Annotated in this window: 49 protein-coding genes and 1 other RNA gene (1 of these 50 running past the window's edge); 17 read left to right on the top strand and 33 right to left on the bottom strand. The window is 70.2% G+C overall.

Annotation, left to right across the window (positions count from 1 at the left end; all coding sequences use genetic code 11):
• The 3 genes from VJN29_RS00865 to VJN29_RS00855 all read right to left on the bottom strand — a co-directional run.
• A protein-coding gene (locus VJN29_RS00865; RefSeq protein WP_324141468.1) for a YqgE/AlgH family protein crosses the window boundary here: on the bottom strand, positions 1-181 show its beginning. It extends 380 nt beyond the left edge of the window; the window shows 181 of its 561 coding nt (coding positions 1-181); its start codon is at positions 179-181; its stop codon lies off the left edge, out of view.
• A gap of 32 nt (positions 182-213) precedes the next feature.
• A complete protein-coding gene (locus tag VJN29_RS00860) occupies positions 214-2,211 on the bottom strand; it encodes a DEAD/DEAH box helicase (RefSeq protein WP_324141467.1) in 1,998 nt (665 codons plus the stop codon).
• A 246-nt stretch (positions 2,212-2,457) separates the two neighbouring features.
• Complete coding sequence (locus tag VJN29_RS00855) at positions 2,458-2,805, bottom strand: VanZ family protein (protein WP_324141466.1); 348 nt, start codon at positions 2,803-2,805, stop codon at positions 2,458-2,460.
• 81 nt (positions 2,806-2,886) lie between these two features.
• Between VJN29_RS00855 and VJN29_RS00850 the strand changes: the two genes are divergently transcribed.
• Together VJN29_RS00850 and trxA are read left to right on the top strand one after the other, a co-directional pair.
• Complete coding sequence (locus VJN29_RS00850; protein ID WP_324141465.1) at positions 2,887-3,510, top strand: SIMPL domain-containing protein; 624 nt, start codon at positions 2,887-2,889, stop codon at positions 3,508-3,510.
• Between the two features lie 51 nt (positions 3,511-3,561).
• Positions 3,562-3,948 carry a thioredoxin gene (trxA, locus tag VJN29_RS00845; RefSeq protein WP_324141464.1) on the top strand — a complete coding sequence of 129 codons (387 nt, stop codon included), beginning with the start codon at positions 3,562-3,564 and terminating at the stop codon, positions 3,946-3,948.
• Between the two features lie 54 nt (positions 3,949-4,002).
• Here trxA and VJN29_RS00840 read toward each other — a convergent pair whose 3' ends face one another.
• Both VJN29_RS00840 and ssrA read right to left on the bottom strand, forming a co-directional pair.
• The gene (locus VJN29_RS00840) at positions 4,003-4,803 is read right to left on the bottom strand and encodes a hypothetical protein (RefSeq protein ID WP_324141463.1); all 801 of its coding nucleotides are present in this window, start codon (positions 4,801-4,803) and stop codon (positions 4,003-4,005) included.
• Between the two features lie 84 nt (positions 4,804-4,887).
• Positions 4,888-5,254, bottom strand: a transfer-messenger RNA (tmRNA) gene (gene ssrA / locus VJN29_RS00835).
• 197 nt (positions 5,255-5,451) lie between these two features.
• Here ssrA and VJN29_RS00830 point away from each other — a divergent pair.
• Positions 5,452-8,826: a pyruvate carboxylase gene (locus VJN29_RS00830; RefSeq protein WP_324141462.1), complete on the top strand. Its 3,375-nt coding sequence runs from the start codon at positions 5,452-5,454 to the stop codon at positions 8,824-8,826.
• 149 nt (positions 8,827-8,975) lie between these two features.
• Here the strand turns inward: VJN29_RS00830 and ligD are convergent, their stop codons facing one another.
• Both ligD and VJN29_RS00820 read right to left on the bottom strand, forming a co-directional pair.
• Positions 8,976-10,595, bottom strand: a complete 1,620-nt coding sequence (gene ligD / locus VJN29_RS00825; RefSeq protein WP_324141461.1) for a non-homologous end-joining DNA ligase — start codon at positions 10,593-10,595, stop codon at positions 8,976-8,978.
• Positions 10,596-10,624: 29 nt separating this feature from the next.
• Positions 10,625-11,293: a potassium channel family protein gene (locus tag VJN29_RS00820; RefSeq protein ID WP_324141460.1), complete on the bottom strand. Its 669-nt coding sequence runs from the start codon at positions 11,291-11,293 to the stop codon at positions 10,625-10,627.
• Positions 11,294-11,415: 122 nt separating this feature from the next.
• Here VJN29_RS00820 and VJN29_RS00815 point away from each other — a divergent pair, with 122 nt between their 5' ends.
• Positions 11,416-13,260, top strand: coding sequence for a glycoside hydrolase family 15 protein (locus tag VJN29_RS00815; RefSeq protein WP_324141459.1), 1,845 nt, complete (start codon positions 11,416-11,418; stop codon positions 13,258-13,260).
• A 40-nt stretch (positions 13,261-13,300) separates the two neighbouring features.
• On the opposite strand, the gene VJN29_RS00810 is transcribed toward VJN29_RS00815, so the two are convergent.
• The 8 genes from VJN29_RS00810 to VJN29_RS00775 all read right to left on the bottom strand — a co-directional run bounded on the left by VJN29_RS00810 (position 13,301) and on the right by VJN29_RS00775 (position 22,475).
• Positions 13,301-15,211, bottom strand: a complete 1,911-nt coding sequence (locus VJN29_RS00810) for a DUF2207 domain-containing protein (protein WP_324141458.1) — start codon at positions 15,209-15,211, stop codon at positions 13,301-13,303.
• A 37-nt stretch (positions 15,212-15,248) separates the two neighbouring features.
• Positions 15,249-15,722 carry an SsrA-binding protein SmpB gene (gene smpB / locus VJN29_RS00805; RefSeq protein ID WP_324141457.1) on the bottom strand — a complete coding sequence of 158 codons (474 nt, stop codon included), beginning with the start codon at positions 15,720-15,722 and terminating at the stop codon, positions 15,249-15,251.
• Positions 15,723-15,906: 184 nt separating this feature from the next.
• Complete coding sequence (locus tag VJN29_RS00800) at positions 15,907-17,421, bottom strand: peptidoglycan DD-metalloendopeptidase family protein (RefSeq protein WP_414654307.1); 1,515 nt, start codon at positions 17,419-17,421, stop codon at positions 15,907-15,909.
• 105 nt (positions 17,422-17,526) lie between these two features.
• Positions 17,527-18,432 (bottom strand): permease-like cell division protein FtsX, encoded by a 906-nt coding sequence (gene ftsX, locus VJN29_RS00795; RefSeq protein ID WP_324141455.1) that lies wholly within the window; start codon positions 18,430-18,432, stop codon positions 17,527-17,529.
• A gap of 12 nt (positions 18,433-18,444) precedes the next feature.
• Positions 18,445-19,320 carry a cell division ATP-binding protein FtsE gene (ftsE, locus tag VJN29_RS00790; protein ID WP_324141454.1) on the bottom strand — a complete coding sequence of 292 codons (876 nt, stop codon included), beginning with the start codon at positions 19,318-19,320 and terminating at the stop codon, positions 18,445-18,447.
• Between the two features lie 163 nt (positions 19,321-19,483).
• A complete protein-coding gene (locus VJN29_RS00785; RefSeq protein WP_324141453.1) occupies positions 19,484-19,996 on the bottom strand; it encodes a hypothetical protein in 513 nt (170 codons plus the stop codon).
• A gap of 129 nt (positions 19,997-20,125) precedes the next feature.
• Positions 20,126-21,241, bottom strand: a complete 1,116-nt coding sequence (gene prfB / locus VJN29_RS00780) for a peptide chain release factor 2 (protein WP_324141452.1) — start codon at positions 21,239-21,241, stop codon at positions 20,126-20,128.
• 61 nt (positions 21,242-21,302) lie between these two features.
• Complete coding sequence (locus VJN29_RS00775; protein ID WP_324141451.1) at positions 21,303-22,475, bottom strand: glycosyltransferase; 1,173 nt, start codon at positions 22,473-22,475, stop codon at positions 21,303-21,305.
• Between the two features lie 230 nt (positions 22,476-22,705).
• Here VJN29_RS00775 and VJN29_RS00770 point away from each other — a divergent pair, with 230 nt between their 5' ends.
• Positions 22,706-22,927 carry a hypothetical protein gene (locus tag VJN29_RS00770; RefSeq protein ID WP_324141450.1) on the top strand — a complete coding sequence of 74 codons (222 nt, stop codon included), beginning with the start codon at positions 22,706-22,708 and terminating at the stop codon, positions 22,925-22,927.
• Between the two features lie 15 nt (positions 22,928-22,942).
• Here the strand turns inward: VJN29_RS00770 and VJN29_RS00765 are convergent, their stop codons facing one another.
• The 8 genes from VJN29_RS00765 to VJN29_RS00730 form a co-directional block, all read right to left on the bottom strand.
• On the bottom strand, positions 22,943-24,334 hold the full coding sequence (locus VJN29_RS00765; protein ID WP_324141449.1) for an MFS transporter: 1,392 nt from the start codon (positions 24,332-24,334) through the stop codon (positions 22,943-22,945).
• Between the two features lie 444 nt (positions 24,335-24,778).
• Entirely contained in the window at positions 24,779-25,243 is a 465-nt protein-coding gene (locus VJN29_RS00760) for a pilus assembly protein TadG-related protein (RefSeq protein ID WP_324141448.1), read from the bottom strand.
• A complete protein-coding gene (locus tag VJN29_RS00755; protein ID WP_324141447.1) occupies positions 25,240-25,626 on the bottom strand; it encodes a pilus assembly protein in 387 nt (128 codons plus the stop codon). The genes VJN29_RS00760 and VJN29_RS00755 overlap by 4 nt, the downstream gene beginning before the upstream one ends.
• 56 nt (positions 25,627-25,682) lie before the next feature.
• Complete coding sequence (locus VJN29_RS00750) at positions 25,683-26,126, bottom strand: TadE/TadG family type IV pilus assembly protein (RefSeq protein ID WP_324141446.1); 444 nt, start codon at positions 26,124-26,126, stop codon at positions 25,683-25,685.
• A gap of 3 nt (positions 26,127-26,129) precedes the next feature.
• Positions 26,130-26,354 (bottom strand): hypothetical protein, encoded by a 225-nt coding sequence (locus tag VJN29_RS00745; protein WP_324141621.1) that lies wholly within the window; start codon positions 26,352-26,354, stop codon positions 26,130-26,132.
• A gap of 55 nt (positions 26,355-26,409) precedes the next feature.
• Complete coding sequence (locus VJN29_RS00740; protein ID WP_324141445.1) at positions 26,410-27,387, bottom strand: type II secretion system F family protein; 978 nt, start codon at positions 27,385-27,387, stop codon at positions 26,410-26,412.
• Positions 27,384-28,259 (bottom strand): type II secretion system F family protein, encoded by an 876-nt coding sequence (locus VJN29_RS00735; RefSeq protein ID WP_324141615.1) that lies wholly within the window; start codon positions 28,257-28,259, stop codon positions 27,384-27,386. The genes VJN29_RS00740 and VJN29_RS00735 overlap by 4 nt, the downstream gene beginning before the upstream one ends.
• On the bottom strand, positions 28,259-29,497 hold the full coding sequence (locus VJN29_RS00730) for a CpaF family protein (RefSeq protein WP_324141444.1): 1,239 nt from the start codon (positions 29,495-29,497) through the stop codon (positions 28,259-28,261). Before VJN29_RS00730 ends, VJN29_RS00735 begins: the two co-directional genes overlap by 1 nt.
• 157 nt (positions 29,498-29,654) lie before the next feature.
• Here VJN29_RS00730 and VJN29_RS00725 point away from each other — a divergent pair, with 157 nt between their 5' ends.
• Positions 29,655-34,139, top strand: a complete 4,485-nt coding sequence (locus tag VJN29_RS00725) for an FtsK/SpoIIIE domain-containing protein (RefSeq protein WP_324141443.1) — start codon at positions 29,655-29,657, stop codon at positions 34,137-34,139.
• Between the two features lie 122 nt (positions 34,140-34,261).
• On the opposite strand, the gene VJN29_RS00720 is transcribed toward VJN29_RS00725, so the two are convergent.
• A complete protein-coding gene (locus VJN29_RS00720) occupies positions 34,262-35,197 on the bottom strand; it encodes a DNA-3-methyladenine glycosylase 2 family protein (RefSeq protein WP_324141442.1) in 936 nt (311 codons plus the stop codon).
• Between the two features lie 107 nt (positions 35,198-35,304).
• On the opposite strand from VJN29_RS00720, the gene VJN29_RS00715 reads away from it, so the two are divergent.
• Together VJN29_RS00715 and VJN29_RS00710 are read left to right on the top strand one after the other, a co-directional pair.
• Entirely contained in the window at positions 35,305-36,048 is a 744-nt protein-coding gene (locus VJN29_RS00715; protein ID WP_324141441.1) for a DUF3105 domain-containing protein, read from the top strand.
• Positions 36,045-36,479: a nitroreductase family deazaflavin-dependent oxidoreductase gene (locus VJN29_RS00710; RefSeq protein WP_324141613.1), complete on the top strand. Its 435-nt coding sequence runs from the start codon at positions 36,045-36,047 to the stop codon at positions 36,477-36,479. Before VJN29_RS00715 ends, VJN29_RS00710 begins: the two co-directional genes overlap by 4 nt.
• A 41-nt stretch (positions 36,480-36,520) precedes the next feature.
• On the opposite strand, the gene VJN29_RS00705 is transcribed toward VJN29_RS00710, so the two are convergent.
• Together VJN29_RS00705 and VJN29_RS00700 are read right to left on the bottom strand one after the other, a co-directional pair.
• Positions 36,521-37,486, bottom strand: coding sequence for a lysylphosphatidylglycerol synthase domain-containing protein (locus tag VJN29_RS00705; protein WP_324141440.1), 966 nt, complete (start codon positions 37,484-37,486; stop codon positions 36,521-36,523).
• Positions 37,487-39,433, bottom strand: a complete 1,947-nt coding sequence (locus VJN29_RS00700; RefSeq protein WP_324141439.1) for a glycosyltransferase family 4 protein — start codon at positions 39,431-39,433, stop codon at positions 37,487-37,489.
• A 137-nt stretch (positions 39,434-39,570) separates the two neighbouring features.
• On the opposite strand from VJN29_RS00700, the gene VJN29_RS00695 reads away from it, so the two are divergent.
• Genes VJN29_RS00695 through VJN29_RS00680 form a run of 4 tightly spaced genes read left to right on the top strand, consistent with a single transcriptional unit; the run spans position 39,571 to position 42,652 of the window.
• The gene (locus VJN29_RS00695; protein ID WP_324141438.1) at positions 39,571-40,257 is read left to right on the top strand and encodes a glycosyltransferase family 2 protein; all 687 of its coding nucleotides are present in this window, start codon (positions 39,571-39,573) and stop codon (positions 40,255-40,257) included.
• Entirely contained in the window at positions 40,254-40,658 is a 405-nt protein-coding gene (locus VJN29_RS00690; protein ID WP_324141437.1) for a DUF2304 domain-containing protein, read from the top strand. The genes VJN29_RS00695 and VJN29_RS00690 overlap by 4 nt, the downstream gene beginning before the upstream one ends.
• Positions 40,648-41,904, top strand: coding sequence for an LCP family protein (locus VJN29_RS00685; protein ID WP_324141436.1), 1,257 nt, complete (start codon positions 40,648-40,650; stop codon positions 41,902-41,904). The genes VJN29_RS00690 and VJN29_RS00685 overlap by 11 nt, the downstream gene beginning before the upstream one ends.
• 7 nt (positions 41,905-41,911) lie before the next feature.
• Complete coding sequence (locus tag VJN29_RS00680) at positions 41,912-42,652, top strand: TIGR03089 family protein (protein ID WP_324141435.1); 741 nt, start codon at positions 41,912-41,914, stop codon at positions 42,650-42,652.
• 112 nt (positions 42,653-42,764) lie between these two features.
• Here the strand turns inward: VJN29_RS00680 and VJN29_RS00675 are convergent, their stop codons facing one another.
• Positions 42,765-44,570, bottom strand: coding sequence for a peptidoglycan-binding protein (locus tag VJN29_RS00675; protein WP_324141434.1), 1,806 nt, complete (start codon positions 44,568-44,570; stop codon positions 42,765-42,767).
• A gap of 319 nt (positions 44,571-44,889) precedes the next feature.
• Between VJN29_RS00675 and VJN29_RS00670 the strand changes: the two genes are divergently transcribed.
• From VJN29_RS00670 to VJN29_RS00655, 4 genes are all read left to right on the top strand, one after another.
• A complete protein-coding gene (locus VJN29_RS00670; RefSeq protein WP_324141433.1) occupies positions 44,890-45,705 on the top strand; it encodes a CoA transferase subunit A in 816 nt (271 codons plus the stop codon).
• Position 45,706: 1 nt separating this feature from the next.
• The gene (locus VJN29_RS00665) at positions 45,707-46,345 is read left to right on the top strand and encodes a CoA transferase subunit B (protein WP_324141432.1); all 639 of its coding nucleotides are present in this window, start codon (positions 45,707-45,709) and stop codon (positions 46,343-46,345) included.
• Positions 46,346-46,502: 157 nt separating this feature from the next.
• Positions 46,503-48,242 carry a glycosyltransferase gene (locus VJN29_RS00660; RefSeq protein WP_324141431.1) on the top strand — a complete coding sequence of 580 codons (1,740 nt, stop codon included), beginning with the start codon at positions 46,503-46,505 and terminating at the stop codon, positions 48,240-48,242.
• A complete protein-coding gene (locus VJN29_RS00655; RefSeq protein WP_324141430.1) occupies positions 48,239-50,134 on the top strand; it encodes a hypothetical protein in 1,896 nt (631 codons plus the stop codon). Before VJN29_RS00660 ends, VJN29_RS00655 begins: the two co-directional genes overlap by 4 nt.
• A gap of 41 nt (positions 50,135-50,175) precedes the next feature.
• On the opposite strand, the gene VJN29_RS00650 is transcribed toward VJN29_RS00655, so the two are convergent.
• On the bottom strand, positions 50,176-51,189 hold the full coding sequence (locus tag VJN29_RS00650) for a glycosyltransferase family 2 protein (RefSeq protein WP_324141429.1): 1,014 nt from the start codon (positions 51,187-51,189) through the stop codon (positions 50,176-50,178).
• A gap of 79 nt (positions 51,190-51,268) precedes the next feature.
• On the opposite strand from VJN29_RS00650, the gene wecB reads away from it, so the two are divergent.
• Positions 51,269-52,330, top strand: coding sequence for a non-hydrolyzing UDP-N-acetylglucosamine 2-epimerase (gene wecB, locus VJN29_RS00645; protein WP_324141428.1), 1,062 nt, complete (start codon positions 51,269-51,271; stop codon positions 52,328-52,330).
• A 37-nt stretch (positions 52,331-52,367) separates the two neighbouring features.
• Here the strand turns inward: wecB and VJN29_RS00640 are convergent, their stop codons facing one another.
• The 5 genes from VJN29_RS00640 to VJN29_RS00620 form a co-directional block, all read right to left on the bottom strand.
• Complete coding sequence (locus VJN29_RS00640) at positions 52,368-53,363, bottom strand: Gfo/Idh/MocA family oxidoreductase (RefSeq protein WP_324141427.1); 996 nt, start codon at positions 53,361-53,363, stop codon at positions 52,368-52,370.
• Position 53,364: 1 nt separating this feature from the next.
• The gene (locus VJN29_RS00635; RefSeq protein WP_324141426.1) at positions 53,365-54,453 is read right to left on the bottom strand and encodes a DegT/DnrJ/EryC1/StrS family aminotransferase; all 1,089 of its coding nucleotides are present in this window, start codon (positions 54,451-54,453) and stop codon (positions 53,365-53,367) included.
• Positions 54,450-55,046: an acyltransferase gene (locus tag VJN29_RS00630; RefSeq protein WP_324141425.1), complete on the bottom strand. Its 597-nt coding sequence runs from the start codon at positions 55,044-55,046 to the stop codon at positions 54,450-54,452. Before VJN29_RS00630 ends, VJN29_RS00635 begins: the two co-directional genes overlap by 4 nt.
• A complete protein-coding gene (locus VJN29_RS00625; protein WP_324141424.1) occupies positions 55,046-56,395 on the bottom strand; it encodes a nucleotide sugar dehydrogenase in 1,350 nt (449 codons plus the stop codon). The genes VJN29_RS00630 and VJN29_RS00625 overlap by 1 nt, the downstream gene beginning before the upstream one ends.
• A gap of 97 nt (positions 56,396-56,492) precedes the next feature.
• The gene (locus VJN29_RS00620; protein WP_324141423.1) at positions 56,493-57,638 is read right to left on the bottom strand and encodes an acyl-CoA dehydrogenase; all 1,146 of its coding nucleotides are present in this window, start codon (positions 57,636-57,638) and stop codon (positions 56,493-56,495) included.
• Positions 57,639-57,671 lie beyond the last annotated feature (33 nt).

The following is a 57,671-nucleotide window of genomic DNA, read 5'->3' as shown; positions in this document are numbered from 1 at the left end:
CGACACGTTGCCATCCCGGCAGCACGGAGTCGACCTCGGCCGACAGGGGCTTGTTGAGCACCACGCCCTGCGCGCCGGCGTCGTCGTGATGGAGCATGAGGATCACCGAACGATGGAACACGTCACCTTCGACGGAGGGGGTGGCCACGAGCAGGCGGCCGGTGTGGAAGGTCGAGCTCACGAGGGCAAGCCTTCCACACGGGCGGGCGGCGATCAGAAACGCGGTCGGCGACGGTCGCGCGCCCGGTCCTCGTCACCCCAACGACCGATGAGCGGCTCGCCGTCACGCCGCCCCTGGTAGCGGCGGTCACCGCGGTCAGCGCGGTCAGCGCGCTCACCACGGTTTCCACGGCGCTCGTCATGACCGGCACCGTGGTGCGGGCGATAGCCACCCCGCGATCCCGCGCCGGGGTGTCGAGGACCTCGAGCACCGCCAGGCCCACGTTTGTGTCGCTTCGGTCCCTCGATGAGGCGCGCGAAGTCCTCGGCAGCGATGGGGACGCCGGACGGAGTCGTGGCTCCAGTCGCCGCGATGACCGCGTCGCCGGGGGCGGCCTTGACCGGCGAGATGCCCACACCGGCGTCGCGGAGCTGGCGCTCCATCGTGCGCCGCTGGTGCGGGAGCGCGAGAGTCACCACCGTGCCTCGGTCACCCGCCCGCGCCGTGCGGCCAGCGCGGTGCAGGTAGTCCTTGTGGTCGGCCGCCGGATCGACCTGCAGCACGACGGAGACGTCGTCGACGTGAATTCCACGTGCGGCGACGTCCGTGGCCACGAGCACCGGCAGGACGCCGTCCCGGAACGCGCCGAGGACGCGGTTACGGGCGCCCTGGCTCAGGCCACCGTGCAGCGCGGCGGCAAGGACCCCCTGCTCGCGGAGCTGGCCGGCCACCCGGTCGGCGCCGAGCTTGGTCCGGCAGAAGACGAGCGTCCGCCCCGGGCGGTTCGCGACCTCGGCCGTGATGAGCTTCTTGTGCTGAGGGTCGATGAGGAGGACGTGGTGCTCCATCGTCTCCACCGAGGCCGTCGCATCGTCGGTCGAGTGGACCACGGGGTCCGTGAGGTAACGCTCGACCAGGTCGTCGATGCCGTTGTCCAGGGTCGCCGAGAAGAGCAGCCGCTGGCCGTCGGTCGGAATGAGGTCGAGGCTCGTCGTGATCTCGGCCAGGAAGCCCATCTCGGCCATGTGGTCGGCCTCGTCGAGGACGGTGATCCGGATGTCGTCCAGCTCCACCGCGCCCCGTTCGAGCAGGTCGTTGAGCCGACCCGGCGTCGCGATGAGGATGTCGACGCCCTTGTTGAGCGCGTTGATCTGCGTGGTGTAGCTCAGGCCACCCGCCACGAGCTTGTGGCGGAGCCCGACGACGTGCACCAGCGGCTCGAGCGCATCCGAGACCTGCATGGCGAGCTCGCGCGTCGGCACCAGCACGAGGGCATGGGGGCGACGCGGCGTCCTGCGCAGGCCGAGGTCGAGGAGACGGGCGATCAAGGGAAGTCCGAAGGCGAGCGTCTTGCCCGAGCCGGTCCGGCCGCGGCCGAGGACGTCCTTGCCGGCCAGGGCGTCGGGGATCGTCGCGGCCTGGATCGGAAAGGGGTCGGTGATCCCATCGCGGGCCAGCCGCTCGACGAGCCGCTCCGGGAGGTCGAGGGCCGCGAAGCCGTTGTCCGCGCCGACCTCGACCGGACCGTCGGACACCGGCGTGCGGGTCGCCTTCGTCCACGAGTCGGCCTCGAGCCGCTCGGCCTCGGCGTCCTCGAACGGGGTCGGCGCGAACCGGTCGCGGCCGGTGTCGCGCGGACGCCATGAGTCGCGACGGTCATCCCGGCGATACCCGCCGCGCTCATCACGACTCTCGTCCCGGCGATACCTGCTGCGCTCGTCACGACTCTCGTCCCGGCGATACCTGCTGCGCTCGTCACGACGCTCGTACCGGCCGCGGTCGTCACGACGGTCGTCGGAGCGGTGCTCGTCCCGCCGGGGGCGCCACTCGCGACCGCCCGTGGGTCCGGTCACCGGGGTGGCCGGACGTGAGGACCGCGTGCCGGATCTCTGGGTGCCGGATCGCTGCGTGCCGGATCGCTGCGCGCCGGGCTTCGATCCGACCTCGCGACCGCGGTGCGGCTTGGTGGTCGTGGCCGCGGCGCGCGCCTTCTTCTGGGCAGGGGACCAGCGGGCCTTCTTGGACGCGCCGGACGTGGACTTCTTGGGCATTACGTATTCGACTCTCTTGGTCTCGAGCAGACTTCGTCTCGAGCCGTGAGTCAAGAACACGACCTGGCAGACGAGCCTCAGGCGCACCAGCTGCGCCCATGTCAACCGGGTGGGCATCGGTGCCACGCGGTGGTGTGGTCCGCCTCCGGCCGAGCCGTCACGTCGCGTTGCGCGCTCGACTCGTCCAGGGTTTCCGAGATGGTCCCGAGATGGTCCCGAGAGGGGTCGGATTCGGACCAGTCGAGTTTACCAGCGGCCGGACCGTGCTCCGACCGCGAGCGCGCCGGTGGCGAGGACGACGCCGGCGACATCAGCCACGACGTCCCAGGGATCGCCGGACCGGCCCGGCAGGAGCAGGTGCTGCGCGAGCTCGCTGACCAGGGCGTGTGCCGCGAACACCAGCGCGACCAACAGGGGCCTGCCGACGAGGCGCGCGACGAGATACGTGGGGATGGCAAAGACGAGCAGGTGCACGGCCTTGTCGGTCCACGTCACCGGGCCTGCGACCGCGATGACCGGCCAGTAGAGGACGGCCAGGTGCACGGCGACCGACAGCGCGGCCGCCGCAGCCCACCATCGCCGTCCACTCGTCACCGTGCCCCCCGCCTGCCCCCCGCCTGTCCCCCGCAGTCTACGAACCGGCCGGACGTGGGCCCGACGGGTTACGTTGGGGTCATGCCTGAGCGCACCGTCACCGTCATTGGGACCGGCCGCGCGGCCGTCACGCCCGACGTCGTCCGCCTCGACCTGCGCATCGGACACGACGCGCAGGACGTCGCAGTCGCCCTGACCGGAGCCGCCAAGGGGATCGCAGCGGTTGGCCGGGTGGTCCGCGACCACGGCGTGCCCGACCGGGACATCCGCACGCTTGACGCCAACGTCAGCCAGCGCTACGACAACACCGGCACTCCGGTGGGCTTCACGGCCCAGCAGCGGCTCGGTGTCACGGTGCGCCGGCTGGACCAGGTCGGTGAGATCCTCGAGGCCGCCACGTCCGAGGTCGGCAACGCCCTGCTCGTCGACCAGGTCCGCCTCGATGTGGACGACCGCTCCGAGGGGCTGGCCCAGGCCCGTGACGCCGCCTTCGCCGAGGCGCGCGCCAAGGCGGAGCAGTACGCCGCCCTGTCGCGCTCCGAGGTCGGGGCCGTGCTCGCCGTGACTGAGTCGGGGGCCACCCCCATCCAGCCAGGGCGCCGGATGATGGCCATGGCGGCCATGGAGTCGGCTGGCGGCATGCCGGTGGAGGGCGGTGATCTCGAGCTCACCGCGAGTGTCACGGTGACCTGGGAACTGCGCTGAGCGGCATACGCCGCCGGAATAACGGTGCATGCGCCGACCGTTGGGAGTGACATGGCAACCACAGAGCTGACCGCAGAGACGTTCGAGCGCACCGTCCTCGACAACGGCATCGTCCTCGTGGACTTCTGGGCGGCATGGTGTGGACCGTGCCGCCAGTTCGCGCCGGTCTTCGAGGCGGCGTCCGAGGAAGGCGGCAACGAGGGAATCGTGTTCGGCAAGGTCGACACCGAGGCAGAGCAGGCCCTCGCCGGCGCAGCCAACATCACGTCGATCCCGACGCTGATGGCGTTCAAGGAAGGCGTGCTCGTCTTCTCGCAGCCGGGCGCCCTGCCGCAGGCGGCGCTGAAGAACATCATCGAGCAGGTCAAGTCGCTCGACATGGGCCCGGTCAAGGAGCAGCTCGCCGAGGAGGCGGCCAACAAGGGTGGCACTGCCTGACGGACACGCGACGCCCGGCGACCCGACCGGTCCGTCGCGTCAGGACCAGCTCGTCTAGACCATCTCGCGCGGCAGCACGCGCCGCCATTGCGCCCGACGCTGCCGACACGCCGCGGTGCCGAGCTCCTCCCGGTCTGCCGGGTGCCGGAAGTAGTGGTCCAGCGTCAGCCACAGGCGGACCGCGTCCGAGTCGAGCACGTCCGCATTGAACGTGGGGCGGGTCCGATGACCATGCGCATCGCGCGCCACGAGACCCGGCCCGTGGACCTGGACGCAGCGGTGCAGGTGGTGCTCGAGGGTCGGCACGACCCGCAGCATGTGGTCCCACTGCGCCGAGAAGCCCTGCTTGCCATGGATGAAGTGCAGGCCGTCCACGCCGACCATGAGCTGGTGCAGCTCCGGCGGCCGCGCGACGGCCAGCCCGAGCGCGATCGCCAGGAAACCCATGGGCAGCGTCAGCCACCACGGTACGTCGATGTCGCCGAATCGGATCTGTCGGTCGACGACGAGCAGCCGCATCAGCTCGAAGTTCACGAGCAGCACCACACCCCAGATCACGAGCCCGAGGGGCATGAGCCCGAGCGTTGCGCGGGCGGGGAACGTGATGGTCCGACCGACCGGGTCGTGGACCGGCCGCCTCGGCACGTGCCATGGCGACGCGACGGACGCGACCAAGGTCAGCGCCAACAGGTGCGCGACCCAGAGCCAGGTGCCGACGCTGGGGTCGTCGATCGCGTTGCCCAGCGTGACGACCAGCCCCACCAAGGGAAAGAGAGGCAGCGCCAGCAATGGGTGCGGCCGGAACCTCCGCCTCTTGAGCCACGGCTCGGGCGTCAGGTCCGGGTCGCGCAGCACATAGCCAGCCTAAGCGGAAGGCAGGCCACGACTGGGGACGCAGCCCAGCGGCATTCGACACAGCGTGACGTGGCCACCACGAAGTGGTGGAGGTGGCGGGAATTGAACCCGCGTCCGATGACGAGAGACCAGGACTTCTCCGGGTGCAGTGCGCTGTGGATTTTCTCGGCCCCAGGGCTCGCGCGCACACGTTCCCTGACAGGCCCAGTTGAGTAGCAGTCCCACGTGGCCCCCCAACATGACCACGCAGCAAGTTTCCTAGCTGACGCCAGGCACTGAGTCGGAAACTAGCTCAGGCTGACGGACTTCGGGGCTCGCTCAGGCGGCGAGGGCGAAGTCGGTGCGCTTTGAGTTGGCACCTATTGGTTTGCAAGGAGCGTTAACGAGATAACCCTGCATCCTCGACCCGCTTCCCCTGGTGTGTCGACCACCGTCGAAACCGATCACCCCCATGAGGGGTGTCCACGTCACGCTGTGCACTTGTCAAACGCCGCTACTGCGAGACCACAGTATGCCTTGGTAACGACAGTGCTGCCACACACATTCCCCAGACCTACCCGGCCGTATGCCGCTGGGCTCGCTCCCGGAGTGGCGCGCACACCGCGCCACTAGGCTGCCAGACGCACGCCGTCGACGCCTGGAGGTCACATGTTCCGCAAGGTCCTCGTCGCCAACCGCGGTGAGATCGCCGTCCGGGCCTTCCGCGCGGCGACCGAGCTCGGCGCCCGCACCGTGGCCGTGTTCCCCTACGAGGACCGCAAGTCGGAGCACCGGCTCAAGGCCGACGAGGCCTACCAGATCGGCGAGGAGGGTCACCCGGTCCGCGCCTACCTCGACCACGAGGCGATCGTCGCCCAGGCCGTCGAGGCCGGCGCCGACGCCATCTATCCGGGCTACGGCTTCCTCTCGGAGAACCCCGGACTGGCCGAGGCAAGCGAACGCGCCGGCATCACCTTCATCGGCCCTCCCCCCTCGGTGCTGCACCTGACCGGGAACAAGGCGCGGGCCCTCGCCGCGGCCCGCGAGGCCGGCCTGCCGACGCTCCGTGGTTCCGCAGCGACCGCCGACCTCGCCGAGCTCGAGGGGGCGGCCGCCGAGATCGGCTTCCCGCTCTTCGTCAAGGCGGTGTCCGGCGGCGGCGGACGCGGGATGCGACGGGTCGACCGTCCGGAGCTGCTCGCGGAGGCGCTCCAGGCTGCCCAGCGCGAGGCGGAGTCGGCCTTCGGGGACCCGACGCTCTACCTCGAGGAGGCCGTGGTGGACCCGCGGCACATCGAGGTCCAGGTCGTGGCCGATGCGACGGGACAGGTCGTCCACCTCTTCGAGCGCGACTGCTCGGTGCAGCGCCGCCACCAGAAGGTCGTCGAGATCGCGCCCGCCCCTGACCTCGACGCCGGTCTGCGTGACCGGATGTGCGCTGACGCCGTGCACTTCGCACGGTCGATCGGCTACCGCAACGCCGGCACGGTGGAGTTCCTCCTCGGTGAGGACGGTCGCTACGTCTTCATCGAGATGAACCCGCGCATCCAGGTCGAGCACACGGTCACCGAGGAGGTCACCGACGTCGACCTCGTCGTCCTGCAGCTGCAGCTCGCCTCGGGCGAGACGCTCGCGGGCCTCGGGATCCGGCAGGAGGACATCGTCCTGCGCGGGTTCGCGATGCAGTGCCGGATCACGACGGAGGACCCGGCCAACGGGTTCCGTCCCGATGCCGGGACCATCACGACGTACCGGTCGGCAGGCGGCAGCGGGGTCCGGCTCGACGGCGGCACGATCTTCGTCGGCGCCGAGGTGAGCGCGCACTTCGACTCGATGCTCGTCAAGCTGACCTGCCGCGGCCGCACCTTCCCGGTGGCCGTGCGCCGGGCCCAACGGGCCCTGGCGGAGTTCCGGATCCGAGGCGTGGCGACCAACATCCCGTTCCTGCAGGCCGTGCTCGCGGATCCCACCTTCCAGGACGGCCGGGCGACTACGTCGTTCATCGACGAGCGGCCCGAGCTGCTGACCGCCAGGGTGTCGGCCGACCGGGCGACCCGGCTGCTCACCTACCTCGCCGACGTCACGGTCAACCAGCCCAACGGGCCCGCCACGACGCGGGTCCGCCCCCGCGCGAAGCTGCCCGCGTTGCCGGACGAGGCGGTGCCCCGCGGCTCCCGTGACCTGCTGCTCGAGGTCGGTCCTGCGGAGTTCGCCCGGCGCCTGCGCGAGCGGACCGAGGTGGGCGTGACGGACACGACCTTCCGGGATGCGCACCAGTCGCTCCTCGCCACCCGGATGCGCACCCGCGACCTGCTCCATGTCGCCGGTCACGTCGCCCACCTGATGCCGCAGCTGCTATCGGTCGAAGCGTGGGGCGGCGCGACCTACGACGTGGCGCTGCGGTTTCTCGCGGAGGACCCGTGGGAGCGTCTCGCCGCCCTCCGGGAGGCGATGCCCAACGTCCCGCTCCAGATGCTCCTGCGGGGGCGCAACACCGTGGGCTACACGCCCTACCCCACAGCCGTGACCGACGCGTTCGTGCGGGAGGCGGCCCGCACCGGGCTCGACATCTTCCGGATCTTCGACTCGCTCAACGACGTGACCCAGATGCGTCCGGCCGTCGAGGCGGTCCTCGAGACGGGGACGTCCGTCGCCGAGGTGGCGCTCTGCTACACCGGCGACCTCCTCTCACCCGACGAGAAGCTCTACACCCTCGACTACTACCTGCGGCTCGCCGAGCAGATCGTCGAGACCGGTGCGCACGTCCTGGCCATCAAGGACATGGCCGGACTGCTGCGCGCCCCCTCGGCGGCGCGCCTGGTGACCGCCCTTCGGGAGCGCTTCGACCTACCGGTCCACCTGCACACGCACGACACCGCTGGTGGGCAGATCGGCACGCTGCTCGCGGCCATTGGCGCCGGCGTGGACGCCGTCGACGCCGCCACCGCGACCATGGCCGGGACGACGTCGCAGCCGCCCCTGTCCGCCCTCGTCGCTGCCACCGACCACACCGACCGGCCCACCGGGCTCGACATCCGGGGCGTCTTCGCCCTCGAGCCCTACTGGGAGGCGACCCGCCACCTCTACCGGCCGTTCGAGTCCGGCCTCGAGTCGCCGACCGGTCGCGTGTACTTCCACGAGATCCCCGGCGGGCAGCTGTCCAACCTGCGCCAGCAGGCCATCGCCCTCGGCCTCGGTGACCGGTTCGAGGCGATCGAGGACATGTACGCCGCGGCGAACCGGATCCTCGGCAACCTCGTCAAGGTGACGCCGAGCAGCAAGGTCGTCGGCGACCTCGCCCTGGCGCTCGTGGGCGCCGGTGCCGATCCGGCGGACTTCGAGGCGCAGCCGCAGAAGTACGACATCCCGGACTCCGTCATCGGCTTCCTCAACGGTGAGCTGGGCGACCCGCCGGGAGGATGGCCGGAGCCGTTCCGGACCAAGGCCCTCGCGGGACGACTGGCGAAGCCGCGTCTCACGGAGCTGACTCCCGAGCAGGAGGAGGCGCTGGCCGACGACCCGCGCCGCGCCCTCAACCACCTCCTCTTCCCTGCTCCAGCCAAGGAGTTCGAGGCCTCCCGCGAGGCCTATGGCGATCTGTCCGTCCTCGGCACCGTCGAGTTCCTCCACGGACTCGCCCACGGTGAGGAGTACGAGGTCGACATCGAGCAGGGCAAGCGGCTCATCATCGGGGTCCAGTCGATCGGCGAGGCCGACTCCAAGGGCATGCGCACCGTGATGTGCACGCTCGGTGGGCAGTTCCGGCCGATCCAGGTGCGCGACCGGTCGGTCGAAGCCGACGTCAAGTCTGCCGAGAAGGCGGATCCCGCAGTCCCCGGACAGGTCCCGGCACCCTTCGCCGGGGTCGTGACGCTCACCGTGGCGGAGGGCGACACCGTCGCGGCCGGAGGGGTCGTCGCCACGATCGAGGCCATGAAGATGGAGGCCAACATCACCACACCAACGGCCGGCACCGTCTCACGGGTCGCGATCGGCGCGCAGCAGCAGGTCGAGGGTGGCGACCTCCTCGTCGTCATCGGCTGACGCAGCAGCTGCGGGTGGCCGGCGCTCCGACATCGCCCCCCGGCCCGTCCCGGGTCCGATGTCGAGGTGGCTCGCGGCGGCGCGAGGAGGCTGGGCAGAGAAGCCCGCTCAGCGGCATACGGCAGCGGCTGCTGGGGGCATCCGTGAAGTCAGCGGAGGACCGGGAGGCTCTGGTCGTGCGTGAGCACGCCACGGAAGAGGTCTCCGGACCTCTCGAGTCGGTCCAGGATGGTGCGGATCGTGAAGCGGTCGGAGCGCAGGTCCGGGTCGTCGAGCTCGTCCCAGGTGATCGGAGCCGACACCGGCGCTCCCGCCGAGGCTCGCGGACTGTACGGCGCGACGAGCGTCTTGTTGACGGCGTTCTGGGTGTAGTCGAGGCGGGCCAGGCCCCCTCGGTCGCGCTTCTGCCACTTCCAGCTGACGAGCTCCGGCTGCACTGCGCCGATGGTCCTGGAGACCCGCTCGGCCCACTCGCGCGTCTCGTCGAAGCCGGGACCGCGCGCGATCGGCACCCACACCTGGACGCCGCGCCGTCCGGTCAGCTTGGGATAGGCCCGCAGGCCCAGGTGCTCGAACGCCGTCCGGTGCAGCTGCGCCAGCAGGGCCACCTCCTCCCACGACGTCCGCTCACCCGGATCGATGTCGAACAGGACGTACGACGGCAGATCCGGCGCGTCAGTGGGCGAGGTCCACGGATGCCACTCGAGCGCTCCGAAGCCGGCCACCCAGACGAGCGTCGCAGGCTCATCGACGATGACGTAGTACTGGGTCTCATCGGGGTCCGCGTCCGCGTTGTGCCAGCGATCGACCCATTCCGGCGCGTGGTCGGGAACCTCCTTGTGCCAGAAGCCCTTCTTCGCCGCTCCATCCGGATAGCGATGCATGTTCAGGGCACGACCACGAAGGTAGGGCAACAAGACGGGCGCGATGCGGGCAGCATAGGCGAGCAGCTCGCGCTTCGTCACTGGCTCCTCGCCGGCCCGGGCAGGGAACAGCTCCTTGTCGAGGTTGGTCACCTTCAGCGTCCGCCCGAAGACCTCCCACGTCCCTTGGCGACCGAGGTCGGCGAGTGCGCCCAGCTCGTCCTCGGTCGGGCCCTCGACGAGCTGACCGTGGGCCGGCACGGACGCCTCGGCGGCGGGCAGGTCCGAGCGCCAGAGCCGGTCCGGTGCCGCCTTGACCTCCTCGTTGGTGCGACCACTGAGGACGGACGTGGGGTGATGCTCCGCGTCCCAACCGCTGACGGCATCGGCGTCGTGCTTGTGCAGGAGGAGCCACTGCTCCTTGTCCGAGGAACGCTCCGGGCGGCCGGTGCGCACCAGGGCGAAACGGCCGCGAAGCCGCTCTCCGAACAGGTCCAGGTGCAGCTCGCCCGCGCGCACCGCCTCTGCCGGGTCCTCGGTCTCGTGCGGTCGCCACGTCCCGCGGTCCCACACGATGACGTCGCCACCGCCGTACTCACCGGCCGGGATGACGCCCTCGAAGAGCTCGTACTCCATGGGGTGGTCCTCGACGTGGACGGCGAGGCGGCGCACGTCCGGGTCCAGGGTCGGCCCCCTCGGGACCGCCCAGCTCGCCAGCACGCCGTCCATCTCGAGACGGAAGTCGTAGTGGAGGCGACGGGCTCGATGGCGCTGCACGACGAAGCGGCGCAGTCCGTCCTCGGACGGTCGCGCCGCCGCGGACCCGCTGCCCGAGGGCTCGGGCGTCCGGCCGAAGTCCCGCTTGCGACGGTACGGCTCGAGCAGCTCGTGTGGATCCCTCGCCATGCCCCTGCCCTACCCGGCGGACGGCACGGTCACCGGGAGCCCGAGGAGGACGCATCCACCCCCGGGCCGCCCGAGTCGCCATGCCGACTGCGTACGCGGTCGATGAGCCAGGACGACAGGGTCGCCGCCACCGCGCCGAGCAGCACCAGCCCGCCGAACATCAGCCCCGCGGCCACCCAGCGACCGGTGGAGGTGATCGGGTAGTAGTCGCCATAGCCGACCGAGGTGACCGTCACCGCGACCCACCAGACGGCATCGCCGAACTGATGGATGTTGGCCTCCGGTGCGTTCTGCTCGGCGTCGAGCACCGCGAGCGCGCCCATGAACGCCAGCAGAGCGGTGGTCGCCACCCCGTAGATCGTCAACCGATTCCGCACCACTCCTCCGGTCTCGCCACGCAGTGACGGGACGAGCCGCAGCAACCGAAGCAGCAGGAGCGGGCGCACGGACGGCACGAGCACGGCGGCGAGGTGGCCCAGGTGGGTGCGAAACCATTCGCCCCGGGGCCGCGCGAGCACGAGGCAGACGACGTACTCCGCGGCGAAGACCAGCCAGATCACGCCGAGGAGAAAGCGCGGGAGCGCGTCATCGGGCGGCTGCACATTCGCGATCACCACCCACGCGTACAGCACGGTGAAGATCACGGCCGCGGCGACCAGCGGCCACTCGGACAGTCGCTGCCAGCGACTCAGCACCATGGGTTGACTGTACGGGCGTGCCCGCTTCGACTCCGTGCGCGACAGGCAGGTTCATCCGGTCAGGATGATGCCTTGTGTCGACCGCCCGCCCAACAATCGGTGAGCACCTGAGGAGGCGCGTCATGAAGGACGGATACCCGCTCATCGAGGACCACGGACTGATTGGGGACCTCCAGACCTCGGCCCTGGTGTCGACCGATGGCTCCATTGACTGGTTCTGTGCACCCCGGTTCGACTCGCCGAGTGTGTTCGGGGCCCTGCTCGACAAGGACAAGGGCGGGTACTGCCGCATCCGACCGGTCGCCGACGAGTTCACGACCAAGCAGCTCTACTTTCCGGATACCGCTGCCCTCGTCACCCGGTACCTGACCGAGGAGGGCGTCGGCGAGGTGGTCGACTTCATGCCGGTGACGAGTTCACACGTCCCGGCGGAACACCACCGGATCGTGCGGCTTCTGCGGTGCATCCGCGGGCAGATGACGTTCGAGATCGACATTGCCCCGCGCTTCGACTACGGCCGCGAACCGCACGAGACGCAGATCAGCGAAGGAGGGGTCGTCTTCCGCGGGGAGGCCACCACCATGGCCGTCAGCATCGTCCGCGAACCCGAGGACGAGGAACTGGGCCGCGGCGGCGCGAACGAGTCCGGGGACGTTCGCGCCGAGCTGACGCTTCGGACCGGGGAGGCCCGCGGGATGATCCTCGACGTCGGGGCGACCGAGGCGCGCGAGACGAGTGTCGGTGAGGTGTGGGACCTGTTCAACGGCACCGTGCAGTTCTGGACGACCTGGCTCGAGCAGTGCACCTACACCGGGCGATGGCGGGAGATGGTCAACCGTTCCGCGATCACCTTGAAGCTGATGACCTACGCCCCCAGTGGAGGCCTGGTCGCCGCGCCGACGGCCGCCCTGCCTGAACAGATCGGTGGCGAACGCAACTGGGACTACCGGTTCACCTGGGTCCGGGACGCGTCGTTCTCGGTGTACGCACTGCTCGCACTGGGCTTCATGGACGAGGCTGTGGCGTTCGGCGTGTGGATGCGGGAGCGGGTCATGGACACCCGCGCGGATGGCACGGCGCCGCTCAACATCATGTACCGCATCGACGGGTCCAGCGAGCTGGTCGAGGAGAGCCTCGAGCACTGGGCGGGCTACCGCGACTCCTTCCCGGTGCGGATCGGCAACGGGGCCGCCGACCAGCTGCAGCTCGACATCTATGGCGAGATGATGGACAGCCTGTACCTGGCTGACCAACGCGGGTTCCAGATGAACTACGCGGGGTGGCTCAAGCTGTGCGGCGTGCTCGACTGGCTCGTCGACCACTGGGACCAGCCCGAGGAAGGGATCTGGGAGACCCGCGGCGGGCGGCAGCATTTCACCTACGGCCGCCTGATGTGCTGGGTCGCATTCGACCGCGGCATCCGCCTGGCCGCCAAGCGAGGATGGCCCGCATCCGTCGACAGCTGGACGGCGGCACGAGACGCCGTGTTCCGCCAGATCATGGAGAAGGGCTGGAGCCCGGAGCGCCAGGCCTTCGTGCAGCACTACGACACCCACGTCCTGGATGCCTCGCTGCTTCGCATGGCCGCGCTCGGGTTCATCGGCCCCAACGACCCGATGTGGCAGTCCACCCTCGACGCGATGGACGAGGAGCTGGTGACCGACAGCCTCGTCTACCGGTACGACCCCGAAGCCTCGCCGGACGGCCTGCGCGGTTCAGAGGGCACGTTCTCGCTGTGCACCTTCACGTACGTCGAGGCGCTCGCCGGAGCCGGTCGGCTCGACAAGGCACGCATCACCTTCGAGAAGATGCTGACCTACGCCAACCACCTGGGCCTGTACTCCGAGGAGATCGCGTTGAGCGGAGAGCAGATCGGCAACTTCCCGCAGGCGTTCACGCACCTGGCCCTGATCAACGCCGCGATCACGCTGGACGCGGAGCTGAGCCGGCGGGCTGAGGGGCGCTGACCGGATCCCAGTCGCTGGTTCCTGACCGACCGCCGACACCTCACCAGGACCCGGACGAGGACCCTCCCCCACCGGAGCCGCTGAAGCCGCCCCCTCCGGAGAAGCCCGAGCTCCCCGACGAGCCGGGCGTGGACGTGAAGGTTCCGGTCGAGGTCGTCGAGAAGCTCTCCACGCCATTGGCGATGCTGCCGAAGTCCGGGAAGGCCGCGCCGCTCCAGATGTACCAGGACGGCATGAGGATCGGCCGGCCTGCCGCGTCGGCCGCCTGGGCGACCTCCGCGAAGGTGCTTGCCCACCGGTCCGCGACGCCGAAGACGACCGCATAGGGCAGGTACCGGCTGAAGATGTTGCTCGCCTCCTCGAAGGCGATCTGCCCCGCCTCCGCCGTCGTGAGGTACTCCTTGAAACCGAGCGACTGGGCAAGGACGGCCGAGCCCTCCGCGGTCTTGGCCGCCATCCTGCCGCCGAGGAACCAGACGATGGCGCCGGCGACGAGCAGGCCGATCCCGAGCACGGCCCCGCCGGTGAAGCCCGAGCCGAGGAGCGCCGTCATCGCGCCCTGGCCGTAGAACAGGATCATCCCGCCGACGACGGCGAGGACGATGCCGAGGCCCTGCCACATGCCCCGCTGCAGCTGCGGCGACGAGCGGAACCAGTGCCGGGTGACGACTTCGTCGTACATGTTCGACTGGATCCTGCGCAGCGTGCTGGCGAAGGTGTTCTTCAGGTCCGAGAGCGCCACGACGTCCCCTCGCGTGCTGAAGATCCCGTCGAGGAGCCGGCGCTCGTAGGGCAGCAGTGTGTCGCCGGCCGGAGGGTCGAGGCGCACGAGGTTCCAGTCCGTCCGCGTGAACATGCCCCCGCCCTCGACCTCCTCGATGCGCAGGTACCCGCGCACGGCGAGGTCGATCAGCGTCGAGGACACGTCGATGGGGTTCGCCCTCTCGTCGATGATCGTCCCGACGAGTCCCGGCGGAACCCCTGCGGGCGGGTGGAACTGGACCGCAACCGTGTCCGGACCGCCGCGCGTCGTCGGCTGCGACTCGCGGTCCGTGACGGACGGGGTGAGCCCGGGCGTGAGATCGGCGTAGCGCTCGTCTCGTCCGCGGGTCCAGACGAGGGCGCCCATGACGGCGAGCGCGAGGACCGGGGCGGCAACACCGGCAGCGGTCGCGGCGGCGTTGGCGGCGGAGGCCGCGCCGGACCCGAGAGTCGAGTCGGCGTTGCCGTCCCGCACGTCCGGCTGAGGGTTGGTGAAGGCCGCGGCCGGGTAACCCGCGATGACGGTCATCGCGTCACCGGGCGCGAGCCCCATGGCAGCGAAGGTCGTCGGACTGCCGGCCCTGGCCTGGCACTGCGTGTCACTGCGGGCCTCACCCTCGAAGCAGGCGACCTGGGTCGAGGCAGCCGGCGCGTTGACGACGACGTTGACGCGCTCCCGCGCGGTCAGCTCGTTGCTGCCGAACACGTTGTAGTGGAACTCCACCGTGCGCGGCTCGCCACCGGGACCCGCGATCGGGTTGAGCACGTTGTGCAGGGTGTAGCGCAGCTCGTAGACCTGGGTGCCCTCGGTCCACTCGTCCGCGCTGCCGATCCGGATCTCCCTGGCAGCGCCGTTGTCGCTGACCCGGAAGTCGGCTGGCGCACCGGAGGGGCTGCTCACCTCCACGTCGGTGAGCTCGTAGTAGCGGTACTTGCCCTCCTGGTCCTGGTAGCCCATCCGCACGACGATGTTGCGGAAGATCCCGTGCCGTTGCTCGCCGGGCGGGAAGCGCCAGGTGATCGTCTCCGAGACCTGCACGCTGCCGTCCGGCTGCAGGTCGTAGACCACGGCGAACCGCTCCATGGCCTCGTCGCCGACCGCGTGTGCCGTGCCTGCCGGGATGAGCACGGCGAATGCGCTGGCAAGCAGCAGGACCAGCAGCGCCCTCAGCCTCGGCCTCGTCTGCATGGCGGGCGTCCCCCTCAGCTGTCTGCGCATCTGCCGGTCATCCCTTGCGACGTGCAGCGCCCACGGCGCGCTCGGCCTCACGGCGGTCCTGCCGCTCGCGGAGCGCGTGGCGCTTGTCGTACTGCCTCTTGCCGGTCGCGAGGGCGATCTCCACCTTGGCCCGGCCGTCCTTGAAGTAGAGCGCCAGGGGCACGATCGTCCGGCCGCTCTCGCGCGTCTTGCTCGCGATCTTGTCGAGCTCGGACCGGTGCAGCAGGAGCTTGCGCTTGCGCCTCGGCGCGTGGTTGGTCCACGTCCCGTTGAGGTACTCGGGGATGTGGACGTTCTCGAGATAGAGCTCGTCCCCCGTGAACATGGCGAACCCGTCGACGAGCGACGCACGGCCCTGGCGCAGGGCCTTGACCTCGGTGCCGGAGAGGACGATGCCAGCCTCGAAGGTGTCCTCGATGTGGTAGTCGTGACGCGCCTTGCGGTTGCTCGCAATGAGTGACCGCCCCTTCTCCTTCGGCACCGGACCGTCCCTTTCTCCACACAGCACGTCACAGCAGTTCGTATGCCGCTGGGCTGGCTTCCGTCCGGCGGCGTCCCCACGCTACCCCGAGGAGGAGGCCACCCCTGATCGGGTGAACGAGATCTGTGGGAGCCGGCCCAGCGGCATACCCCGAAAGCGGTCCACTCGATCGAGAAGTGGGCCCTCAGAGCCAGTTGCGCGGGTTGACGGGGGTGCCGTCCTCGTAGACACCGAAGTGCAGGTGGCAGCCGGTCGAGTAGCCGGTGGTCCCGCTGTAGCCGATGAGCTGGCCGCGCTGAACCGTGCCACCCCACGCCACGATGCTCGACAGATGGTTGTAGCTCGTGACGAGGTCGACGCCGCGGTGAATGCCGTGGTCGATGAGGACCTGGTTGCCCCAGCCGCTCGCGCGCCATCCGGCCCGGATCACCGTTCCGGGGGCGGCGGCTCGGACTGGCGTGCCGCACGCGATGCCCCAGTCGAGGCCGTCGTGGAGCATCCACTTCTGGAGGACCGGGTGCCAGCGCATGCCAAAGCCAGAGGTGGTCCGGCCGTAGGCCGGGTAGGACAGGTAGTTCGAGGGCGTCGGGTCGCTCTGCACGGGCGCCGGGATCTTCGGGGTGTAGGTCTTCCCGTTCCGGGCTGCCGCGGCGGCCTTGGCGCGCTCCGCCCGGATCCGTGCCTCGCGCTCCGCCTTGAGCTTGGCCAGTCGCTTCTGCTCGGCGAGCTTGGCCTGGCGCGCCCGCTCCACGAGGATCGCCTTGAGGCGTGCGGCTTCGCGCTCTGCCTCAGCGAGCTGAGCGCGCTCGTCCGAACGCTGGACCTTGAGGTCGGCCGCAAAGGCGGTCTGCTTGCTGTTGAGGGAGTCGAGATCGGCCCTGGCGGCAGCAGCGTTGCTCGTCGCTGTCACGGCGTTGTTCTTGGCGACGACGGCCTCCTCTCGCGCCGTCGTCGCGACTGCGCTGGCCGCCTCGGCCGCGCGGAGCGCCGCCTCGGCCTGTCGCTTGAGCTCGGCGACCTCGGCGCGGACCGACGTCAGATAGGCCTTGGTCGCCGTGCTGTCGGCGGTCATGGCCGCGAGCCGGTCAATGGTGTCGCTCGCGACGGCGCTGGCCGTGTCCGCCATGACGAGCCGGTCGGCGAAGTCCTGGGGCGAGGTGGAGCCGAAGACCATGCCGAGCTGCGACTCGGTGACGGCACCACCCTGGAAGACCTCGGCGGCGTAGGCATCGAGCGCGTCCTGCGACGACGCCAGCTCCGTGCCGGTCTTCTTGAGCTTGTCGGCAGCGCGCGCCTCGTTGGCCTGCGCCACGGCGAGCTTCTGGGCCACTGCCTCGTTGTGGGCGCGGGCCTGCGCCTCGGCGGCGATGGCGCGGGCCTCGGTCGCCTCGGCCTGTGCCTGCGCCTGCTGTGCCCTCGCGAGTGCGGCCTGGGACTCGGCGAGCCGCTGCTGCGCGACGGGGATGGCTGCGCGGGTCTTCTCGAGGTTGACGTACGCCTTGGCCAGGGCCGCGCTGGTGCCCTCCAGCTGCTGGCTCAGCGCGGCGATGCGCCGATCCGCCTTGCGCTTCTGGTCGGCGACGTCGTCAGCGCGGGCGCCGAGCGCCCCAGCCAGGAGCAGCGTGCACGCGAGCACTGCCCCGAGGGCGGTCCACCGGGCCCTCGCAGATGGCGTGCTGGACGGTCTCACTGGCCACATATGAATCATTGGTACCACAGGCAACACGCTGAAGGCGAGATGTGCGCCCGGTTTGTCCCGTCTGCTTCGCGACCCAAGCCGCACGGCAGCCGCTCGTGCGGCTCCTCACACGCGCAGGTAGCGGCGGAGCGTGACCCAGGAGGTGACGGTCGTGAGCACCACGACGCCGAGCACGATGGCGGGTGCGACCGACAAGACGTCCGCCACCCCGATGAACGCCGTGTCGGTCAGGGTGGCGCTGAGGAAGCCGACCACGCCGTACTTGACGGTGGCCCACAGCATCAGCATGGCGAGACCGACCCCGACCATGCTCGCCAGGACCGTCTCCATGACGAACGGGAAGCGAATGGTCAGGTTCGAGGCTCCCACGAGCCGCATGATGCCGGTCTCGCGACGCCGGCTGAACGCCGCCTGCCGGATCGTCGTCGAGATGAGCATCACCGCGGCGAGGACCATGAGCGAGGACAGCGCAATCGCGGACCACGAGACGGTGTTCATGAAGGTGAAGAACTTCTCGAGCAGCTTCTTCTGGTCCTGCACGTCTGCCACGCCGGGCATGCCCTTGATCGAGCTGGCCACGATGTCGAACTTCGCCGGGTCGGAGAGGTTCACCCGGTAGGAGTCGGCGAAGTACGACTCCCCCGCACGGGCGAGCGGCGAGTTCTGGTACGTCTCCTTGAACCTGCCGAACGCCTCGTCCCGTGACTCGTAGAAGATCTCGCTCACCGTCGGGCGCAGCGCCTCGAGCTCACCCTTGACCGTGGCCCGCTGCTGGTCCGTGGTCGGCTGGCCGGCGCAGTTGGGATAGCGCGTCTTCTCCGCACAGAGCAGCACCGTCACCTGCACCCGGTCGTACCAGTAGTCCTTCATCGTGTCGACCTGCCGCTGTCCCATGAGGCCGAGCCCGAGCAGGTACATCGAGATCATCGTGACGATGACGACCGAGACCGCCATCGAGAGGTTGCGCCGCAGACCGTTGCCGGTCTCACCGAGGAGGAACTGGAGTCGCATGGCTCTGCCTGGTCAGTGCGTGCTCGAGCGCTCTGGCTGGCGGCGGCGGAAGACCGAGAACCGCTCGCGCGGCTCGTCGGCGTCGCGGCCGATGGGCGACAGCTCGCCCTCCTCGTAGGCCTCGGCAGCGTCGAGCGCCTCCTCCCGGAGCGGGTCCGGCAGGTCGTCGGGATGCGCCGGCTCGAGCACGACGCGTGGGATCGATCCCGTCGTGTAGTCGCCCGTCTCGACGTCGGCCACGAGGACGCCCTCGTCGAGACGGATGACGCGTTTGCGCATGGCGTTGACCGTGGCCGTGTCGTGGGTCGCCATCACGACCGTCGTGCCGGTGCGGTTGATCCGGTCGAGCAGCTTGACGATCTCGAGGCTCGTGTCCGGGTCGAGGTTGCCGGTGGGCTCGTCGGCGAGCACGATCGGCGGGCGGTTGACGAAGGCCCGGGCGATGGCGACCCGCTGTTGCTCGCCGCCCGAGAGCTGGTGGGGCAGGCGCTTGCCCATCCCCGCGAGGCCGACGAGCTCGAGCGTCTCCGGCACGATCTGGCGGATCCGCGACCGCGACGCACCGAGGACCTGCAGCGCGTAGGCGACGTTCTGGTGAACCGTCTTGTTGGGCAGCAGGCGGAAGTCCTGGAAGACGAAGCCGATCTCCCGGCGCAGCGCCGGCACCTTCCGGTCCGGGAGCCGGGCCAGGTCGCGACCCGCGACGAGGATGCGGCCCGAGGTCGCGTCCTGCTCCTTCATGACGAGCTGGAGCAGCGTCGACTTGCCCGAGCCTGAGGCCCCCACGACGAAGACGAACTCCCCGCGGGTGATCTCGAGCGACACGTCGTCGAGGGCGGGCCGCTCCGTCCGTGGGTAGGTCTTCGTCACCTGCTCGAAGAGGATCATCGGCTTCCCTGGCTCGCTCGTCGGGGCCCATGCGCCGGGCGCGGAGCCAGCGCTGGGCTGGGACCGCGCTCAGCGGCATACGGCAGCTTTCGTCGTCGCCTTCGAGGCTACGGGCCGACCGGGCGAATCCGGTGTTACCGACGTTTCGGGCGTGGCGCGGCGGTCAGCACCGCTCGGAGGTCAGGCCCTGGCGCGACTCGTCGCCGAGCCGGTACAGCTTGCCCCAGCCCCGGGTGCAGTCGTTGATGGTGCGAACCGGCGTGGAGTACGTCAGCCGCTGCCGGTTGGCGCCGACCTTGAAGCCCCGCGTCTCGAGCTCACCCCGGACGGCGATCCCGGCGTAGGCCCGGTAGGCGAAGCCGCGCACGTGGTACTGCTGCCAGACGTAGACGGAGGCGAAGTTCATCCACGCCGATCCCTTTGCGTCCCTGCAGTAGCCCTTGTACTGGCGGACCGTGAAGGCCTCCATGCCGCGATCCCAGACCACCTTCTTCGTGCCGATCTGCACGACGTTGGTGCAGTTGACGCCGTTGGCGGTCACCGACACGGTCGGAGTACTCGCCGATGGCACGGCGGAGGCGGGTGCGGCGGAGGCGGGTGCGGCGGCGACCGCGAGCGACACGGCGGCGGTCAGCATGGTGAGAGCGGTGATGGAGCGACGGAGACGTGCAGACATGATGGCGTCCTCTCTGACTGGTCGGTGATCTGACCACGTCGGCGAGGATGGGGTCCCCCGGGTCGAACTCGCTCCCCCCGGCCGGTCACTACATAGGACGCGTCGAGCTGCCGGAAGGTTGTCGTCGGGTCAGACCGTGGCGGCCTTCTTCTGCCCGATCTGCCAGCGGATGCCGGCCTCGATGAACCCGTCGATGTCGCCGTCGAAGACGGCGACCGGGTTGCCGGTCTCGTACTCGGTGCGGAGGTCCTTGACCATCTGGTACGGGTTGAGCACGTAGGAGCGCATCTGGTCGCCCCAGCTCGCCTTGACGTCGCCGGCGAGCTCCTTCTTGGCCGCGGCCTCCTCCGCCTTGCGCTGCAGCAGCAGCCGGGACTGGAGGACGCGCAGGGCGGCGGCGCGGTTCTGGATCTGGGACTTCTCGTTCTGCATCGACACGACGATGCCGGTCGGCAGGTGAGTCATCCGGACGGCGGAGTCGGTCGTGTTGACGCTCTGGCCGCCCGGGCCCGACGACCGGAAGACGTCGACCTTGATCTCGTTCTCGGGGATCTCGATGCTGTCGGTGCTCTCGATGAGCGGGATGACCTCGACCGCTGCGAAGCTCGTCTGGCGCCGGCCCTGGTTGTCGAACGGGCTGATCCGCACGAGGCGGTGGGTGCCGCCCTCGACGGCGAGGTGACCGTAGGCGAACGGGGCGTTCACCTCGAAGGTGGCGGACTTGAGGCCGGCCTCCTCGGCGTAGCTCGTGTCCATCACCTTCGTCGGGTAGCCGTGCCGCTCGGCCCACCGGAGGTACATCCGCATGAGCATCTCGGCGAAGTCGGCCGCGTCGACGCCGCCCGCCCCGGCGCGGATCGTCACGACGGCGTCGCGCTCGTCGTACTCACCGCCGAGCAGGGTGCGCACCTCGAGCTCGCCGACATCCTTCTTCAGGGCCGCCAGCTCACGCTCGGCCTCGTCCATGGTGTCCTGGTCGGACTCCTCGGTGGCCATCTCGACGAGCGTCTCGAGGTCCTCGACGCGGCCGTCCATCGTGAGCACCCGGTCGCGCTCCGAGTTGGCGCGGGAGAGCGCAGACGTGACCTGCTGCGCCTTGTCGGGGTCGTCCCACAGGTTCGGGGCGGCTGCCTGCTTCTCCAGCTCGGCGATGCGTGCGCCGAGGGCGTCGAGGTCGGTGACGCCGCGCACCGAGTCCATCGTCGCGCGCAGTTCCTTGATCTCTTGCGTGAAGTCAACAGCCACGATGCAACAGCCTACGGCAGGACAACGATGGGGCCGTATGCCGCTGGGCTCGCTCCCACGGTCACGTGGCCGTGCGCACGTGGTCCGTCAACAAGGGCACGAGGGTGGCGACGTCCGGCAGCGCCGTGAAGTCCGCCGCGAGGGTCTCGGCCCTCTGCCGGTAGGCCGGGTCGTGGGTGACCTCGGCGACCGCGGCTGCGAGCTCCGTCGTTGCCGCCGCACCACCGTCGAGCATCCGCCCGGCGCCGACAGCCTGGACGCGTCCCGCGTTGACCCACTGGTCGAAGGCGAAGAGGGGCAGGACGACCTGCGGGACACCCGCCTCGAGGGCCGCCATCGTCGTGCCGAAGCCGCCGTGCCCCACCATGGCGGAGGCGAGCGGCATGACCTGGTCCTGGGGCCACCACTGACGGACGTGCGCGTTGGCCGGCCAGGGCCGGAGGGACTCCGGGTCGAGCGAGTGACCCGTCGTCAGCAGCACGCGGACCGGCTGGCCGGCCAGCGCCTCGAGGGTGCGGGCGTAGACCTGCGTGAACGTGTCGAAGGCGCCGGCGACCGTGCCGAAGGTGGCGTAGACGAGCGGAAGGTCCGGGTCGCCCCACGCCTCGGGGAGCGAGCCGGTCGGACGAGGGCCCGAGTCGGCGCGGTAGCGCCAGACCGGGCGGTCGCCGTGGCCCGGTCCCCCGTCGAGGCTCGCGGGGACGCTCGTGCAGCAGGGGGAGGACGTGATCGACCGGAGCAGGGTGCCCTGCGCCAGCCCCGCGTCGGACTCAAGCGCAGCGAGCGGCTCGTCGAGCTCTGCCAGCAACAGGGCGGTGACCTCGGCGAGGCCGGCCAGCACCTCGACGTGCGGGACGCGCGCCGCCTGTGCGGCCACGAGCGAGCCGAACTCGGCCGGCTCCCGCACGACGAGGTCGGGGCCCCAGTCGTCGATCGTCGCCAGTACTCCCGGGATCGCGTGTCGAGCGGCGTGTCCGGCGAAGATCTCTCGCACGACCCGGCGGTTGGCCTCCTCCATCGACAGCGTGGGGAGGCTGGCATAGATCGGTCCGGCGATCTGCGGCGGTACGTCGTCGAAGGGCGCGTGGTCGAGACCGGCCCGCCTCACGTGGTTCTCGAACGACGCCGGCGCGGCGACTCGCACCTGGTGACCGGCCCCGGCGCACGCTCGGGCGACCGGGACGAGCGGGGTGAAGTGGCCGGTCGCGGCGGTGGAGCAGAAGAGGATCCGCACCGTCCGAGCATGGCAGTGGCCGGGAGGCGACGTCCGGTGAATGACGCAGCCGACGCCTCGCATCGGTGCACGACGGACTCAGCTCAGCGGCATACGGACTGGAAATGGTGTGCGATTGCGAGCCGCTTCTGGGTAGGGGGTGGCCGTGCTTGGGCGACAGCGAGACTCGCGTGTCGGCCCGGGCAGGCGTGCCCACCCCGGGTGACGCCCACTCTCCACGAGAGGTCACCATGGCCGTCCGCACCAGATCTCGCACCAGTCTCACCACCATCGTGCTCGTCGTCTGGCTCCTCATCGGCGTGGCCGCCGCCTTCCAGCGGGGCTACTTCGGCTCCTCCGAGCCGAGCTGCAGCCGGGTCGGGAGCGCCGCCCTGACGATCATCGCCGGGCCCCTGAACTACCTCGGCCTCGACCCGGAGATCGGCTGCTCGGTGCCGCAGCCATCTGACTAGCCAAGGACAGGCCGTCTAGCCCGTTCGCCGGCGGATGACCTCACGCAGCTCGGCGAGGACCGACACGCCGGGTCGGTCGTTCATGCTCCGCCAGGCCCACACGCCGGAGCCGATCATGGCCAGACCGGCGAGGAGGTAGGTGACCATCGCGCCGGTGTAGGTCAGCTCGAGGACGCCGAGGTCGACGGTGACGGGGAGGCCGAGGAGCGTGTCGAACATCGCCGCGACCAGCGGGGCCACGGCGAGCACGACGACGAGCACGACACCGTCGAGCGACTGCACGAGGGCGAAGGTGCGCCCTCGGATCTCGTCCTCGACGGTGAGTCCGATGAGCGTGTAGCCGACGACCCAGCCGACGCCGACGAAGGCTCCCAGGAGCAGCGCGAGTAGCAGGGACAGCAGGAACGTGGGCACCAGCGCCAGCACCAGCAGCACGGTGCCGGCGCCGATGAGGGCGGCACCGAAAAGCCTTGGGCGGGAAAAGCCGCGGAGCACTCGCGGACCGAGGACGAGGCCGAGCGCCATGCCGCTGAAGACGCTGACGAAGAGCATGCCGTAGCCGGGTGCGCCGGCCCCCATGTCCCCCACGAAGCGCGTGGCGAGACCGATGACGAGCCCTCCCCCGGCGAAGGCGCCGAGCATGCCGGCGATGAGCCCACGTACGAAGGGCCGTTCCTTGAGGATGAGCAGGCCGTCGACGATGCTCCGCAGGACCGACTCGCCCTTGAGCTCCTCCTGCGCCACCCGCACCGGGAAGGTGAGCCCCCAGACGATCCAGGCGCTGACGAGGAACGTCGCGGCGTTGGCGTAGAGGGCGAGGTAGATGCCCTGCTCGTCGATGCCGGGGACGAGGTCGTGCAGCGGCTGTCCGACGAGGGAGAGGCCCGAGAAGAGGAGGGCGGCGAGGGGCGCCGTGCCGTAGCTGCCGATGAGGTTGAGCTGGTTGGCCAGCTCCAGGCGCTTGGGGGGCACGAGGTTGGGGACCGTGGCGTCCTTGGCCGGGTTCCAGAAGAGTGAGATGCACTCGATGAGGACGATGGCGACGTACATCCACCACAGCTGTCCGACGACCGGGATCGACACGAAGAGCGCGAAACGCAGTAGGTCCCCCACCACCATCGTCCTGCGCCGGTCGAGACGGTCGGCGACGACGCCGGCGAGCGGGCCGAGGATGATCGCGGGGGCGATGCGCAGGATGAAGACACCCGAGACGGCGAGGTACTGGCCCACCCCGTCCCGGGCCAGCTCGGCCGCGAGGGCGGTCGTGGCCAGCAGGGCCAGCCAGTCGCCGAAGCTGGAGAGCGAGCCGGCGATGAAGAGCCTCCGGAACGGGCGGATGGCGAGCAGGCTGCGCAGGGCCGGGAAGGACGCGGAGAAACCCGGGTGCGGGGCGGCGCTCCGGCTCATGGCCCCCAGCCTAGGAGGGCGCGGGTGACGAGCCCGGTGGACCAGCGTGCGTCTGTGGTGGAGGTTCGGTGGAGGTTCGGTGATGCCGTTGTCAAGGTCGGCGCCCTGGAAGGTGGCGACGTGTAGGTGGTTGCTGTTCCCTTCGAGTTGGACTCCTCCGAGGCCCGGGGCCCCTCGAAGGAGCCGGGGTTGTACCTGCCGGGCCACCAGATCCGGCCGCCCACCCACAGTTCGACGCACCTCCGTGACGCGATGCCCGGTCGCAGTCCGTGGTCGAAATCTCCGTGCTACCGATCCAGGTCTCGGGTGACACAGCGGCGCCGGCCATGGCGATCGGCTGGCGTGCGGCCGACCTGATCCGCAACTCCCTGACCACACTGGAGGCAACCTCGTGGCGGCGTCACCCTTGGTGCCGCCGCCAGTCGGTTTTCCGCTGCAACGCGGTCATCGGAGCGGCGCGCGAGCGCGCGAGGTGACGGTGATGGTGACGCCACCGCCGAGCGACTCGAGGATCCAGCCGGTCATCGGCAGGGTGGCCCGGCCGCTCAGCGTCACCTCGGCGGTGGTCCCGTCCGGCGTGCCCGTGGGGTGCTGCAGGTTCCAGGTGCTGATTCCCGTGGGTCGGGGGGTTCGCGAGAGGTGCGCCGTCGCTGCCTCCTGGACAGAGTTGTCGGAGAGTACGAGAGGTCCCTCGACGCCGCCCTCGTACACGGCTCCGACGTCGAGTGCGTCGGCCGCATCGAGGGCGAGCGCGTCGGCTGTGTCGAGCAGGCGCATCCGTGCCAGCTGGGCTGCGGTCACGTCGATCGCACCGAGGATGAAGACGAGAACGACGACGAAGAGCCCGAGGATGAGGACCGCGATCTGACCGTCCTCAGTGGGCCGGCGTGGCGGCAGCGGGCCTCTCATCGGGCCACGTAGGTGTCGACGCTCGCGACGTGCGTCGACGAGATCGTGACCGAGCCCGGAATGCTCCCGGCGAGGAAGTCGGGAATGAGGGGTAGCTGCACGTCGATGACCGCGGTCGTGGTGACCACACCTCCAGGACGCAGACATGGCGAGCCATCGCAGCGGACCGACAGCGTCGCTTCACGGTCGAAGTCGAAGTCCTCGAACGCGATGGTCGCCGCAGCGACGGCTCGGGCGTGCGCGTGATCATCCTCGTCGCTCGTGACGAAGGCACGCCCTGCCTCTCGGCCGGCGAGCGATGCAGAGAAGGCCGCGCCCTGGATCCTCGCCAGGGTGAGGACCAGATACGTCAGCGGCAGGAGCAGGAGGATGCCCAAGAACACGAACTCGACGATGGCGCGCCCTCCCTCCCCCGGAGTACGCGGCGGCCCGGGCCAGCTCACCGCGGGCTCAGGCTGGTGGCCGCGGACACCTGCTCCTCGCTGAACGCCCGGCCCTGCACGTTGAATCCGTCCTCCGGGCCGATCGGTCCGATGAGCGGAAGCGGCGCGACGACAGTGACGACGACGACTCTGATGCCGCCAGGGGTCGTTGTCGTCTGGGCCGAGATGTCCGTTGCGAACGAGGGGTTCAAGGCGGAGGTGATGAGTGCCTCGGTCCGGGCCACGCCGTCGCGGGGAGCGGCGTCTGCACGCGCACCGAACCTGGCTCCCTCTGACGCCGACGCGATCAGGGTGTTGCGGACATAGAGTGCGATGGCAATCTGCAGGACCGCGAGGACGACGAACAGCAACAGCGCTGCCACCATGACGAACTCCGCTATCGCCGAGCCATCCTCCGATCGAGCCTGGTCGCGATCGGACAGCTGACCAAGGACGGCCATGCGTCAGCGGCCACCCGGCCCGCTGACGCTGCCGATGGCATCGGTGAAGAGGGTCTCGAGCTGGTCGCCTGCGACGGCCCAGAGCAACGTCACGAGTCCGGCAGTCATCAGGGTGATGAGCACCCATCCAGGCACGTCGCCCCGATCAGACGGCCCACGAAGAGCCTGTCCCAGCCGCATCCCTGTCCAACGGCCGAGCCGCGTCGTCGTCATGTTCCCGGTGCGCATCGTGCGTTCTCCTCGTTCCTGTCGTGATGGATACACCTGCGTGGTCGGAACTGGCTCACAGCTCGAAGCGGAGGAAGCTCAGTCCTGGGTAGATGGCGAACAGCACCGTTACGGGCAATATGAGGAAGACGACGGGAACCATCATGAGGATCTCCCGTTTGCCGCCCTGCTCCATGAGCACGCGTCGGCCTTCCTCGCGTACGTCCTGAGCCTGTGCACGGAGGACCTCTGCCAGAGGCGTGCCCCGCTCGACTGCGATGACGATGCCGTCGACGAACCGGCTCAGGCTCGGCAGGCCGGTCCGGGCCGCGAGTCCCTGCAGCGCGGCTGGCAGGTTCGCACCGGCCCGAGCGTCGGCAAGGCATCGGCGCAGCTCGTCCGCGAGCTCCCCGTCGGACAACCGGCAGACCCGCTCGAGCGCTCCGGTGGCTCCCTCGCCTGCGCTCACTGCCAATGCGAGCAACTCTGCGACCGTGGGGAACTCGCTCAGCATGCGCTGCTCACGCCGGCGGGCCGTGTGACTCAGTGCGTAGTCACGCAGGATCGCTCCCAAGGCGAATCCGATGACGGCGAGCAGCACCAGGACAGGCACCGAGAGGTGGCGCTTGGACAGCCCCACCAGACCGCCGCCGACGAGGCCGAGGATCCCCCCGGCAGTTGCCCAGATCACCTGTTCCGCCCGGAACCGCTCGACGTCCGCTGGACGCCCGGCGCGCAGCTGGCGCCTGGCCACCGATGGGGCGCCCCCGAGGACCCGCTCCATTCCGTCTCCGAGGCGCCGCAGGTGGGGCGCGAGGATCTCACCGAGCCCGAGGACTCGGGGCATCGCAGAGCCGGAGCCGAGCAGGCGTGACGGTGGGGGCGTGTCCCGAAGGTAGGGGGCGAGCCTCGCGTCCAGGCCAGGACGACGGGATACCGGAAGCCCGGCAACGATCAGCGACAACCCAGCGAGCAGGAGCACGCCCGCAGCGGCGCCGGCCCACGACCACCCGCCCAGGACCAGCTCCCTGATGAGCTGCACCGGCTCGTTCACCGCAGCACCCGCTCCTCTTCCGGGAGTCGACCGATCCACACCATGACCCGGTAGGCCACCGCACACAACGCCGCACCGAAGGCGAGCACGACCCAGCCGGCCGGCGCGGCGTAGGCCTGCAGCGAGCCGCCCCGCAGAGCCAGCATCGCGAGGACGATCCACGGTGCCGCCACCGCGAGGCGGGCCGCGTTGACCGTCCAGCTCTGCCGAGTCTCGAGTTCCGCACGCGTCCGGGCGTCCTCGCGAAGGAAGGCAGAGAGCGTCCGCAAAAGCTTGCCGAGATCGCTGCCGCCGACCTCTCGGGCAATCCGGAGCGACTCGATCAGCCGGTCGGCCACCGGGTCGCTCATCGAGTCCTTGAGCCGATCCAGGCCCTCGTGGAACCGCCCGGTGGCGCGATAGTCCTCAGCGAAACCGGCAAAGGCCGGGCGCAGCTCCTCGGGCCCACGGATCGCCAGCTGCGCCAAGGCTTCCGGCAGGGCCAAGCCGGCACGCACTCCGGACGTGATGTTGTCCACGGCGTCCGGCCACAGGTCGCGCAGTCTGCTCCGTTGCCTGCGGGCCCTCATGCGGATCAGCGAGATGGGGGTCGCGGCAGCGATCAGTCCGAAGCACAACGCGATCGGCACGACAGCGGTCGCCACCAGGAAGGCCAGGAAACAGACGACGAACAACACCATCGAACCGACCAGCACGTTCGTCGGCGTCACGGTGGCGTAGCCGGCTTGGTGCAGGTGGTCGCGAAGCTCGGCGATGAAGCCGGGACTCCTGCGCTGCCGTTCCTCAGCTGGGGCCTCCTCCCTCGGCCAGAACGACCAGTAGATGCAGAACACTCCCGCGCCGAGGACGAGTCCGACGACAGACGGCGACATCACGGCGTCCGATGCGAGAGAAGGGCGGCAACGTCGTAACCGGCTCGTTCGAAGGCCTCCACCTGCGGAGGGAAACCATCTGCCCGCTCCAACCTTCCGCCGCGCGTGACGAAGAGGTCGGCGATCTCGATGACGTCACCCTCGGCACGACCGGGCACCCCCACGATCTCTCGCACTCGCCGTTGACCGTCACGCTCGAGCGCCACATGCACGACCAGGTCGACGGACGAGGCCACGGTGGGCACGACGAAGCGACTCGAGACGTTCTCTCCCGCGAGCAGCGGGAGAGTGCACATCTTGGTGACCGCCTCACGCGCGCTGTTGGCGTGCACCGTGCACATCCCGGGGACTCCGCTGTTCAGCGCGATGAGGAGGTCAAGGCTCTCCTCCTGCCGAACCTCACCGACGATGATGCGCGAGGGACGCATGCGCAGCGCCTCCTTGACGAGTCGTCGCAGCGGCACCTCGCCAGTGCCCTCCAGGCTCGGCTGACGGCACTGCATCGAAGCGACGTCCCGGAGCGGGATCTTCAGCTCGAACACCTCTTCGCAGGTGACGACTCGTTCCCGCGGCGGGATCGCCGCCGCAAGGCAGTTCAGCAGGGTCGTCTTGCCCGCCTGCGTGCCGCCAGCGACGAGGATGTTGAGCCCGCTCGAGACGGCGGCCGCAAGAAAATCGGCTGCCTGCTTCGTCAGCGATCCGAGCCGCACGAGATCCTCGAGCCGGTCCGCCTTGACGACGAACTTGCGGACGTTGACCTGCCAATGGGCACGGCTGATGTCCGGGATGACGACGTGCAGCCGCGACCCGTCCGGCAGCGTCGCGTCGACAAACGGTGAACTGAGGTCGACCCGGCGACCACTTGTCTTGAGCATCCGTTCGACGAGGTCGCGAACCTCGTCGAAGGTGAGGATCGTCGGGGTCAGCTCGGCGACGCCGCCGCGGGCGACGAAGACCCGGCTCGGCTCGTTGATCCAGATCTCCTCGACGGTCGGGTCATCGAAGTACTGCTGCAGCGGGCCATAGCCGGCGACCACCGCAAGGATGGAGTGGACCGCTGCTCGGATGTCGCCCAGCTGTGGAAGGCCGCCGTGCAGGGATCGTTCGTCGTAGTCCTGAACAGCGTCCTGGACGAGGCGTCGCACTCCCCTGGGGTCCCGGGAGGGGTCGAGGCCGGTACGGCGGATCAGCTCCCTGACCTCGCCCTCGACGTGGCGCACCGCCTGTTGCGTCGACACTGAACCCCCTGACTCGACCGGCCGGCGACCATCCTGCCGTCAAATACCTGATTCGTCGCGTCGAAAGCCTAGGCACCGCCACAGCCCGCTGCAGCCCGAGCGAGCTGGCCTGTGGACAACGGGGCGGGCCGAGTTCCCCCGTGCGCAAGGGTTTGCCGTGGGGACCGACAGCAGGGAGGCGCAGATGCGTATTCGGATGGGCCTCGTCGGTCCGCCGCCGGCAGCAGAGGTGCGGGAAATCCTCATCGACACGGGCACTGGGCCGGGCGCGGCCGAGGACTCCGTCACGTTCGGCCAGGTTCGGCCGAAGCTCGCCGCCCTCCTTCCCGGCCCGTGCGACCGGTTCAGCGTGGATGGGTGCGAGGTCACGGATGACGATGTCATCGGCGCAGGAAGCCTCCTTCGCGGTGCGCTCCTTCGAGCCGCCCCCAGCCACCATCAGGACAAACCAGCACACCGTATGCCGCTGGGCTCGGGAGCGTTCGTCGAGCTGCACATCGTGGGTGGCCCGGGCGCAGGTCGGATCGTTGCCCTCCGACGTGGGGAACAGGTGCTCGGGAGAGCGGCTTCGAGCGACATCCGGCTCGACGACCCCGGCATCTCTCGCGCGCACGCCGTGATCACCGCCGACGACGCTGGGCTCCGCTTTCGCGACCTCGACCCGACAAACCCGAGCACCGTGGACGGCAGCCCCGTCCCCGCGGCAGGGTCGCACCTCCCGCTTGGGAGCCGGATCCACCTCGCGTCGACAACCCTCGTGCTGCGGCGCCCGGAGACCACACCCGCCGCCGCGGAGTGCTCGGGCGGGACCGTGCGAATCAACCGCCGCCCCCGCTTCCTTCTTCCAACGGAGACCGAGACCATCCGCTTCCCTCCCGCGCCCACCCGTCCGGAGGGCGCCCGCGCCCCCGTCGTGGCCGCAATGGCGCCCCTCGTCGTCTCCGTCGGGCTCGCGACGGTTCTGCGATCTCCCGTCATGCTCCTGTTCGCCCTGATGTCGCCGGTCCCGCTGCTGGCTCAGTGGTGGAGCGATCGGAGGCACGGGCGGGTGTCGTACCGCACCCAGCTCGCCGAGCACTCCCGCGAGACGGCTCGGGCGGAGGCGCGAATGGGCGAGGTGCTGGCGGCCGAGAGCCGACGGCGTCACCTCGAGCAGCCTGATCTGGCCGCGGCCGGTTCGATCGCCAGCCTCCGTGACGCGCGCGTGTGGGAGCGCCGCCCCGGGGACCCGGACCACTTGGCGCTCCGCGTCGGCACGGCCGACCAGCCTGCCGAGACGAGGGTGGAGAGACCGGACGGGGCCGAGAGGCCAACCGTCCGTGGAGTCCCTGCGGTCGTCCACCTTGAGGCGCAGGTGGTCATCGGTATCGCCGGGCCACGACTTGGATCCCTCTGCGCCGCAAGCGGTCTGATCGCCCAGACGGCAATCTGGCACTCGCCGCGCACCACCCGTGTGGTGGTGATCTCGGCCTCCGCCACCGCCGAGGCAGACTGGGCCTGGGCCAGCCGGCTACCACACACGTTCGGCGGAGATCACGGGCCACTGGCGACCGTGGCCTCGACCCGGGACGAGGCTGCCGTGGCGGCCCGCCTCGCGGAGCTCGGTGCGGTCATCAGCGCCCGCACGGACCGACGAGCCGTCGGTGGCACGGCCGGTCCTCCCCTCCCTCGTTTCGTGGTGGTGCTCGACGGCGCGGCCAAGCTTCGATCCCGTGCCGACGTCGCGGCGCTCCTCGGGGCTCCGCGCGACGTGGGGGTACTCGTCATCGGGATCGATGACGGCGCAGGGCGCCTTCCCGTGGAATGCGGGGCCCAGCTCGAGATCGACGACGGACGCGCGCCACGAGCGACGCTTCACCTCGCCGACCGAACGATCACAGGGATCACCCCGGACCTACCCCACCGGGCCTGGTTCGACTCCGTGTCCCGCTCGTTGGCGCCCCTCGACGACGCGACACCGGAGCAGGGCCTCGGCACGCCGCCCGGCTCGATGGGGTTGCGCGAGGCCAACCTGCTCACCGGCCTGGACCCGACCGTGGCGGACGACCTCGTCGCGTCCTGGTCGGCGTCCACCGGTCGACCCGTCGCGGTGCTCGGAGCCGCGACTGACGGGCCGTGCCTGCTCGACCTCGCCCAGGACGGACCGCACTGCCTCGTCGGCGGGACCACGGGCTCCGGCAAGTCCGAGCTGCTCCAGGCGCTCGTCAGTGGGCTGGCCATGCGAGCGGGTCCCGATGCGCTCACGTTCGTCCTCGTCGACTACAAGGGTGGGTCGGCGTTCAAGGAGTGCGCCCACCTGCCACACACGCTTGGCGTGGTCACCGATCTGGACGAGCACCTCACCGAGCGAGCACTCGTGTCACTTGCTGCCGAGCTCAAGAGGCGCGAGGCGCTCCTGGCCGCAGCCGGCGCGAAGGACCTCGACGAGTACCGCCGTCTCAGGGGCGGGGACCCGGACCTGCCACTGATCGCCCGGCTCGTCCTGGTCGTGGACGAGTTCAAGATGCTGGTGGACGAGCTACCGGACTTCGTCGAGGGCCTCGTGCGGATCGCCGCCGTGGGCCGCTCCCTCGGGTTGCACCTCGTCCTCGCGACCCAGCGACCGGCCGGGATCATCACCGGCGACATGCGTGCCAACATCTCGCTCCGCATTGCGCTCCGGGTGCGGGACCGGGCCGACAGCGACGACGTCATCGAGAGCCCCGCCGCAGCGGAGATCAGCGACCGCGCCCCCGGACGCGCGTGGGTGCGTACCGGCGGGGGCCGCCTCGTCGAGGTCCAGACGGCCTACGCGGGCGCCCTACCGCGCAGCGAGCTGTCAGCGGTCCCTTCACATGTCCACGTGGTGCCGTTGACCTGGGCCGATCTCGGCCGTCCCCTGCCAGCACTCCAACCCTCGGCAACGAGCCACGGCCCCACCGAGCTGGAGTCGGTGGTCCGCGCAGCCCGAGATGCAGCCGAGCTCCTCCGCGTGACTGCTCCACCGTCCCCGTGGCTACCCGCCCTGCCCGAGCGGCTGCAGCGAGACGCCCTCCCGCCCGCCGGCGCGCCCGGAGCAGTTGCCATCGGTCTCGTCGACCGACCAGAGGCCCAGTGGCAGGGGGCGTTCACCTGGCATCCGGTGACCGATGGCAATCTCGCCGTGGCCGGAGGAGCTCGGACCGGACGATCGACGCTGTTGCGCACGCTCGCCCTCGGCCTGGCCGAGCTGTGGTCCGCCGCGCACCTTCATCTCCACGTGATCGAGGGTTCCCCGGGCGCACTGCGGGACCTCGCGTCCCTGCCCCACGTCGGGTCGGTCACGAGCACCGCCGAGCCGGCCCTTGCCGCGCGAGTCGTCTCGCGCCTCACCGACGAGGTGGCACGCGCTCGGAGTCCTGATGCTCGGAGTCACCCACTGATCAGCCTGGCGAATCAGTGGGCCAGTTCGCGGGACGCTGCACCAGATGCCGGCCGGCAGGTCGTCCTCCTCGTCGACGGGTGGGAGGCCGTCGAGGGCGCCTTCGAGGACGTCGGTCACGGCGCACCGACCGAGGCGCTGCTCCGGCTGGCCCGAGACGGCCTGTCCTCCGGATTCCGACTGGTGGTCACCGGCGGCCGCTCGGTCATCTCCGGGCGACTCGCCAGCCACCTGCAGCACCGGCTCGTCCTGCCCATGCCCGACCCGCTCGACCTGACGCTGGCCGGGCTGCCACCGGCCCAGACACAGGGACACCGCGGCACCGGCCGGGCCATCGACGTAGCGACTGGCCACCACGTGCAGCTCGCACACGTCGGACCCGACCCGACGGCGGAAAGCCAGACCCGTACCACGGCAGTCGTTGCCGAGCGTCTTCACGCAACCTCCGAGATCGACCCGGCACGGCTGCCGTGGCGTGTGGCTCCGCTCCCACCCACGGTGGGCTGGGACCAGCTCCCTCCGCCCATCCCCGACCGACTGAGTATCGGGCTCGGCGACGACGACGTCCGACCGGTCGGCTTCGAGGGCCACAGGCACGGACGCCGGATCGTCGTCGTGGGCGGTCCGCGCAGCGGCCGCACCACCGCGTTGGCGACGCTGGCGCGACAGCTGGTCACCGCGGGACACCCAACCGCGGTGATCGCGACCCGGCGCACCCCGCTCGGCTGGCTGAGCGGCATACGGCACCTTCACCTCCTGCCGGCGAGCGAGGATCACGAGCTCCGGGCCCTGCGCCGCTCCCATCCCGACCTGTCCGTGCTCGTCGATGATGCCGAGGGGCTCGACGGCACTCCCGCCGAAGCGGTCGTCCTCGACGTTCTCCAGGACCTGGACGGCTCGGGCGCCTGGTGCGTCGCCACGGTCGACGCACGACGCGCCGCCAGCCTCTACCGCGGGCTCGTCCCAGAGCTCGCCCGGCACGGCACCGGCCTGGTGCTCTCGCCGAGCTCACCGGCCGACGGCGACGTTCTCGCGATTCGTGTGGAGCCGGAGCGTCAGCGCGTCCCCGGCCGCGGCCTCATCGTGCTCGACGGGATCGCCGTCCCAGTCCAGGTGGCCGACTCGTTCCCGGCGCCCAGTGGGGACGAAAAGCTCGCCACCGCATGTTCACCGGCGCGCAACGGTGCGCACACCGCGGAGGTCCTCCTGAGTCCCCAAGGTCGCGCACGCTCCGTGTGGTGACCAGCGGCGTGGGCCCGGCGTCTCACGGGAGCGCCGGGCCCCGCTCATCATCCCCGGGTGTGCCAGGCGCGCGGCAGATCGCGCACTTGGCACACTGCCTTCTCGTCCGTATGCCGCTGCGCTCAGCGGGTGCGCACGGGCAGGTGGGTGCGGGGTGCCATCCGCGGTCCGCGACGGGCTCTGCGGTGCCCCGCCAGGGCGAGCAGGTGCTGCACCCTGAAGCGATGCCCGGCATAGGGCTCGAGCAGCTCGGCGAGGCCCGCGTCGTCGACGGGGCGACCGACCAGCGCCCAGCCGATGTCCTTGGCGACGTGGAAGTCGCCGAAGCTCACGGCGTCGGCGTCCCCCAACGCGCGCTGGGCGACTTCGGCGGCCGTCCAGACGCCGATCCCGGGAATGGCGCGCAAGCGCGAATGAGCTTGCGGCAGAGTAAGGCCCGCACACTGGTCCAGGCGCCCCGCGACCTTGGCCGCGCGAACGAGCGCGCCCGAACGCGCCGGGTCGACCGAGGCCCGGAGCCACTCCCAGGAGGGGATCCTCGCCCAGTCCGCCGGCCTCGGTGGCAGCCAGAGTGCCGAGCCGACCGGCCCGGGTGCCGGCTCCCCGAACCGCCGGACGAGCCTGCGATACCCGGCAGAGGCCTCCTGACCGGTCACCCGCTGCTCGATGACGGCCGGCGCCAGCGCGTCCATGACGAGACCGGACCGGGGCACTCTCCAGTGGGAGAAGCGATGCCAGGCGGCCGCGACGACCGGGTGCTGCGGCTCGAACCCCGCCGGGTCGTCGTCCGCGCCGAGGAGGCTGGGCACGGACTCGAGCAGCCAGGCTGCCCCAGCCCCCCACGCCGTGCACTCGACCAGGGACTCAGCTGCGCGGCATACGAGATGGATGGTGGCCGGCCCCTCGGGTGTGTGCGCGGCCCGCGTGAAGGATCCGTCGGCCTCCCAGCGGGAGGTCGGGTCACCCGCACCGCGGTGGAAGTCGGACAGCTGCGCGCGCAGGAGGATCTCTCGGTCGACGCGCCACGAGCGCACCTTCGGCTGGGACGCTTCGGACACAGAGAACAGTCTCGCCTACACTCAACCCCGATCGTTGAAACCTTTACCCGCCCGATGGCGTTAGACAGCAACGACTGCCCGACCAACAACCACCGGAACGAGGAACGATGGCCCGCGAGACGACCCGAGACCGACGTGAGCGCGTCGCCGCCATGCAAGCCCAGGCGAAGCGGTCCGAGCGTCGGCGACTGCTGCTCGTGGTCGGGGCCGTCGTCGTCGTCCTCGCCATCATCGGCGGCGCGGTGGCCTGGGCGATCCTCGGCGAGCAGAACAAGAAGGATGCGGCGCTGGCGGGCATGATGGGCGACGTCACCGCGGCCGCGTGCGACCCGATCATCGACGACCCGGCCACGGGTTCGGCCGACCACGTCGGCCCCGGCACGTCGGCACCGGACAAGGTCCAGATCGACTACGCGACGGCCCCGCCCTCGAGCGGCCAGCACCTCGCCCAGCCGGCCCTCTCCGAGCGGCGCGTCTACACCGTCGCCGACGCCCCTGCGATCGAGGCCCTCGTCCACAACCTCGAGCACGGCTACACGATCCTCTGGTACGACCCCTCGCTCGAGGAGAGCCAGGCGTCGCAGTTCGCCGCGCTGGCCGAGCGCATCAACGCCATGGAGGAATCCCAGAACAAGTTCATCATCACGCCGTGGGACACCTCGCGGGGCGCGTTCCCGGAGGGCAAGAAGTACGCCCTGACCCACTGGTCCGCCGACGTGAACCTGCAGACCGGTGAGATCGGTGAGCAGATGGGCAAGCGCCAGTACTGCGGTGGCCTCAACGTCACCGTCGTGGAGGACTTCGTCAAGGCCTACCCGTGGTCCTCCGCGCCCGAGCCCGGCGCCGCCTGACCATGGCCGGCGACTACGCCCCGAGCCCCTCGGGCTGGGTCCGCAGACAGGTCGAGACGATCGAGGCGACAGGCACCACGGACTCCGTGGACATCATGGGCCGACCCGTGGTCCTGCTGACGATGCGCGGCGCCAAGACGGGGGCCACTCGCAAGGTCCCGGTCATGCGGGTCGAGCACGACGGGGCCTATGCGGCGGTGGCGAGCCAGGGCGGCCGCCCGGACCACCCCCAGTGGTACCACAACCTGCGCGCTCATCCCGAGGTCGACCTCCAGGACGGCACCGCGACCTTTCGCGTCCGGGCGCGCGAACTCGACCCGGACGAGCGGGCCGAGTGGTGGCCCCGGTGCGTCGCCGCATATCCGCCCTACGCCGAGTACCAGGGCAAGACCGACCGCGTCATCCCCGTCTTCGTCCTCGAACGCGCCTGACCTGCCCGCGACCGGCCCGAGGATTGAACCGCGGGGGCCAGCTACTCGGCCGAACTGCCCACGTCCGCCAGGCTGGCCCGGCGCTCGCTGACCAGATGGTGCGAGCGGGCGTAGAGCCAGCCCACGAGGGCCGCCAGGACATCGACGGCGGTGACGATGAAGCGGGACAGGATCGCCACGGCCGCCGCGGCGGGGGTCGGGATCGCCGCGGAGAGGATGAGCGTCAGCAGTCCCTCTCGAGCACCGAGGCCTGCGGGCAGGATGATGAGCAGCATGCCCAGCGATACCGACAGGGCGTAACCGGTCATGGCCGCCAGGGCCAGGTCGGGGTGCGGCTCGTCCCCCGCCACGGCCTGGGCGAGCAACAGCGTGTGGACCCCGAAGCAGAGCCACACGAGGACGAAGATGGCGACCGCCTTGAGCACGGCTGGTGCCGACAGTTCGTGCTCGAGGGGCTGGCGTCGCAGCAGTCTCAGCATGGTGGCGATGGCCCGGTTGAGCAGCCGCGGCACGAGCAGCACGACGGCAATGGGCAGGGCGAGGAGCAGCCACCAGGCGGTGCCCTCGGACGACCGCCGCAGCAGGAACGGCGCCGCCGGCAACCCGACGAGCACCCCGGTCAGGAGGGCGAACCCGAGCGCCAGCAGACCCGTGACTGCGGTGCGGCGACGCGGCACCTTGAGGTGGGCCGCGATGTCCGCCTGGACGATGACCGACCAGAGCGACCCGGGCAGGTACTTGCCGAGCTGCCCGACGAAGTACACACCCGTGGCGGGGGCCAGGTGCAGGTTCGAGCCGAGGTCGCGCAGGATGGTGCGCCAGCCGAGCATCGTCAGCCAGGTGCCGATGGCTGCGGCGAGGCTCGACCACGCGAACGTGGCCCACGAGACCTGCCGCAGGTGCACCGACACGTCGGCCCAGTTCCGCACGACCGCGTACACGACGGCCGCCAGCGTCACGACGGCGACGACGACACGGATCACCATCAGCAGGCGTCCCCGGCTCACTCAACGCCTCCTCAGGGTGAGACGGACGAGGCCGTATGCCGCTGAGTCGGCTCGCGCTCGCGCGCCGGCTTCACGCATCCGGGCGTTGACGTCGCCGTCGATGTCGCCGACGAGCACGAAGCCGAGGGCGTGGGCCCGGGCCAGTACGCCCCGCACGTCAGCCGGGCCCAACGCTCCCTGCGCTGACGGTGGCCCGATGGGGATCGTGATGATGAGCAGACCGCCCGAGCGCAGCGCCCACGAGGCCTGCTCGAGGACGTTGTCGACGTCGTCGGCGTCGCAGCCGCGTGGATGGATCCGGACGATGACATCGAGCGAGCCGGTGTCGACGTCGAGGGCGGCGACGCTCGGGTGCGAGCCGGTGAAGTCGATCTCCACCGGCGCGAAGCCGACGGCCCTGGCCCACCGGGACAGGGTTGACCGCGTGCCCGTCTCGTCGACGATGATGGCGCTGCGTCGTCCGTCGTCGCGGACCCGCAGGATGGCGGCGAGCGCGCCGAGGGCGGCCCACGTCGAGACCTTGTCCAGCGAGATCGGCAGACCGATGGCCCGGGCGAGCCGGCGCGCGTCGTCCGCCTCAGCCGGGTCGCCGAGGACGTCGGTCGGCAGCACCCAGTCGGGCAGTTCGGCATGGTGGATCTCGAGGAGCGGCCGACGGCTGCGCACCTGTGATCGCAGCCTGCGCGCCGCGCCGACCAACGGGCCCGAGCTCGGGCCCTCCGGTGTCCCCGGCGCTGGAGGCTCCGGCGATGGGTCGCCCTCGTGCTCCGAGTCGGCCGCCGCGAGCGCCTCGAGCGTCCCGAGATAGTGCGCCCAGGGCCCGGACAGGTCCGGCGTCTGCACACCCTCGGCGAGCCGGGCTCGCACCTGCGGGTCCCCCAGCCGGCGCAGCGCGCCCGCGAGGGCTCGCTCGTCCTCCGGCGGAACGAGCAGGCCGTTGACCCCGTCCTCGATCTGGGCGGAGAAGGGCGCGATGTCGGAGGCGAGCACGGGCAGGCCGTGGGCGTGTCCGAGGATGACGTTCTGCGACGCGGTGGCCGACCGGTAGGGCAGGGTCAGGACGTCGTGATCCGCCAGGAGGGCGGCGAGCTCGTCCGCAGGCACGTAGCCGTCGCGCAGTTTCACCCGCCCGGCGAGTCGGGGATCGGTGACGAGCCGCTCGATGACCTCCCGCTGCGACGGCCAGACCTCGCCCGCGATCGTCAGGGTGACGTCCGGCACCTCACGCATGGCGCGCAGGAGCACGTCGATCCCCTTGTACTCACGGATGAGTCCCAACGCGAGCAGCCTCGTCGGGCCGGTGCGGGGCCCTCTTGTGATGGGCTCCCCGCCTGGCAGGTGCGGCGGCAGGTCGGCGACCGAGACCCGGCGTGCGCCGAGCTCGTGGGCGAGCCGGCCCTGCTCCGCGCTGTGGACGAGCGTGGCGTCGACCCGGGTGAAGAGCAGGCGCATCAGCGCCGCGTCGCCCGGTCGGGACTCATGGGGCAGGACGTTGTGGCACACGACGACGGAGTGAGGCCTGTGCACGCCCCGGCGCGGCCGTCCCGGCACGGCGTCCGCGGCGCGCAGGAGGGCGAGGTGGGCGGGCACGACCTGGGGCATGACGTGGACGACGATGACCGCGTCGACGTCGCGGAGGCGCCGCCCGGTCCGCACCCAGGTGTCGGGTCGGGCCCAGCTCAACGCCCTGATGGTGCGGGGATAGGGAGGAACCTCCGGCACCCCTTCGGGGACGGCCGCGTCCGCATGGTGCAGCTTGGACGGGTAGAGGTGCGCCCACGACACGAGGGTCACGTCGTGCCCGGCCTCGGTGAGATGGTGGGCCAGCATCGTCGTGTGGGCCGCCACGCCGCCCTTGTGCGGGTGGGTCGGCCCCACGACGGCGACGCGCAGTGCGGCGGAGCCAGTCGCAGCCGGCACGACCTCGCCAGTCCTCAGGTCCGTCATCGGGACCGACTCTAGCCCCGGCATCCGGAACCCGACGCCGCACCCGTGGTCCCCTTCGTCGCGGAGCGAGCCCAGCGGCATACGGCCCGCGTGGTGGTGGGACAGGTCACGGTCGACTCGGCTTTACTCTGGTGGTGATGCAAGCGAACGACGTGTGGCTCGTGGTGCCGCTCTACAACGAGGCGAAGGTCATCGGCGACGTCGTCCGCACTGTGCGCACCCGGTTCCCCAAGATCGTGTGCGTCGACGACGGGTCCACCGACCAGTCGGCGGAGCGGGCTGACGAGGCCGGGGCCGTCGTGGTGCGCCATCCGGTCAACCTCGGGCAGGGCGCCGCCCTCCAGACCGGCTTCGCCTACGCCCTGACCGATCCCGACATGCGCTACTGCGTCACCTACGACGCGGACGGCCAGCACCAGCTCGCCGACGTCGAGGCCATGCTCGAGCGGGTCAGGCAGGGCGACGTCCGCGTCGTGTTCGGCTCACGCTTCCTTGACGACCGGACACAGGCCGCCGGCCTCAGGAAGCTGGTCCTGCGGATGGCTGTCGCATACACCAACCTCACGACGGGCACCCGGCTGACTGATGCGCACAACGGGTTGCGGGTGCTCGAGCGCGGGGTCGTCGCACGTCTCGACATCACGCAGAACCGGATGGCCCATGCCTCCGAGATCGTCGCCCAGATCGGGGCCATGCGGTTCGACGGCAAGCAGGTGGCCTATGCGGAGGCTCCGGTGCACATCCTCTACACCGACTACAGCAGGGCCAAGGGCCAGTCGTTGTGGAACGCCGTCAACATCCTGGCGGAGCTGATCTGGCGATGAGTCGACAGAGCGTCATCCAGATCCTGCTCATCGCGGCGACCCTGGCGATCGCGTGGCGGCTGCTGGCCGGGACCGGTCAGCGCACGCAGGCGGTGCGCCGCCTCGGACTGCTCGCCCTGGCGGCCCTCGCGATCTACTCGATCATCGACCCGAGCAAGACCTGGACGAGGCTGGCCAACGTCCTCGGAGTCGGGCGTGGGGCCGACCTCATCCTCTACGGGCTCGTGGTCGCGTTCCTCGGCTTCGTCGCGACGACGTTCAAACGGTTCCGGCAGATGGAGCTGCGCTACACCCGGCTCGCCCGGCGGATCGCGCTCGACGAGGCGCCGCGGGTCAGCGACCTCTTCCCCTCAGCGGCGCACTCGCCCGCTCCCGACCCGAAGGGCACCGATGCCGACTGACTCGTCCCAACGCCGATCGGGTGGGGACGCCCCGGATGACGACGTCTACGTCGTGGACACGCGGAAGCGTCGCCCCACGCCGGCGCAACCTGGCGCCGGGCGCCCGGAGACCGCGGAGGAGCACGACGCCTACACCGTCGACACCCGCGACTCCGGGAAGCGCCAGCGACCGGCCTCCGGGCCCGCGAGGCCTTCTAGCGACGAGCCGGCCGGACCGCCGCGCCAGACCGCGCCGCCGCCCACCGGACCGGGAAGGCGGCTGCGCAAGGGACGGCTCGCCCTCCTCGTCGCCGGGCTGCTGGTCGTCGCCTGGCTGGCCTTCCTCATCCTGGTGCCCGTCTGGGCGTGGGCCACCATCGCCCGGGTCGACAACGTCCCCGCGGGCGAACGCCCGGCGGACACGTCCGGGCACAACTACCTGCTCGTCGGGTCCGACAGTCGTGAGGGCCTCACCGATGAGCAGCGCCGTGATCTCAAGACCGGCAAGGCGGGGGGCAACCGCACCGACACGATCATGCTCGTCCACGTGTCCGAGAACGGAGGCAAGCCGGTCCTCATCTCGATTCCGCGCGACTCCTACGTCCCGATCCCGGGCCACGGCAGCAACAAGATCAACGCCGCGTTCGCGTTGGGCGGTCCGAAGCTGCTCACCCAGACGGTCGAGCAGGTCACCGGCCTGCACATCAACGGCTACCTCGAGATCGGGCTCGGCGGCTTCGCCGGCATGGTCGACGCGCTCGGCGGCGTCGAGCTGTGTGTCCCGCGCGACATGCAGGACGACAAGGCCGGCATCGACCTCAAGAAGGGGTGCCAGGTGCTCGACGGCAAGAACGCCCTCGGCTACGTCCGGTCCCGATACGAGGATCCGCTCGGGGACATCGGCCGCGCCAACCGGCAGCGGCAGTTCCTCGGCGCCCTGATGAAGCAGTCCGCCACTCCCTCCACGGTGCTCCTCCCCTGGCGCTACAAGACCTTCGTCGATGCCGCGGCCGGTGGTGTCGCGGTGGGCGAGGAGACATCGCTCTTCGACGCCTTCCGCATCATCATGGCGATGCGAGCCGTGAGCAACGAGGAGGGGCTGTCCCTGACCGTCCCCATCGCAGACATGGCGTTCCCGACGGACAACGCCGGTGTGGCCGTCAAGTGGGACACCGAGCGCGCGCTCGACCTCTTCCGTGCCCTCCGGGACGACGAGCCGCTGACCGAGCCGCCGCCGGGGACGACGCCGGGCCAGGACGAGAAGTGAGGCACCCATGACCGGCGCCCTCTTTCCGGCGGACGTGCTCGCCCGTCTCGTCGCGAGCGACTCCGGCCGGCCGCGGCTCACGTGGTACGACGACGTGTCCGGTCCGACGAGCGGGGAGCGGATCGAGCTCAGTGCAAGGGTTCTGTCCAACTGGGTCGCCAAGGCGGGCAACCTGCTGCAGGACGACTGCGCGGCGGGACCGGGCACGACGGTCGGCCTCGACGTGCCGGCGCACTGGCGTGGGGTCTACTGGGCTCTGGCCACGTGGTCCGTCGGTGCGACGGTCGTCCTCGGAGGCGCGGCGGCCGACTCGGACGTCCTGGTCACGACCGACCCGCCGACCGCGGCTGCGCACGGCGGCGACGCCCTGCTGGTCTCCCTGCCCGCGCTGGCGCGAGCGCATCCCGAGGCCGCGGACGCGGGAGGTGCCGTCGACGAGGCGAAGGAGCTGTCCACCCATGGCGACCAGTTCACCCCGATGTCCGACCCCGAGCGCGGAGATCTCGCACTGAGCGTCGACGGCCTCGACACGACCTACGCCGACCTCGTCGTGCTCCGAGCCGAGTGGGGCGCCACACCTCGGGTAGCCGTCGACGACCACCTGCAGGCGCTGCTCGCCACGTGCCTGAGCGCCTGGGCCGCCGACGGATCGGTCGTCGCGATGCGCGGCTCCAGCGCCGTGGACCCGGACGCCCTCGGCCGAAGGCTGCACAGCGAAGGCGTCACGCTCCCCCTCCTCGCCCGCTGAGGGTTCACCGACCGCCCCGACCGCGTCGGGGTAGCCCCGGCTGACTTGACGCGGTCGGATCTGCGCGGACAACACGCCAACTTCCCCACGGCTGACTTGACGGGGACCGGTGCTACGCGGAGAGGCGGTCGAAGAGCGACCACGTGCGGGATGCCACGACGCCCGTGCTCGCCAGGCCCGCCCTCGCCTGAGCCTCCTTCACGGCGGCGCGCGTCCGCTCGTCGAAAACGCCGGTGGCCCGGACGCCGAGCAGCCGCTGTACCGCCACGACCTGAGGTCCGTTGTCGCCGAGGCGCAGCACCGTCATGCGCTGGCCCACGAACGGGAACTCGCGCGCCTCGAGCACGTCCCAGAGATCCGGCGTGACCACGCCGGTCTCCGGGAGCGCGAGGGAGCGCTGCTGCCCGATCACCCTGTCCCGGGTCACCGAGCCGAAGACGCCGTCGACCGCCACGCCGCCGAGCGCCCGCTGCAGGGTCCGCACGGCGGCGCCCCGCGACCCCATGGCGAGCACAACGTCCTTGTACGGGGTGTAGCTCGTCGCGGTCGAGATCGTCGCCACGGCGGGACTCGTCGGGTCGGCGCCAGCCGCCTCGGTGGCGAAAGCAGTCATGACCTCTGCCTCCTTCTGAACGGTGGCGCTGGCCGGCAGGACGGTCGACCAGCCCCGGGTGTAGAGCAGCTGCTGCGTCCTGTCGTCCGCAACCCCTGTCGCGGCCAGGCCCACGAACTTCTGGTACTCGATGACGCGTGCCTTGGTCATCGAGCCGAAGTAGCCCGTCGTCGGCAGCTTGCCCAGCCTGGCCTGCACGTTCTTCACCGCAGTCGACGTCATCCCGTAGGAGAGCGTCGGATAGGTCGTCCTCCCAGCTGTCCAGCCGCGCACCCAGAGCCGGTACTGGGTCACGGGGTCTGCCGTGCCCGTCTGCGGCAGGCCGGCGAACCGCTGGTAGGCCGTCACCCGTGCCTTTGTCATCGAGCCGTAGTAGCCCGTCGTGGGAAGCGACCCCAGCTTTGCCTGGAGTGTCTGCACGGCGCGAGACGTCATGCCGTGGGAGAGGGTCGGGAAGGCAGCGGCAACGGTGCGCCACCCACGCCGGGCAAGGATCTCCTGCGTCTTGAGGTCGGCCACCCCCGTCTGCGGGAGCCCAGCGAACCGCTGGTACTCGACGACGCGTGCCTTGGTCATCGAGCCGTAGTAGCCGGTCGTCGGGAGGTTGCCGAGCCTGACCTGGAGCTGGCGGACCGCCTCGGACCGCATGCCGTAGGACAGGACCATCTGCGGCGACGGCACGGTGACAGTCGTCGTGCCCGCCCGGGGCAGGGACGTCAGCACGGTCGTCGCTGCCACCCCGGTCCACCACGACGTCCGAGCCGCGGCCCCGTTGTAGTTGAAGCTGAAGTGGATGTGGTCGGTGTGCGGGTTGGTGCCGTAGTAGGGAGCCCACCCTCGCTCGGGCGCATACGAGCGCCACATCTTGCGGTCGTAGATGATGTACATGACTCCGAACCGACGAGCCATCGCGCCGGGGACTCCGCTCGCGTCGGACCGGGTCAGCCAGGACAGCACGCTGCGGGCGACCGCGGACTCCGCGGGATCCCCCACGTCGAGCATCCAGTCCCACGCCCGCCCGTCGTAGTGCTCCGACGTGCCGCTCGTGCAGGTGCGCCCGATGAGACTCGTCGAGCCCATCCGGTAGTGGCTCGTCATGAGCTTGGCGAAGGCGAGGACGCCCGGTCGCGCCACCGGATCACACACCGTCTGACCTTGGTAGGGCACGAACACGTCGAGCGCCTTCGGCAGCGTCTTCGTGGGCGGCGCCGGGGGCGTGTACGCATGGACCGCCGTGGCCGCGGACGGGACGATGAGCGCAGGCGAGGCGAGCGCCAGGCCCAGGGAACGCCAGACAACAGCCATGGTGACTCGCTTCCTGCGTGCGGGAGAGAGTGCTCCCACAAGTGTTCAACTGCACCATTTATGCACTCAAGTCACACAGATAACAAGTTCGAGGCGCTAACTACACCAACGTAATTCGTCGAGAGTGTCACGTCGTGCGCGTATGCCGCTGAGCCCGCTCCCAAGGTCGGGTGACCATGGAGCCGGGCCCGGCGGCATACGGCATGGTCCGGCATCCTCAGTGTGGCGGCCGTCACGTGGCGACCCACCACCGCAAAGGTGGCTGAAGTGGTGGCACCCCACCCCCTGGGGTGCGTGGTCGCCCTATAGAGTCCGATTCATGGACAAAGTCGTCTCCACTCCACAGGAGGCCATCGCGGGGATCAGCGACGGGATGTCGCTGGCGGTCGGTGGCTTCGGTCTGTGCGGCATCCCCAGCGTGCTCATCGCGGCGATCCACGACGCCGGCATCAGCGACCTCGAGGCGATCTCGAACAACTGCGGCGTCGATGACTGGGGCCTGGGGATCCTGCTCAAGGACAAGCGGATCCGGCGGATGGTCGCCTCGTACGTCGGTGAGAACAAGGAGTTCGAGCGGCAGTACCTGCATGGCGAGCTCGAGGTGGAGCTGACCCCGCAGGGCACGCTGGCCGAGCGGCTGCGCGCCGGTGGCGTCGGCATCCCGGCATTCTTCACGATCACCGGCTCCGGGACGCAGGTCGCCGAGGGCGGCCTGCCGTGGCGGTACGACTCCGACGGCAACGTCGCGGTCGCCTCCCCGGCCAAGCAGACCCAGGACTTCGAGGTCGACGGCGAGAGCAGGACGTTCGTGCTCGAGCGGGCCATCCGCGCCGACTTCGGGCTGGTCCGCGCGGCGAAGGGCGACCGGCATGGCAACCTCGTGTTCAACCAGTCGGCGCGCAACTTCAACCCGCTCTGCGCAATGTCGGGCAGGGTCACCGTGGCCGAGGTGGAGCAGCTGGTGGAGCCGGGTGAGCTGCATCCCGACGAGGTGCACCTGCCGGGCATCTTCGTGCACCGGGTGCTGCCGCTGACCCCGGAGCAGACAGCCGAGAAGCGGATCGAGCGGCGTACCGTCCGACCGCGTCCCGCCGGAGCGGGCACCGCCACCACCAGCGAGAGCCAGGAGGCCTGAGATGGCACTGACCCGTGAGGAGATGGCCGCCCGCGCAGCCGGGGAGCTGTCCGACGGCGCCTACGTCAACCTGGGCATCGGTCTGCCGACGCTCGTGCCCAACTACGTGCCCGACGACGTCGAGATCGTGCTCCAGTCCGAGAACGGCATCCTCGGGGTGGGGGCCTACCCGCTCGAGGGTGAGGAGGACCCGGACCTGATCAACGCCGGCAAGGAGACCGTGACGCTGCGCAAGGGCGCCTCGTTCTTCGACTCGGCGACCTCGTTCGGGATGATCCGCGGCGGCAAGGTCGACGCGGCCATCCTCGGTGCGATGCAGGTCTCCGAGGCGGGTGACATCGCCAACTGGATGATCCCCGGCAAGATGGTCAAGGGCATGGGCGGTGCGATGGACCTGGTCCACGGCGCGAAGAAGGTCATCGTGCTGATGGAGCACAACGCCCGCGACGGCTCGTACAAGATCGTCAAGGAGTGCTCGCTGCCCTACACCGGCCGCGGCGTCGTCCAGCGGATCATCACCGACCTCGCCGTGTTCGACGTCACCGACGACGGGCTGGTCCTGCGCGAGCTCGCGCCCGGTGTCACCGAGGACGAGGTCCGCGAGAAGACCGAGCCCAGCTTCACGGTCGACCTGGACTGAAGCTGTGGCTGCGCGAGCCCCTCGGCGGTGACCCCGAGGGGCTCGTTGCCTGATCGTGCGCGACCCGCCTGTAATATGACCGGGCACCGTGGTGGCGACGACCGCCCGAACCATTCCCAGGAGACCAAGTCCATTGCCGACGCGATACGCCGCGCCCTTGCCCGTCCCACACAAGGACCTGGTCGCGGTCCGGTTGGCCCGAGTGGGTGCGCGAGCGGTCATGCACCTGCCCCGGACGCCACGGCAGGCCAGCACGCGCTTCGGTCGCTATTTCCACCAGCGGTTCATCGCCACGAGCTCGGGCCGGCAGCAGCTGAACGACGGTTGGGGCAGGATCGCCAGACTCGCGTCCAAGGTGCCCGGAACGGCATCCATCGTGGCCGGGACGAGCAACAACCTGGCTTCCCGGCTCAGGGCCCAAGGACACAGCCAGTCCGCTCGAGCGCTGCTCGCCACGGTCGAGCCGACGCTGCCCGAGTCCGACACCACGGTGTCGATGCGAGCCGTCGCCCGGGTGCTCGACCTCAACCTCGGGACGGACGCCGGTGACACCGCCGAGCTCACGGCCACGTCGCTCGCGCTCGCGGACGCTGCCTTCGCCCGAGGTGACCTCGACGAGGCCGCGGCGCTGCTCCAGACCGCCTTCGACCTGGCACTGCACCGGGTCCACCACTTCGAGGACAAGCCGAGCCCCTACGCACTCGATCCCGACGCCTTCCTCCAACCGTTCCGGCGGTCGAGGACGTTTCAGGCTGTGGTCACACCGACGAAGGGCGTTCGACCGGCCCGCGGGCGGGCGGATGCCGAGGGTCGGCCCCACCGCATCCTGTTCGCCACGGCGACCAACTTCAACTTCACCCGGGAGACCATCCGGGAGTATGCCGAACGCCCGGGTGTGGAGGTGCGCGAGGTCGACATCCGGAGGCTTCCGAAGGGCCCATGGCGGCCGGATCCGGCCGAGCTGACCTGGAATCGGCTTCGCCATTCGGCTGGTCTCCCCATGGAGGTGCCGCCCCAGGTCCGCGAGGACGTCGACTGGGCCGACACGATCTTCGTCGAGTGGGGCCACCGCGCGATGACCTGGATCTCGATGCTGCCGAACGTGCGTGCTCGCGTCGTGGCGAGACTGCACAGCTACGAGGCCCTCACCCAGTTCCCGCTCATCACCGACTGGTCCGGGATCGACGACCTCGTCTTCGTCTCGGGCCACATCCGCGCCCTGGTGGAGCATGCGATCCCTGAGGTCCGGTCCGGCCCTCGTATCCACACCATCGGCAACCGCAACGTCCTGGACAGCTACGACCTGCCCAAGCGGGTGGCCGCATCCAGGACGCTGGGACTGATCGGCTGGGGCCAGGTGGTCAAGGACGCTCAGTGGGCGCTCGACGTCCTCGAGGAGCTGCGTCGCGATGACCCGGCCTGGCGGCTGCGACTGGTCGGCCACGGCTTCGCCGACGACTCGAAGCTGACCGAGGCGGCCGCGCGGTACAAGGCACGGCTCGAGGAACGCATCGAGGCGCTCGGGGACGCCGTCATTCGTCCGGGCTTCACCAACGATGTGCCCCACGCCATGCGGCGCATCGGCGTCATCCTGTCGACGAGTCAACGCGAGGGCACCCACGAGAGCCTCATCCAGGGCGCAGCCAGCGGTGCCCTGCCGGTGGTCCGCAACTGGCCCGTCGTCGCCCGGTGGGGCGGCGCGCACACGATGTTCCCCGACTCGTGGATCGTCGAGACGCCTCAGGAGGCTGCCGACCGCATCCGTGCCGCGGCCCCTGATCTGGCGACCGAGGGCGCCAAGGCGCGCGAATGGGCGCGCAAGACGTACGACTGGAGCGTCATCGGGCCACAGCTCGAAACGCTCCTCCTGGACCAGACGGAGGGACCGACCGCGTGAGCACCCGGCCACACCTGCTCTACCTTGCGTGGGGATTCCCTCCGGCCGCGAAGTCGTGCGTCTACCGCAAGCTCGCCACCGCCAACTCTTTTGCCCGCGCCGGGTGGGACGTCACCGTCGTGACCCTCACCGAGGACGCCTGGATCCGTGAGCAGGGCGTCGACCGATCGCTGCTCGCCCTCGTCGACCCACGGATCCGCGTGGTACGCCTGCCCCTCTCGCGGGAGGACATCGAGACCGACATCCGCCGCTTCAGCGAGGACCGGGCGCTGCGGCCACGGACCTGGCTGAAACGGCACTACCAGCAGAACGTCAGCCACTTCCCCGAGGCCACCTTCGGCGGTTGGCGGGACGAGCTCGTGGCCTCGGTTCGCCGGGTCTACGACGAGCGCCCTGCTGACCTGCTTCTCACGTCGGGCGTGCCCTACACCTTCTTCGCACCGGCCCTCGACCTCTTCGAGCGCAACGGGCTGCCCTACGTCCTCGACTATCGCGACGCCTGGGCGATCGACATCCTGCGTGATCGCCCAGCGTTCCGGCCCGACAGCCCCGCGGGCCTGTACGAGGCCCGGCTCATCTCGCACGCGACGGAGGCCTGGTTCGTGAACGGGGCGATCCGCGACGCCTACGCCGACATCTACCCTGACCGTGCCCAGGACTTCCACGTCGTGCGCAACGGCAGTGACGTGGCCATCGGGACGGACAAGATACCGATGCGGCAGCCGGGACCCGACGAGCCGCTGACCTTTGGCTACCTGGGAACCGTCTCCTTCAGTGCCGGCTTGACCCGCGCCGTCTGTGAAGGGTGGCGGATCGCGAGAGAGGCCAACGACGTGCTGCGCAGGTCTCGTCTGGAGTTCAGGGGCCACATGGGCGTCGGTGCCAACCGTGGGGCATCTGCGCAAGCCGTCGCCATCGCCGAGTACGCGAAGCACGGAGTGTCCTACGGAGGACCGGTCGCCAAAGCCGACACGGCCGCGGTCTACGAAGCCTGGGACGCCCTGCTGCTCATCCTGCCGGGGGGCCGCTACGTGACCTCGGGCAAGGTGTACGACTACGTGTCGACGGGGCTGCCCATCATGTCGGTCCACGAATGGGATCACGCAGCCGCCGAGATCCTCTCCGACTACCCGCTGTGGGTACGCAACGACGGAGTCGAGGCCGAGGATGTCGCAGAAGCGTTCCTCCAAGCGACCAAGGTGGTGCAGGGAGCCACCGTCGAGGACCGTCTCACCGCCCGGAGGCACGCCGAGCAGTACGAGCGGTACGCACAGCTGAGACCGGCAGTCGAGCGACTCACCACCCGGTTCGCCCCCGGCTTGGACCACGTCGAACCGGTTGGAGACCGCGCGCCGAAGACCGGAGAGGACGTCCACCGTGAGACTTCGGTGCCCGGGCCGCACGCCAAGGGCGAGAGGGTCGTCCTTGCCCTCACGTCGCCACCTTCGGAAGCCGTTCGACGCTCCGTCGCGTTACTGAGGGAATCCGGCGCCCACGTCGAGCTGATCGGACCTGACTCCGTCCTGGAGGAGCTCCGTGGCCTGGCCGACGAGGTCATCACGCTGCAACGGGCAACGGCGCCGGTCAAGGTGAGTCCGTCCACGTCGGTGACCAGGTTCACGCCGCGGTGGGCTTCTGTGGTGGCCCGGAACCTCGGCCGCCGCCACATCATCGGCCCGTATGTCCGCGTGGTCGGTCGTTCGGCGGGCTGGTGGCTCTCCGCCCGTAGGTCCCCGCCCGCCATGCAGGCGTTGAAGGACGCCACCGTGCTCGCCTCGCTGGACGACAGCGCCACCTACCTCATCTGGAACGCGTCACGCCTGAACACGCGGGCTCCGGCACGCGCCGGCATCGGCGCGACCCTGGAGGAGCTCGGCCTCACTCGCATCTGACGATCGTGGCTGCGCGACTGGCTCGGGAGCCTCGCCGGCTGTCAGTCGAGGCTGCCCTTGGTGCTGGAGAGGAAGCCAACCCCCCACGACCAGTGCATGACCGCAAGCACGAGTGGCGTGCGAATCCGGACGGCGGGGCTCTCGCTCGTGCTGATCACCAACCCCCCGACGGTGACTGCGCCGAGGTAGGCAACGGGTAGGAGGAGCGCAGCCGGCCAGAACGAGCCAGCGACGAGGGCGACGGTCGTCGCAACCACCATCGTCGGGGCAGCGAGGTAGCGGGCGTTGATGGTTCCGACGTGCTGGCGCGCCACCACGCGGCGCCACCTGCCGTAGTGGAAGTACTGCCGCGCCAGGTCGCGGACGCGAGTGCGGGGTCGGTAGATGACCCGAAGCTGCGGGGTGAACCACACCGTGCCACCGGTGCTGCGGATCCGGTGGTTCATCTCCCAGTCCTGCGCCCGCGAGAAGTGGGGGTCGTAGCCGCCGACTCGCTCGAGCGCGGAGCGGCGGAACACTCCGAGGTAGACGGTCTCGGCCTCACCGGCCTGGCCTCCGACGTGGAACCGCGCGTTGCCGACACCGAGCCGGCTCTTCATGGCGCACGCCACGGCTCGTTGGAACGACGTGCTCCCCTGGGCGTCCATGATCCCGCCCACGTTGTCCGCACCAACCCGCCGGAGCTCCGTGACGGCCCGTCGCAGGTAGTCGGCCGGGATCTCGGCATGTCCGTCGACACGCGCGATGATGCCATGGCGAGAGGCTGCGATCGCGGCGTTGAGGCCGTCGGGTGTGCGTCCGGAAGGGTTGTCGACCAGGACGATGCGGGGATCCCCTTGCTGCAGCTGGCGGGCGATCGCCTCTGTGCCGTCGTGGCTCGGCCCCAGGGCCACCACCACCTCGGTCTCCCCTTGGTAGTCCTGCCCCAGCACCATGGCCAGGGCCTCAGCCAGGTGACCCTCCTCGTTCAGCACGGGAATGATGACGCTCACAGCCGGCCAGGAGTCGAGATGGCCTTCGACGTGGTCTTCCGACGAGGTCTCCTGCTGGGTCACGGGTCAAGTATGGGGGATACCCACCGCCGCCGATGAATCGGTGCATGCGGGTCGGCGACTTCGGGGTACATGATGTGTTGTGCGGATACTCAGCGTCGTGGGGGCTCGTCCCGAGTTCGTCAAGCTTGCGCCAGTGGCCAAGGCCATGCAGTCACACGGGATCGACCATGTCATCGTCCACACCGATCAGCATTATGACGACAGCATGTCGGACGTCTTCTTCCGTGACCTCGGCATCCCCGTCCCTGACGTGCACCTGGCGATCGGTTCCGACACCCATGGACGTCAGACCGGGGCAATGCTCGCCAAGCTGGACGAGGTGCTCGAGCAGCACGGACCCGACTGGGTGTTGGTGTACGGGGACACGAACTCCACGACGGCCGGCGCGCTCTCCGCGGTGAAGATGCACATCCCGCTGGCGCACCTCGAGGCGGGCCTGCGTTCCTTCAACCGAACGATGCCCGAGGAGCACAACCGCGTGATCACCGACCACCTCGCCGACCTCTGCCTCGCGCCCACTGAGGTGGCGATGGGCCACCTCGCCACCGAGGGCCTCGCCGCTCGCTCCGTGAACGTCGGCGACGTCATGACGGACGTCCTCCTCCAGGTGCGGGGCATGGTCTCGGGCACCGAGGCGGCCCTCCCCGCCGAGCTGAACGGTCGCCCCTTCCGCGTGGCGACGCTCCATCGCGCCGAGAACACCGACGACCCCGAGCGCCTCGCCAGCATCGTCAAGGCCCTGTCCGGCCTGGATCCTTCCACGCTGCTGCTCGCCCATCCCCGACTACGCGCGCGGGCCGCCGAGCACGGGGTCGACCTCACCACCGGAGGTCTCGTCACGATCGACCCACTCCCGTATCCTCAGCTCGTCCGGGCTGTCATGGCGTCCGTCGGGGTCGTGACGGACTCGGGCGGCCTCCAGAAGGAGGCGTTCCAGCTTCGCGTGCCGTGCACGACCATCCGCACCGAGACGGAGTGGACCGAGACGGTCGAGCTCGGCTGGAACCTCGTCGTTCCCGATCCGGCCGCGCTGGCCGACGCGCTGGACCGTCCGGCTCCCCCGGAGACCGATGCGACTCCCTACGGCGACGGCAACGCGGCCGGACGGGCCGTCGAGGCCATCGTGAACCGCACGGCCTGAACCTGCCCAGCGGCCCGGACAGCACCGTCCGGAGCGATCAGACCGGCTCCAGGACGGAGACCCGGCCGGTGCGCGCCGAGTCGATGATCGCCTCGGCCACCCGCACCGTGTTGAGTCCCTGCCGCATCGTGACGATGTCCGTCTCCTTGCCCAGCACGGCGTCCCGGAACTGCTCGTGCTCGGTCCGCAACGGCTCCGGTTTGGCAATCGCGTAGCGGATCACGTCGCCCTCGGAGACGCCACGGAACTGTGCCAGGTTGAACCATGCGCTGGTCCGCTCCCCGTTGGCGTGGAAGGTGAGGTCCGCGGTGAGGGTGTCCGCGGTGAACGTGCCCTTCTCCCCCGTGATGATGGTGACGCGCTCCTTCAGGGGCGACAGCCAGTTGACCAGGTGGCTGGTCACCGTGCCGTCCGACAGCCGGCCGATGGCGGCCACCAGGTCCTCGTGCTCGCGGCCCGACTTGATCGCGGTCTGTGCCGACACCGAGACGTAGTCCTGACCCGTGACCCAGGCGGTGAGGTCGATGTCGTGGGTGGCGAGGTCCTTGACGACACCGACGTCGGCGATCCGCGAGGGGAAGGGACCCTGACGGCGGGTCACGACCTGGTACACCTTGCCCAGGTCACCGGACTCGAGCCGGGACCGCGCCGACTGCAGCGCAGGGTTGTACCGCTCGATGTGGCCGACGGCGCCGATGAGGCCCTTGGAGTCGAACAGGTCGGCAAGGCGCTGGGCCGACGTGGTGTCCTGGGCCAGGGGCTTCTCGACCATCGCATGCACGCCGGCCTGGGCGAGCGCCGTGGCCACCGGCTCGTGGTAGATCGTCGGCACGGCCACCATGCAGTAGTCGAGGCCGACGGCGATGAGCTCCTCGATGGACGACAGGAGAGGTCGTCCACCCGCGGAATGGTGCGGGTCCCCTCCCGCGTCCGCAACGGCGACGAGGTCAACGCCCTCGAGGGAGCCGAGCACGCGCGCATGGTGGCGACCCATCATGCCGAGGCCGATGAGGCCCGCCCGAAGGTTCCCCACGTCAGGCCCCTGCCTTCGCGAGCGCGTTGACCGCTGCCACGACCCGTTCGAGGTCGGCATCGCTCAGCGCGGGATGCACGGGCAGCGAAAGGCACTCGCCGGCGGCCCTCTCGGTCTCCGGCAGGTCGACCGGAGCTCGGAAGGGCTCGAGGCGGTGGTTCGGCACCGGGTAGAACATGCCTGACCCGACGTTGTACTGCTCGCGCAGGGCAACGGCGAAGCCATCCCGGTCCTCCGGCACGCGCACGGTGTACTGGTGGTAGACGTGCACCGCGCCATCGGCCACCGGCGGGGTCGTCACGCCCACGAGGTTGGCGTCGAGGAACGCCGCATTGGCCTGGCGCCGCTTCGTCCAGCCGTCGACCTTCGTCAGCTGGACCCGCCCAATGGCGGCGTGGATGTCGGTCATCCGGGTGTTGAAGCCGACGACCTCGTTGTGGTACTGCCGCTCCATGCCCTGGTTGCGGTAGAGGCGCATGAGCCGCTCGATCTGCGCAGTCGCGACCGAGACCATCCCGCCCTCCCCGGACGTCATGTTCTTGGTCGGGTAGAGCGAGAACATCGCGAAGGAGCCGAAGGTGCCGACCGGTGAGCCGGCGAGTGAGGCCCCGTGGGCCTGTGCTGCGTCCTCGAACACCTGGATGCCGTGCCGGTCGGCGATGGCCATGATCTGGTCCATCTTCGCCGGATGCCCGTAGAGGTGGACCGGCATGACGCCGACGGTGCGCTCGGTGATCGCCGCCTCGATGGCGGCTGGCGAGAGGCAGAAGTCATCGGCGTCGATGTCGGCGAAGACGGGCGTGGCCCCGGTGAGCGCGACGGAGTTCGCGGTGGCGGCGAACGTGAAGGAGGGGACGATGACCTCGTCCCCGGCCTTGACCCCGCTCGAGAGCAGGCCGAGGTGCTGTCCGGAGGTGCCCGAGTTCACCGCGACACAGGCCCGGCCCAGGCGGAAGTGCGCCGCGAACTCCTCCTCGAACGCCTTGACCTCCGGCCCTTGGGCCAGCATGCCGGAACGGAGGACGCGGTCGACCGCCTCCCGCTCCTCGTCTCCCACGATCGGCTTGGCCGGGGGGATGAAGTCGTTCATTCGCTGACCTCCGTCAGGGTTTCGTTGTCCTCGTGGTAGATGGCACCGGTCTGGGGGCACACCCACTCACCGTCGGCGCGCTGCTCGAGGGGGACGCCTGCGCGGCCAACCCAGCGAAGCCGCCTCGCCGGCACTCCGGCCACGAGGGCGAAGTCGGGCACATCCTTGGTGACGACCGATCCCGCCGCCACGAGGGCCCAGCGACCGATCGTCACGGGGGCCACGCAGACGGACCGCGCACCGATCGACGCCCCCTCCCGACACGTCACCCCGACCGCTTCCCAGTCGTCGCCCCGCTTGAGGGAGCCGTCCGGGGAGACCGCACGGGGAAAGTGGTCGTTGGTGAAGACGACGGCCGGTCCGACGAAGACCCCCGCCTCGAGGACAGCCGGCTCGTACACCAGGGCGTAGTTCTGCAGCTTGCAGTTGTCGCCCATCCGCACTCCCGTGCCCACGTAGGCACCGCGCCCGATGATGCAGTTGCGGCCCAGCACGGCTCCCTCGCGCACCTGCGCCAGGTGCCAGATCGATGAGCCCGTCCCGATGGTCGCGTCGTCCGCGACGTCCGCCGAGTCGACGATCCGGACGTCCATCAGCTGGGAGCCTGGCGCGAAGCGGGGACAGCGGCGTGCTCGACGGAGGCCTCGGCACGCCCGACGACGAGGAACCGGGTGCCGTCGAAACGGCGCTCGTCGAGGACGTGGCGTCCGTCGACGACGACCTGCACCCCCGGGAACGACTCGACTCCCAGGTCGCGGTACTCGGCATGGTCTGCCTGCACGATGACCACGTCCACGGGGTCGCCGATCGCATGGGCCGCCCAGCCGAAGCGGGCGAGCTCGTCCGCTGAGTACATCGGGTCGTGGACGACGACGTCGGCCCCCTGGGCCCGTAGGGCGTCGACCGTGCCGAACACGCCGGAGAAAGCCGTCTCCTTGACCCCGCCCCGGTAGGAGGCCCCGAGCACCGCGACCTTGCGCCCGGCAAGCGAGCCGCCCAGCGCCCCGGCCGCGAGGCCCACGGTGTAGTCGGGCATGCCCGCGTTGGCCTCGCGGGCAGCACGGACGACGGTGGCCTCGGGATCGTTCCAGAGGTAGAGCCGTGGGTAGACCGGGATGCAGTGGCCGCCGACGGCGATCCCCGGTCGGTGGATGTGGCTGTAGGGCTGCGAGTTGCTCGCCTCGATGACCTGGTAGACGTCGATCCCGTGCGCCGCGGCAAAGCGGCCGAACTGGTTCGCGAGGCCGATGTTGACGTCCCGGTACGTCGTCTCGGCGAGCTTGGCCATCTCCGCCGCCTCCGCCGAGCCGAGGTCCCAGACCCCGTTCCCGCGCTCGAGGTCGGGTCGCTCGTCGAACTGGAGCACCTGCTCGTAGAACTGGACCGCGCGCTCCGCGCCCTGGCGCGAGAGGGCTCCGACCAGCTTCGGGTACCGGCGCAGGTCCTGAAAGACCCGACCCGTCAGCACCCGCTCGGGCGAGAAGACGAGATCGAAGTCGCGGCCCTCGGCGAGGCCCGATCCGGCCTCCAGCCGGGGCCTCCAGCGAGTCCGCGTCGTGCCGACGGGCAGCGTCGTCTCGTAGACCACGAGGGTGTGGTTCTCCGCCCGCAGGCCCCGCGCGATGTCCTCCGTCGCCGAGTCCATCCAGCCGAAGTCCGGCCGCGCCTCGTCATCGACGAACAGGGGCACCACGACGACCACCGCGTCGCTGCGGGAGACGGCCTCGGCCGTGTCGGTGGTCGCGGTCAGCTGGCCCGCGGCCACCACCGCGCCGAGGTACTGGTCAAGATGGGCCTCGCCCGGGAAGGGCTCCTTCCCGGCGTTGACCGTCTCGACCACACCGGGGTTGACGTCCGCCCCGAGGACCGCGTGGCCCGATCTGGCGAACTGGACGGCAAGTGGCAGACCGATCTTTCCCAGACCGACGACGGTGATCCTCACGGTGTTCCTTCGACTCGAGGCATGGCAACCGGGCCCACCGAGCGGCGACCCGCCGGACATCGTAGCGAGCCCCGGGAGCGGCTCCGACCCGCGAAGGTCAGCCCGTGAGCAGCTGTCGCGCCATGACGAGGCGCTGGATCTGGTTGGTGCCCTCGTAGATCTGGGTGATCTTGGCGTCCCGCATCATCCGCTCGACCGGGAAGTCCTTCGTGTAGCCGTACCCCCCGAACAGCTGGACCGCGTCGGTGGTGACCTCCATCGCGGTGTCCGAGGCGAGCACCTTGGCCGCCGCCGAGTGGAAGGTGAGGTCCGGCTCGCCGCGCTCGGCCTTGCCGGCCGCCGCGTACACGAGCTGGCGGGCCGCCTCGGTCTTCATCGCCATGTCAGCGAGCATGAACTGGACGCCCTGGAAGTCGCTGATCCGCTGGCCGAACTGGCGCCGCTCGCTCGTGTAGGCGAGCGCCGCGTCAAGCGCGCCCTGCGCGATGCCGACGGCCTGCGCGCCGATGGTCAGCCGGGTGTGGTCCAGCGTGCGCAGCGCGGTCTTGAAGCCGCTGCCCGGCTCGCCGATGATCCGCCCCGCCGGGATCGTGCAGTCCGAGAAGTGGATCTCGCGGGTCGGCGAGCCCTTGATGCCGAGCTTGCGCTCCTTGGTGCCGACGGAGAAGCCGGGGTCGTCCTGGTGCACCACGAAGGCGGAGATGCCCTTCGGCCCGGCGGCCGGGTCGGTGCTCGCCATCACCGTGTAGTACGACGAGACACCGGCGTTGGTGATCCAGCACTTGGTGCCGTTGAGCACCCAGGAGTCGCCGTCGCGGACCGCGCGGGTCCGCATGGCGGCGGCGTCCGAGCCGGCCTCCCGCTCGCTCAGCGCGTACGAGAAAATCGCGTCGCCGGCGGCGACGGGCGGGAGCACCTGGCGCTTGAGCTCCTCGGAGCCGGCCAACAGGACCGGCATGGTGCCCAGCTTGTTCACCGCCGGGATCAGCGACGAGGACGCGCAGACGCGGGCCACCTCCTCGATCACCAGCGCGGTGGCCAGCGAGTCGGCGCCGGACCCGCCGTACTCCTCCGGGATGTGCACGGCGTGCAGGTCGGCCTTGCGCAGCGCGTCGTAGACATCCCAGGGGAACTCCCCGGTCGCGTCCACCTCGGCGGCCCGCGGGGCGATCTTGTCCTCGGCGAGCTGGCGGACCGTGTCCCGGAGCAGCACGTGCTCCTCGGGCAGGCGGTAGGTGTCCACGGTGACTCCTCTCTCCCCCTCACCCTACGGGTC

Source organism: Intrasporangium sp. (assembly GCF_035280925.1).
Classification (GTDB): Bacteria; Actinomycetota; Actinomycetes; order Actinomycetales; family Dermatophilaceae; genus Intrasporangium.
The sequence above is the reverse complement of the archived record's forward strand: the minus strand, read 5'-3'. Positions and strand labels throughout refer to the sequence as shown.

What these genes read in the sequence shown, in the direction of transcription:
- VJN29_RS00860 (WP_324141467.1), bottom strand. Translation starts at nt 2,211, where the DNA reads ATGCCCAAGAAGTCCACGTCCGGCGCGTCCAAGAAGGCCCGCTGGTCC.
- VJN29_RS00850 (WP_324141465.1), top strand. Translation starts at nt 2,887, where the DNA reads ATGCCTGAGCGCACCGTCACCGTCATTGGGACCGGCCGCGCGGCCGTC.
- trxA (WP_324141464.1), top strand. Translation starts at nt 3,562, where the DNA reads ATGGCAACCACAGAGCTGACCGCAGAGACGTTCGAGCGCACCGTCCTC.
- VJN29_RS00830 (WP_324141462.1), top strand. Translation starts at nt 5,452, where the DNA reads ATGTTCCGCAAGGTCCTCGTCGCCAACCGCGGTGAGATCGCCGTCCGG.
- ligD (WP_324141461.1), bottom strand. Translation starts at nt 10,595, where the DNA reads ATGGCGAGGGATCCACACGAGCTGCTCGAGCCGTACCGTCGCAAGCGG.
- VJN29_RS00820 (WP_324141460.1), bottom strand. Translation starts at nt 11,293, where the DNA reads ATGGTGCTGAGTCGCTGGCAGCGACTGTCCGAGTGGCCGCTGGTCGCC.
- VJN29_RS00815 (WP_324141459.1), top strand. Translation starts at nt 11,416, where the DNA reads ATGAAGGACGGATACCCGCTCATCGAGGACCACGGACTGATTGGGGAC.
- VJN29_RS00810 (WP_324141458.1), bottom strand. Translation starts at nt 15,211, where the DNA reads ATGCAGACGAGGCCGAGGCTGAGGGCGCTGCTGGTCCTGCTGCTTGCC.
- VJN29_RS00800 (WP_414654307.1), bottom strand. Translation starts at nt 17,421, where the DNA reads ATGTGGCCAGTGAGACCGTCCAGCACGCCATCTGCGAGGGCCCGGTGG.
- ftsX (WP_324141455.1), bottom strand. Translation starts at nt 18,432, where the DNA reads ATGCGACTCCAGTTCCTCCTCGGTGAGACCGGCAACGGTCTGCGGCGC.
- ftsE (WP_324141454.1), bottom strand. Translation starts at nt 19,320, where the DNA reads ATGATCCTCTTCGAGCAGGTGACGAAGACCTACCCACGGACGGAGCGG.
- VJN29_RS00785 (WP_324141453.1), bottom strand. Translation starts at nt 19,996, where the DNA reads ATGTCTGCACGTCTCCGTCGCTCCATCACCGCTCTCACCATGCTGACC.
- VJN29_RS00770 (WP_324141450.1), top strand. Translation starts at nt 22,706, where the DNA reads ATGGCCGTCCGCACCAGATCTCGCACCAGTCTCACCACCATCGTGCTC.
- VJN29_RS00765 (WP_324141449.1), bottom strand. Translation starts at nt 24,334, where the DNA reads ATGAGCCGGAGCGCCGCCCCGCACCCGGGTTTCTCCGCGTCCTTCCCG.
- VJN29_RS00760 (WP_324141448.1), bottom strand. Translation starts at nt 25,243, where the DNA reads ATGAGAGGCCCGCTGCCGCCACGCCGGCCCACTGAGGACGGTCAGATC.
- VJN29_RS00750 (WP_324141446.1), bottom strand. Translation starts at nt 26,126, where the DNA reads ATGGCCGTCCTTGGTCAGCTGTCCGATCGCGACCAGGCTCGATCGGAG.
- VJN29_RS00745 (WP_324141621.1), bottom strand. Translation starts at nt 26,354, where the DNA reads ATGCGCACCGGGAACATGACGACGACGCGGCTCGGCCGTTGGACAGGG.
- VJN29_RS00735 (WP_324141615.1), bottom strand. Translation starts at nt 28,259, where the DNA reads ATGTCGCCGTCTGTCGTCGGACTCGTCCTCGGCGCGGGAGTGTTCTGC.
- VJN29_RS00715 (WP_324141441.1), top strand. Translation starts at nt 35,305, where the DNA reads ATGGCCCGCGAGACGACCCGAGACCGACGTGAGCGCGTCGCCGCCATG.
- VJN29_RS00700 (WP_324141439.1), bottom strand. Translation starts at nt 39,433, where the DNA reads ATGACGGACCTGAGGACTGGCGAGGTCGTGCCGGCTGCGACTGGCTCC.
- VJN29_RS00695 (WP_324141438.1), top strand. Translation starts at nt 39,571, where the DNA reads ATGCAAGCGAACGACGTGTGGCTCGTGGTGCCGCTCTACAACGAGGCG.
- VJN29_RS00690 (WP_324141437.1), top strand. Translation starts at nt 40,254, where the DNA reads ATGAGTCGACAGAGCGTCATCCAGATCCTGCTCATCGCGGCGACCCTG.
- VJN29_RS00685 (WP_324141436.1), top strand. Translation starts at nt 40,648, where the DNA reads ATGCCGACTGACTCGTCCCAACGCCGATCGGGTGGGGACGCCCCGGAT.
- VJN29_RS00680 (WP_324141435.1), top strand. Translation starts at nt 41,912, where the DNA reads ATGACCGGCGCCCTCTTTCCGGCGGACGTGCTCGCCCGTCTCGTCGCG.
- VJN29_RS00675 (WP_324141434.1), bottom strand. Translation starts at nt 44,570, where the DNA reads ATGGCTGTTGTCTGGCGTTCCCTGGGCCTGGCGCTCGCCTCGCCTGCG.
- VJN29_RS00670 (WP_324141433.1), top strand. Translation starts at nt 44,890, where the DNA reads ATGGACAAAGTCGTCTCCACTCCACAGGAGGCCATCGCGGGGATCAGC.
- VJN29_RS00665 (WP_324141432.1), top strand. Translation starts at nt 45,707, where the DNA reads ATGGCACTGACCCGTGAGGAGATGGCCGCCCGCGCAGCCGGGGAGCTG.
- VJN29_RS00635 (WP_324141426.1), bottom strand. Translation starts at nt 54,453, where the DNA reads ATGAACGACTTCATCCCCCCGGCCAAGCCGATCGTGGGAGACGAGGAG.
- VJN29_RS00630 (WP_324141425.1), bottom strand. Translation starts at nt 55,046, where the DNA reads ATGGACGTCCGGATCGTCGACTCGGCGGACGTCGCGGACGACGCGACC.